Annotated in this window: 49 protein-coding genes and 1 riboswitch (2 of these 50 running past the window's edge); of the genes, 25 read left to right on the top strand and 24 right to left on the bottom strand. The window is 75.5% G+C overall.

Annotated features, from left to right (window positions below; all coding sequences use genetic code 11):
• On the bottom strand, positions 1–29 hold the start of the coding sequence (locus ACF053_RS16565) for a class II aldolase/adducin family protein (RefSeq protein WP_391954559.1). The gene continues 643 nt to the left of window position 1, outside the view; the window shows 29 of its 672 coding nt (coding positions 1–29); its start codon is at positions 27–29; its stop codon lies off the left edge, out of view.
• A 217-nt stretch (positions 30–246) separates the two neighbouring features.
• Here ACF053_RS16565 and ACF053_RS16570 point away from each other — a divergent pair, with 217 nt between their 5' ends.
• From ACF053_RS16570 to cobC, 9 genes are all read left to right on the top strand, one after another.
• Positions 247–1,524 (top strand): inorganic phosphate transporter, encoded by a 1,278-nt coding sequence (locus ACF053_RS16570; RefSeq protein ID WP_391954560.1) that lies wholly within the window; start codon positions 247–249, stop codon positions 1,522–1,524.
• 18 nt (positions 1,525–1,542) lie between these two features.
• The gene (locus ACF053_RS16575; RefSeq protein WP_391954561.1) at positions 1,543–1,764 is read left to right on the top strand and encodes a hypothetical protein; all 222 of its coding nucleotides are present in this window, start codon (positions 1,543–1,545) and stop codon (positions 1,762–1,764) included.
• A gap of 164 nt (positions 1,765–1,928) precedes the next feature.
• A riboswitch (cobalamin riboswitch) is annotated at positions 1,929–2,007 on the top strand.
• 144 nt (positions 2,008–2,151) lie between these two features.
• The gene (locus tag ACF053_RS16580) at positions 2,152–3,111 is read left to right on the top strand and encodes a cobalamin biosynthesis protein (protein ID WP_391954562.1); all 960 of its coding nucleotides are present in this window, start codon (positions 2,152–2,154) and stop codon (positions 3,109–3,111) included.
• Positions 3,108–4,616, top strand: a complete 1,509-nt coding sequence (locus tag ACF053_RS16585; RefSeq protein WP_391954563.1) for a cobyric acid synthase — start codon at positions 3,108–3,110, stop codon at positions 4,614–4,616. The genes ACF053_RS16580 and ACF053_RS16585 overlap by 4 nt, the downstream gene beginning before the upstream one ends.
• A 56-nt stretch (positions 4,617–4,672) precedes the next feature.
• A complete protein-coding gene (locus ACF053_RS16590) occupies positions 4,673–6,748 on the top strand; it encodes a putative cobaltochelatase (RefSeq protein WP_391954564.1) in 2,076 nt (691 codons plus the stop codon).
• Positions 6,748–7,356, top strand: coding sequence for a cob(I)yrinic acid a,c-diamide adenosyltransferase (gene cobO / locus ACF053_RS16595; RefSeq protein WP_058944222.1), 609 nt, complete (start codon positions 6,748–6,750; stop codon positions 7,354–7,356). Before ACF053_RS16590 ends, cobO begins: the two co-directional genes overlap by 1 nt.
• Positions 7,350–8,735 carry a cobyrinate a,c-diamide synthase gene (locus ACF053_RS16600; RefSeq protein WP_391954565.1) on the top strand — a complete coding sequence of 462 codons (1,386 nt, stop codon included), beginning with the start codon at positions 7,350–7,352 and terminating at the stop codon, positions 8,733–8,735. The genes cobO and ACF053_RS16600 overlap by 7 nt, the downstream gene beginning before the upstream one ends.
• A 32-nt stretch (positions 8,736–8,767) precedes the next feature.
• Positions 8,768–9,235: a cobalamin biosynthesis protein gene (locus ACF053_RS16605; RefSeq protein WP_391954566.1), complete on the top strand. Its 468-nt coding sequence runs from the start codon at positions 8,768–8,770 to the stop codon at positions 9,233–9,235.
• A 68-nt stretch (positions 9,236–9,303) separates the two neighbouring features.
• Positions 9,304–10,404, top strand: coding sequence for an Rv2231c family pyridoxal phosphate-dependent protein CobC (gene cobC, locus ACF053_RS16610; protein ID WP_391954567.1), 1,101 nt, complete (start codon positions 9,304–9,306; stop codon positions 10,402–10,404).
• A gap of 352 nt (positions 10,405–10,756) precedes the next feature.
• Here the strand turns inward: cobC and ACF053_RS16615 are convergent, their stop codons facing one another.
• Positions 10,757–11,698 (bottom strand): SCO1860 family LAETG-anchored protein, encoded by a 942-nt coding sequence (locus ACF053_RS16615; RefSeq protein WP_391954568.1) that lies wholly within the window; start codon positions 11,696–11,698, stop codon positions 10,757–10,759.
• A 265-nt stretch (positions 11,699–11,963) separates the two neighbouring features.
• On the opposite strand from ACF053_RS16615, the gene ACF053_RS16620 reads away from it, so the two are divergent.
• Positions 11,964–14,012: a penicillin acylase family protein gene (locus ACF053_RS16620; RefSeq protein ID WP_391954569.1), complete on the top strand. Its 2,049-nt coding sequence runs from the start codon at positions 11,964–11,966 to the stop codon at positions 14,010–14,012.
• Entirely contained in the window at positions 14,009–14,590 is a 582-nt protein-coding gene (locus tag ACF053_RS16625; protein WP_391954570.1) for a GNAT family N-acetyltransferase, read from the top strand. Before ACF053_RS16620 ends, ACF053_RS16625 begins: the two co-directional genes overlap by 4 nt.
• Positions 14,591–14,603: 13 nt before the next feature.
• Here the strand turns inward: ACF053_RS16625 and ACF053_RS16630 are convergent, their stop codons facing one another.
• Entirely contained in the window at positions 14,604–15,689 is a 1,086-nt protein-coding gene (locus tag ACF053_RS16630; RefSeq protein WP_391954571.1) for an amidohydrolase family protein, read from the bottom strand.
• A gap of 68 nt (positions 15,690–15,757) precedes the next feature.
• Here ACF053_RS16630 and ACF053_RS16635 point away from each other — a divergent pair, with 68 nt between their 5' ends.
• Positions 15,758–16,885 carry a pyridoxal-phosphate-dependent aminotransferase family protein gene (locus tag ACF053_RS16635; protein ID WP_391954572.1) on the top strand — a complete coding sequence of 376 codons (1,128 nt, stop codon included), beginning with the start codon at positions 15,758–15,760 and terminating at the stop codon, positions 16,883–16,885.
• Between the two features lie 25 nt (positions 16,886–16,910).
• Here the strand turns inward: ACF053_RS16635 and ACF053_RS16640 are convergent, their stop codons facing one another.
• On the bottom strand, positions 16,911–18,377 hold the full coding sequence (locus ACF053_RS16640; RefSeq protein WP_391954573.1) for a LysR family transcriptional regulator: 1,467 nt from the start codon (positions 18,375–18,377) through the stop codon (positions 16,911–16,913).
• Positions 18,378–18,926: 549 nt separating this feature from the next.
• Here ACF053_RS16640 and ectA point away from each other — a divergent pair.
• The 4 genes from ectA to thpD all read left to right on the top strand — a co-directional run bounded on the left by ectA (position 18,927) and on the right by thpD (position 22,297).
• Positions 18,927–19,454 (top strand): diaminobutyrate acetyltransferase, encoded by a 528-nt coding sequence (gene ectA, locus ACF053_RS16645; protein ID WP_391954574.1) that lies wholly within the window; start codon positions 18,927–18,929, stop codon positions 19,452–19,454.
• Between the two features lie 139 nt (positions 19,455–19,593).
• Entirely contained in the window at positions 19,594–20,841 is a 1,248-nt protein-coding gene (gene ectB / locus ACF053_RS16650; protein ID WP_391954828.1) for a diaminobutyrate--2-oxoglutarate transaminase, read from the top strand.
• Positions 20,842–20,974: 133 nt separating this feature from the next.
• Positions 20,975–21,373 (top strand): ectoine synthase, encoded by a 399-nt coding sequence (locus ACF053_RS16655; RefSeq protein WP_058944213.1) that lies wholly within the window; start codon positions 20,975–20,977, stop codon positions 21,371–21,373.
• A 3-nt stretch (positions 21,374–21,376) separates the two neighbouring features.
• Entirely contained in the window at positions 21,377–22,297 is a 921-nt protein-coding gene (gene thpD / locus ACF053_RS16660; RefSeq protein WP_391954575.1) for an ectoine hydroxylase, read from the top strand.
• 327 nt (positions 22,298–22,624) lie between these two features.
• Here thpD and ACF053_RS16665 read toward each other — a convergent pair whose 3' ends face one another.
• Positions 22,625–23,695 carry an alkene reductase gene (locus ACF053_RS16665; protein ID WP_391954576.1) on the bottom strand — a complete coding sequence of 357 codons (1,071 nt, stop codon included), beginning with the start codon at positions 23,693–23,695 and terminating at the stop codon, positions 22,625–22,627.
• A gap of 130 nt (positions 23,696–23,825) precedes the next feature.
• Between ACF053_RS16665 and ACF053_RS16670 the strand changes: the two genes are divergently transcribed.
• Positions 23,826–24,485, top strand: a complete 660-nt coding sequence (locus ACF053_RS16670; protein WP_391954577.1) for a MarR family winged helix-turn-helix transcriptional regulator — start codon at positions 23,826–23,828, stop codon at positions 24,483–24,485.
• Positions 24,486–24,527: 42 nt separating this feature from the next.
• On the opposite strand, the gene ACF053_RS16675 is transcribed toward ACF053_RS16670, so the two are convergent.
• Positions 24,528–25,607, bottom strand: coding sequence for an aminotransferase class V-fold PLP-dependent enzyme (locus ACF053_RS16675; RefSeq protein ID WP_391954578.1), 1,080 nt, complete (start codon positions 25,605–25,607; stop codon positions 24,528–24,530).
• A gap of 69 nt (positions 25,608–25,676) precedes the next feature.
• Positions 25,677–26,384: a DsbA family oxidoreductase gene (locus tag ACF053_RS16680; protein WP_391954579.1), complete on the bottom strand. Its 708-nt coding sequence runs from the start codon at positions 26,382–26,384 to the stop codon at positions 25,677–25,679.
• A gap of 285 nt (positions 26,385–26,669) precedes the next feature.
• Between ACF053_RS16680 and ACF053_RS16685 the strand changes: the two genes are divergently transcribed.
• Complete coding sequence (locus ACF053_RS16685; RefSeq protein WP_391954580.1) at positions 26,670–28,427, top strand: PP2C family protein-serine/threonine phosphatase; 1,758 nt, start codon at positions 26,670–26,672, stop codon at positions 28,425–28,427.
• A gap of 142 nt (positions 28,428–28,569) precedes the next feature.
• Here the strand turns inward: ACF053_RS16685 and ACF053_RS16690 are convergent, their stop codons facing one another.
• Together ACF053_RS16690 and ACF053_RS16695 are read right to left on the bottom strand one after the other, a co-directional pair.
• Entirely contained in the window at positions 28,570–28,962 is a 393-nt protein-coding gene (locus ACF053_RS16690) for a VOC family protein (protein ID WP_391954581.1), read from the bottom strand.
• Positions 28,963–29,234: 272 nt separating this feature from the next.
• Complete coding sequence (locus ACF053_RS16695) at positions 29,235–30,794, bottom strand: aldehyde dehydrogenase (NADP(+)) (RefSeq protein WP_391954582.1); 1,560 nt, start codon at positions 30,792–30,794, stop codon at positions 29,235–29,237.
• Positions 30,795–30,877: 83 nt separating this feature from the next.
• On the opposite strand from ACF053_RS16695, the gene ACF053_RS16700 reads away from it, so the two are divergent.
• From ACF053_RS16700 to ACF053_RS16730, 7 genes are all read left to right on the top strand, one after another.
• Positions 30,878–31,648 (top strand): IclR family transcriptional regulator, encoded by a 771-nt coding sequence (locus tag ACF053_RS16700; protein ID WP_391954583.1) that lies wholly within the window; start codon positions 30,878–30,880, stop codon positions 31,646–31,648.
• Positions 31,648–32,190, top strand: a complete 543-nt coding sequence (locus ACF053_RS16705; protein ID WP_391954584.1) for a GNAT family N-acetyltransferase — start codon at positions 31,648–31,650, stop codon at positions 32,188–32,190. Before ACF053_RS16700 ends, ACF053_RS16705 begins: the two co-directional genes overlap by 1 nt.
• A gap of 342 nt (positions 32,191–32,532) precedes the next feature.
• The gene (locus tag ACF053_RS16710) at positions 32,533–33,537 is read left to right on the top strand and encodes a hypothetical protein (protein WP_391954585.1); all 1,005 of its coding nucleotides are present in this window, start codon (positions 32,533–32,535) and stop codon (positions 33,535–33,537) included.
• Positions 33,534–34,859, top strand: coding sequence for a sensor histidine kinase (locus ACF053_RS16715; protein ID WP_391954586.1), 1,326 nt, complete (start codon positions 33,534–33,536; stop codon positions 34,857–34,859). Before ACF053_RS16710 ends, ACF053_RS16715 begins: the two co-directional genes overlap by 4 nt.
• A 29-nt stretch (positions 34,860–34,888) precedes the next feature.
• On the top strand, positions 34,889–35,509 hold the full coding sequence (locus tag ACF053_RS16720; protein ID WP_391954829.1) for a response regulator: 621 nt from the start codon (positions 34,889–34,891) through the stop codon (positions 35,507–35,509).
• Between the two features lie 101 nt (positions 35,510–35,610).
• Positions 35,611–37,059 (top strand): peptidoglycan D,D-transpeptidase FtsI family protein, encoded by a 1,449-nt coding sequence (locus tag ACF053_RS16725; RefSeq protein ID WP_391954587.1) that lies wholly within the window; start codon positions 35,611–35,613, stop codon positions 37,057–37,059.
• Between the two features lie 119 nt (positions 37,060–37,178).
• On the top strand, positions 37,179–37,568 hold the full coding sequence (locus ACF053_RS16730) for a hypothetical protein (protein ID WP_391954830.1): 390 nt from the start codon (positions 37,179–37,181) through the stop codon (positions 37,566–37,568).
• An 87-nt stretch (positions 37,569–37,655) separates the two neighbouring features.
• On the opposite strand, the gene ACF053_RS16735 is transcribed toward ACF053_RS16730, so the two are convergent.
• From ACF053_RS16735 to ACF053_RS16805, 15 genes are all read right to left on the bottom strand, one after another.
• Positions 37,656–39,803 (bottom strand): M48 family metalloprotease, encoded by a 2,148-nt coding sequence (locus ACF053_RS16735; RefSeq protein ID WP_391954588.1) that lies wholly within the window; start codon positions 39,801–39,803, stop codon positions 37,656–37,658.
• The gene (locus ACF053_RS16740) at positions 39,800–40,354 is read right to left on the bottom strand and encodes a hypothetical protein (RefSeq protein ID WP_391954589.1); all 555 of its coding nucleotides are present in this window, start codon (positions 40,352–40,354) and stop codon (positions 39,800–39,802) included. The genes ACF053_RS16735 and ACF053_RS16740 overlap by 4 nt, the downstream gene beginning before the upstream one ends.
• Before the next feature lie 177 nt (positions 40,355–40,531).
• The gene (locus ACF053_RS16745) at positions 40,532–41,851 is read right to left on the bottom strand and encodes a pectate lyase family protein (RefSeq protein ID WP_391954590.1); all 1,320 of its coding nucleotides are present in this window, start codon (positions 41,849–41,851) and stop codon (positions 40,532–40,534) included.
• Between the two features lie 141 nt (positions 41,852–41,992).
• Positions 41,993–42,823, bottom strand: a complete 831-nt coding sequence (locus tag ACF053_RS16750; RefSeq protein ID WP_391954591.1) for a rhamnogalacturonan acetylesterase — start codon at positions 42,821–42,823, stop codon at positions 41,993–41,995.
• An 89-nt stretch (positions 42,824–42,912) separates the two neighbouring features.
• Entirely contained in the window at positions 42,913–44,253 is a 1,341-nt protein-coding gene (locus ACF053_RS16755) for an ABC transporter substrate-binding protein (RefSeq protein WP_391954592.1), read from the bottom strand.
• Positions 44,254–44,493: 240 nt separating this feature from the next.
• Positions 44,494–46,560 carry a pectinesterase family protein gene (locus ACF053_RS16760; RefSeq protein WP_391954593.1) on the bottom strand — a complete coding sequence of 689 codons (2,067 nt, stop codon included), beginning with the start codon at positions 46,558–46,560 and terminating at the stop codon, positions 44,494–44,496.
• A gap of 146 nt (positions 46,561–46,706) precedes the next feature.
• Complete coding sequence (locus ACF053_RS16765; RefSeq protein WP_391954594.1) at positions 46,707–48,233, bottom strand: glycoside hydrolase family 43 protein; 1,527 nt, start codon at positions 48,231–48,233, stop codon at positions 46,707–46,709.
• Positions 48,230–49,075: a DUF6807 domain-containing protein gene (locus ACF053_RS16770; protein WP_391954595.1), complete on the bottom strand. Its 846-nt coding sequence runs from the start codon at positions 49,073–49,075 to the stop codon at positions 48,230–48,232. Before ACF053_RS16770 ends, ACF053_RS16765 begins: the two co-directional genes overlap by 4 nt.
• The gene (locus ACF053_RS16775; protein WP_391954596.1) at positions 49,072–50,214 is read right to left on the bottom strand and encodes a Gfo/Idh/MocA family protein; all 1,143 of its coding nucleotides are present in this window, start codon (positions 50,212–50,214) and stop codon (positions 49,072–49,074) included. Before ACF053_RS16775 ends, ACF053_RS16770 begins: the two co-directional genes overlap by 4 nt.
• Before the next feature lie 5 nt (positions 50,215–50,219).
• On the bottom strand, positions 50,220–51,134 hold the full coding sequence (locus tag ACF053_RS16780; RefSeq protein WP_391954597.1) for a carbohydrate ABC transporter permease: 915 nt from the start codon (positions 51,132–51,134) through the stop codon (positions 50,220–50,222).
• Entirely contained in the window at positions 51,131–52,069 is a 939-nt protein-coding gene (locus tag ACF053_RS16785; protein WP_391954598.1) for a carbohydrate ABC transporter permease, read from the bottom strand. The genes ACF053_RS16780 and ACF053_RS16785 overlap by 4 nt, the downstream gene beginning before the upstream one ends.
• A gap of 105 nt (positions 52,070–52,174) precedes the next feature.
• Positions 52,175–53,932 (bottom strand): L-arabinonate dehydratase, encoded by a 1,758-nt coding sequence (araD, locus tag ACF053_RS16790; RefSeq protein ID WP_391954599.1) that lies wholly within the window; start codon positions 53,930–53,932, stop codon positions 52,175–52,177.
• Entirely contained in the window at positions 53,929–54,831 is a 903-nt protein-coding gene (locus ACF053_RS16795; RefSeq protein ID WP_391954600.1) for a dihydrodipicolinate synthase family protein, read from the bottom strand. The genes araD and ACF053_RS16795 overlap by 4 nt, the downstream gene beginning before the upstream one ends.
• Before the next feature lie 148 nt (positions 54,832–54,979).
• Positions 54,980–55,642: a GntR family transcriptional regulator gene (locus ACF053_RS16800; RefSeq protein WP_391954601.1), complete on the bottom strand. Its 663-nt coding sequence runs from the start codon at positions 55,640–55,642 to the stop codon at positions 54,980–54,982.
• 422 nt (positions 55,643–56,064) lie between these two features.
• Positions 56,065–56,668 carry the 3' portion of a hypothetical protein gene (locus tag ACF053_RS16805; protein ID WP_391954602.1) on the bottom strand. It continues 587 nt past the right edge of the window, so 604 of the gene's 1,191 nt are visible here — the last part of the coding sequence; its start codon lies beyond the right edge, outside the window; the stop codon is at positions 56,065–56,067.

Consider the following 56,668-nt stretch of genomic DNA (forward strand, 5'->3'; position numbering starts at 1 on the left):
TCGGCGGCGGTCCCGTCGTCCTCGGTCATGGGGCGATCCTGTCAGCGGGGGCGCCGGCCCGGAAGTGACGTGTGTCTCCGTGCCCGGGGGTTTCCGGGCCGCGGGGCCCGCAATCGCCGGGCCGACACGTAACCGGAACGCGGGTTCACAGGTTGGGTCACCGGGCCGCCTGGATCAGTTCACCTTCCGTTCACCCAGGTTGCCTACGTTCAGCGCGGTACTGACGTCGAACGATTGCCTGGGTAAATGGAACACATCACGCTGCTGCTCGCCATTGTGGTCGTGACAGCTCTCGTGTTCGATTTCACAAACGGTTTCCACGACACCGCCAACGCGATGGCCACGACCATCTCGACCGGCGCGATGAAGCCCAAGGCGGCGGTGGCCATGTCCGCCGTCCTCAACCTTGTGGGCGCGTTCCTCTCCGTGGAGGTCGCCAAGACGATCTCCAAGGGGCTCGTCGACGAGACGGGGATCCAACCCGAGGTCATCCTCGCCGCACTGGTCGGCGCGATCCTCTGGAACCTCCTGACCTGGCTGGTCGGTCTGCCCTCCAGCTCCTCGCACGCCCTCATGGGCGGTCTGATCGGCGCGACCGTCGCCTCCGTCGGCCTCGACGGCGTCAACGGCGGCGTGGTCCTCACGAAGGTCCTGATCCCGGCCGTGGCCGCCCCGGTGGTCGCCGGCGTCGCCGCGATGGTCGCCACCCGCTTCACCTACAAGGTGGGCGCGAACATCGACCCCAAGACGGGCCGCAAGGGCTACAAGGCCGGCCAGATAGCCTCCGCGGGCCTCGTCTCCCTCGCCCACGGCACGAACGACGCCCAGAAGACCATGGGCATCATCACCCTCGCCCTGGTCGCCGGCGGCGCCCTCGCCCCCGGCTCCAACCCGCCCGTGTGGGTCATCGTCTCCGCCGGCGTGGCCATCGCGCTCGGCACCTACCTGGGCGGCTGGCGCATCATCCGCACCATGGGCAAGGGCCTCACGGACCTCCAGCCGCAGCAGGGCTTCGCCGCCCAGACCGGTGCGGCCACCGTGATCCTCGCCTCCTCGCACCTGGGCTTCTCGCTCTCCACGACGCACGTCTGCTCGGGCGCCGTCATGGGCGCCGGCCTCGGTCGCAAGGGCGGCGTGGTCCGCTGGTCGACCGCGACGCGGATGTTCGTCGCCTGGGGCCTGACCCTGCCGGCCGCCGGCCTGGTGGCCGCGCTCGCCGAGTTCGTCGCCCGCCAGGGCGACTGGGGCGTGGCCGTCGTCGCCGCCTTCCTCGTCGGCTCCTCGGCCGCCATCTGGTTCGTCTCCCGCCGTCAGGTCGTCGACCACACGAACGTCAACGAGGTCGAGGACGCCCCCGACGCCGCCGACGACGAGCCCGCCGGGGTCGTCACCACCGCCATCGCGGCCGTCACCCCGCCGCCCGCCGGCACCGTCGCCACCGACCCGGACGGCGACGACTCCCTCAAGACCACCATCCCGGCCCCGGTCGCCGCCTCCGGCGCGTCCCCCACGGCCTCGGTGTAAGGAAAGAACGGCATCGGTATGGACATCGACTGGGCGGCCCTCGGCTCCGTCTTCGGAGTGGGCCTCGTCACCACCGTCTCACTCGTCGGCCTCTTCACCCTCGGTCTCGTCGGCCTCTCCCGCCAGGAGCAGGCCGCCACCCAGGGCGGTTCCGCCGCCCTGGCGCGCACCGGCGCGTACGCCTGCTTCGCGCTCTGCGCGGCCGCCGTCGCGTACGGCATCTACCTGATCGTGGCCTGACCCGCGTCACGCCAGAACCCCGGCCGGGCCGGTCGCACCTCGTGGTGCGACCGGCCCGGCCGCCGTACGTGGGGCTCCGCACACCGCTCCGCCGCAGGTCAAGGGTGAGTTGACGGGCCTTCGCGGGCCGTGGTGGACTGCCCAGGCCATATCCGGCGGCAGGAGAGGAAGCCCGGTGCGAATCCGGCGCGGTCCCGCCACTGTGACCGTCCCGCGCACGCGCGGGACGGGAGTCAGGAACTCTCACCGCCGGTCACGTCGAGCCAGGGCGCGGACCCTGAGTGAGGACATTGCGCATGCCCGGCTGCGTTCCCCGTCATACGTCGAGAACCCCGAGCCCCGGCTCGCGGACACGTGGCCGATCCGGCGCACCGGGCTGCTGACCCGATGCGCACCGATCGTGTGTACGCCTGCGGTGCCGCCGCCGGGATCCTGGCGGACCTCCTCCTCGGCGATCCCCGCCGCGGTCATCCCGTCGCCGCCTTCGGGCGGACCGCCGGCGCCGTCGAACGCGTCCTGTGGCGCGACCACCGCGGCTGGGGCGCGCTCCACACCGCCGTGTGCGCCGGGGGCGCCGCGGCGGGAGCCGCGCTCGCCGCGCGTGCCGTGCGCGGGCAGGGACCCGCGGCCGTCGCGCTGACCGCCGCGACCGTCTGGTCCGTCGTCGGCGGCACCTCCCTGGGCCGCGAGGCGCGGGCGGTCGCCGGGGCCCTGGTCGCCGGTGACCTGGAGGTGGCCCGCGAGCGGCTGCCGCACCTGTGCGGCCGTGACCCGCAGGCGCTGGACGGTCCCGGCATCGCCCGGGCCGTCGTGGAGTCCGTCGCGGAGAACACCTCCGACGCGGTGGTCGGCGCCCTGGTGTGGGGCGCCCTGGGCGGTGTGCCGGGCCTCGTGGCGTTCCGCGCCGTGAACACCCTGGACGCGATGGTCGGTCACCGGTCGCCGCGCTACCGCCGGTTCGGCTGGGCGTCGGCGCGCCTCGACGACGTCGCCGGCTACCCCGGTGCCCGGCTCACGGCGGCGCTCGCCGTCGTCGCGGGCGGCGACCGGCACGGCGCGGCGCGCGCCTGGCGCGCCGACGCGCACCGCCACCCGTCGCCCAACGCGGGCCCGGTCGAGGCCGCGTTCGCGGGGGCGCTGGGCGTACGGCTCGGGGGCAGCCTCTCGTACGGGGGGCGCGTCGAGCACCGGCCGGTACTGAACGGCGAGGGGCGGGCCGTCGAGGTCGCGGACGTCGAGCGGGCCGTACGGCTGTCGCGCCGGGTCGGTCTGCTGGCCCTCGCGGTCTGCGCGGGCGGACGGATGGCGTACGGAGCGGTGCGGCGGCGGAAGGGTGGTCGGTCGTGAGGGGTGGGGGGCTGCTCGTCGCGGGGACGACGTCCGACGCGGGCAAGAGCGTGGTGACGGCCGGCATCTGCCGCTGGCTGGTCCGGCAGGGCCTGCGGGTCGCGCCGTTCAAGGGGCAGAACATGTCCCTCAACTCCTTCGTGACGCGCGGGGGCGCGGAGATCGGCCGGGCGCAGGCCATGCAGGCGCAGGCCGCCCGTGTCGAGCCGAGCGCGCTGATGAACCCGGTGCTGCTCAAGCCCGGCAGCGACCGGTCGAGCCAGGTGGTGCTGATGGGCAGGCCCGTCGGCGAACTCAGCGCGCGGGGCTACCACGGCGGGCGGCAGCAGGCGCTGCTCGGCACCGTGCTGGAGTGCCTGGAGGAGCTGCGGGCCACCCACGACGCGGTGATCTGCGAGGGCGCCGGCAGCCCGGCCGAGATCAACCTCCGGCGCAACGACATCGTCAACATGGGCATCGCCCGCGCCGCCCGCCTCCCCGTCGTCGTGGTCGGCGACATCGACCGCGGCGGGGTGTTCGCCCAGTTCTTCGGGACGACGGCGCTGCTCTCCCGCGAGGACCAGGAGCTGGTCGCCGGGTACCTCGTGAACAAGTTCCGCGGTGACGTGACGCTGCTGGAGCCGGGGCTCGACATGCTGCACGGCCTGACGGGCCGGCGCACCTTCGGCGTCCTGCCGTACGCGCACGGGCTCGGCATCGACGAGGAGGACGGCCTGCGCGTCTCGCTGCGCGGCGCGGTGCGCGAGTCGGTCGTGGCGCCGCCGGTCGGCGAGGACGTGCTGCGGGTCGCGGTGTGCGCCGTACCGCTGATGTCGAACTTCACGGACGTGGACGCGCTCGCGGCCGAACCGGGCGTCGTCGTCCGGTTCGTGGACCGGCCGGAGGAGCTGGTGGACGCGGACCTGGTCGTCGTGCCCGGCACCCGCGGCACGGTGCGGGCGCTGGCGTGGCTGCGCGAGCGGGGCCTGGCCGACGCGCTGGTGCGGCGCGCCGCCGAGGGCCGGCCGGTGCTGGGCGTGTGCGGCGGCTTCCAGGTACTGGGCGAGCGCATCGAGGACGACGTCGAGTCCCGGGCGGGTGAGGTCGAGGGGTTGGGCCTGCTGCCCGTGCGGGTGCGGTTCGCGGTGGAGAAGACCCTCGCGCGGCCGTCCGGCGAGGCCCTCGGCGAACCCGTCGAGGGGTACGAGATCCACCACGGCGTCGCCGACGTCCGCGGTGGGGAGGCGTTCCTGGACGGCTGCCGGGTGGGGGCCGTGTGGGGCACCCACTGGCACGGGTCGCTGGAGGGCGACGGCTTCCGCCGGGCGTTCCTGCGGGAGGTCGCCCGGGCCGCCGGGCGGCGTTTCGTCCCCGCGCCCGACACGTCCTTCGGGACGCTCCGCGAGGAGCAGCTCGACCGCCTCGGCGATCTGATCGAGGAGCACGCGGACACGGACGCGCTGCTGAAACTGATCGAGTCGGGCCCTCCGGGCGGTCTGCCGTTCGTCGCGCCGGGTGCGCCGTGACCGGCCCCGCGGACGCGCCCGCCCCCCGCACTTCCCTCGAAAGGGGTTCTCCGCACATGGCTTCGGTTCCCTATCCGTTCACCGCCGTCGTCGGAATGGACGACATGCGGCTGAGCCTGCTGCTCAACGCCGTCTCACCGGCCATCGGCGGTGTCCTCGTGCGCGGTGAGAAGGGCACCGCCAAGTCCACGGTCGTGCGCGGCCTCACGGCGCTGCTGCCCGACATGGACGTGGTCGCCGGTTGCCGCTTCGCCTGCGACCCGCAGGCGCCCGACCCGCAGTGCCCGGACGGGCCGCACGAGGCGGGCACGGGCGTGACGCGCACGACCCGCATGGTCGAACTGCCCGTCGGCGCGTCGGAGGACCGGCTCGTCGGCTCCCTCGACATCGAACGCGCACTCGCCGACGGCGTGAAGGCCTTCGAGCCGGGCCTGCTCGCCCAGGCCCACCGGGGCATCCTCTACGTCGACGAGGTCAACCTCCTCAGCGACCACCTGATCGACCACCTGCTGGACGCGGCGGCCATGGGCGCCTCCCACGTGGAGCGCGAGGGCGTGTCCGTGCGGCACGCCGCGCGGTTCCTGCTGGTCGGCACGATGAACCCGGAGGAGGGCGAGCTGCGGCCGCAGCTGCTCGACCGGTTCGGGCTGACCGTGGAGGTCGCGGCCTCGCGGGACCCGGAGCAGCGGGTGGAGGTCGTGCGGCGGCGCCTGGCGTACGACGACGACCCGGCCGGCTTCGCGGCGCGCTGGGCGGGCGAGGAGGCGGCGCTGCGGGAGCGGATCGTCGCCGCGCGGGCGCTGCTGCCGCGGGTGCGGCTCGGTGACGGCGCGCTGCGTCAGATCGCCGCCACGTGCGCCGCGTTCGAGGTGGACGGCATGCGCGCGGACATCGTCATGGCGCGCGCGGCGACGGCGCTCGCCGCATGGGACGGGCGCGAGGACGTGACGGTCGACGACGTGCGGCAGGCCGCGCTGCTGGCGCTGCCGCACCGGCGCCGCCGCAACCCCTTCGACGCGCCGGGGCTGGACGAGGAGAAGCTGGACGAGACGCTGGAGGAGTTCGGCGGCGGGGAAGACGAGCCGGACCCGGACCCGCAGGGACCCGACGACGGCGGTCCCGGCGACGGCGGCGGTCCCGGCGGGGGCGGCCGACCGGACGGCGGCGTGCCGCCTCAGCCGCAGGGGCCGCGGGAGGACGCCGGCGCGGAGCCCTCCGGCGAGCGGCCCGAGCCGGACGGGGCAACCGGGCCCCAGCCCTCGCCGCAGCCCTCCGCCGGTGCCGGCCCGGCCTCCGAGCAGGCGCCGGTGAAGGCCGCCGAGCCGTACCGTACGCGGGCGCTGACCGTGCCCGGGCTCGGGGACGGCGCCGCGGGCCGGCGCTCCCGGGCGCGTACCGAGCACGGCCGCACCACCGGGTCGCGCCGGCCGCGGGGCGCCCTGACGAAGCTGCACCTGGCGGCGACGGTCCGGGCCGCGGCCCCGCACCAGCGGGCGCGCGGCCGCTCCGGGCCCGGGCTCGTCGTCCACCGCGACGACCTGCGCCAGGCGGTGCGGGAGGGGCGCGAGGGCAACCTGGTGCTGTTCGTGGTGGACGCGTCGGGTTCGATGGCGGCGCGGCAGCGCATGGGCGCGGTCAAGGGCGCCGTGCTGTCGCTGCTGCTCGACGCCTACCAGCGGCGCGACAAGGTGGGCCTGGTGACGTTCCGGGGCCGGGACGCGGAGCTGGCGCTGCCGCCCACGTCGTCCGTGGACGCGGCTGCGGCGCGCCTGGAGACGCTGCCGACGGGGGGCCGCACGCCGCTGGCGGCGGGCCTGCTGAAGGCGCACGAGGTACTGCGTGTGGAGCGGCTGCGCGACCCCGCGCGACGCCCGCTGCTCGTCGTGGTGACGGACGGGCGGGCGACCGGCGGGCCGGAGCCGCTGCGGCTGGCCGGCCGGGCCGCCGCGCTGCACGCGGCCGAGGGTACGGCGGCGGTCGTCGTGGACTGCGAGACGGGGCCCGTGCGGCTCGGTCTCGCCGCGGAGCTGGCCCACGGCCTCGGCGGCGACGCCGTGACCCTGGACGAGCTGCGCGCGGACGCGATCGCCGGACTGGTCAGGGATGTTCGTACTACGAGGAGGGCCGCTTGATGCCGCAGGGACAGCCGGACGTCGTACCGAACGACGGACTCACCACCCGCCAGCGCCGCAACCGACCGCTGGTGATGGTCCACACGGGCGTGGGCAAGGGCAAGTCGACCGCCGCCTTCGGGATGGCGCTGCGCGCCTGGAACCAGGGCTGGCCGGTCGGGGTGTTCCAGTTCGTCAAGTCCGCGAAGTGGAAGGTCGGCGAGGAGAACGCGCTCAAGGCGCTCGGCGCGACGGGCGAGGGCGGCACCGTCGACTGGCACAAGATGGGCGAGGGCTGGTCGTGGATCCAGCGCGACCCCAAGGAGGGCGAGCAGTCGCACGAGGACAAGGGCCGCGAGGGCTGGGAGCACATCAAGCGCTGCCTGGCCGAGGAGAGGTACCGGTTCTACGTCCTCGACGAGTTCGCCTACCTCCTGCACTGGGGCTGGGTGGACACGGAGGAGGTCATCCGGGTGCTGCGCGACCGCCCGGGGCAGCAGCACGTGGTGATCACCGGCCGCAACGCGCCGGCGGAGCTGTGCGAGTTCGCCGACCTGGTGACCGACATGTCCAAGGTCAAGCACCCGATGGACGCCGGTCAGAAGGGCCAGCGGGGCATCGAGTGGTAGCACGTCTCGTCATCGCCGCGCCCTCCTCGGGCGCGGGCAAGACCACGGTCGCGACCGGCCTGATGGCCGCGTTCGCCGACCGTGGTCTCGCGGTGTCGCCGCACAAGGTCGGCCCGGACTACATCGACCCGGGCTACCACGCCCTGGCGACGGGCCGCCCCGGCCGCAACCTCGACGCGTTCATGTGCGGCACGGAGCTGGTCGCGCCGCTCTTCGCGCACGGCGCGCGCGGCTGCGACCTGGCGGTCGTCGAGGGGGTGATGGGGCTGTACGACGGCGCCGCCGACCAGGGTGAGCTGGCGTCGACGGCGCAGGTGGCGAAGGTCCTGAAGGCGCCGGTGGTGCTGGTCGTGGACGCCTCGTCGCAGTCCCGTTCGGTGGCCGCGCTGGTCCACGGCTTCGCGTCGTGGGACCCGGAGGTGCGGATCGGCGGGGTGATCCTCAACAAGGTCGCCACCGACCGGCACGAGCACCTGCTGCGGGAGGCGCTCGGCGAGTCGGGCGTTCCCGTGCTCGGCGTGCTGCGGCGGGCGCCCGCCGTGTCCACGCCGTCGCGGCACCTGGGCCTGGTGCCGGTCGCCGAGCGGCACGCGGAGGCGCTGGACGCCGTGCGGGCGCAGGCGGAGCAGATCCGCTCGGGGTGTGACCTGGACGCGCTGCTGGCGTTGGCCCGCAGCGCGCCGGAGCTGCACGCGCGGGCGTGGTCCGCCGAGGGCGCCCTCGCGGCGGACGCCCCGGCCGGGGAGCGCCGAAGCGCCGCCGGGTGGACGGGCGGGGAGCGGCCGGTGGTGGCCGTCGCCGGCGGCGCCGCGTTCACCTTCTCGTACGCCGAGCACGCCGAGTTGCTGACGGCGGCGGGGGCCGAGGTGGTGGCGTTCGACCCGCTGCGGGACGAGAAGCTCCCGGAGGGAACGCGCGGCCTGGTCGTCGGCGGCGGTTTCCCCGAGGTGTACGCGCCGGAGCTGGCCGCGAACGAGGCGCTGCGGGACGCGGTCGCCGCGCTGGCCCGGTCGGGCGCGCCGGTCGCCGCGGAGTGCGCCGGGCTGCTGTACCTGGCGCGGTCGCTCGACGGGCGGCCGATGTGCGGGGTGCTGGACGCGGACGCGCGGATGACGCAGCGGCTGACGCTGGGCTACCGGGACGCGGTCGCGGTGAGCGACAGCCCCGTGGCGGCGGTCGGGACGCGGCTGCGGGGCCACGAGTTCCACCGCACGGTCATCGAGCCGGGTGCGGGCGCGACGCCCGCGTGGGGGCTGCGGCAGCCGGAGCGGCGCGTCGAGGGCTTCGTCCGGGGCGGTGTGCACGCGAGTTACGTGCACACGCACTGGGCGGCCGTGCCGGGGACGGCGCGGCGGTTCGTGGAGCACTGCCGGCGGTGACGCTGGTGGTGGGTGTGGGAGCCCGGCGGGGGGTGACCGCGGACGAGGTGTGCGCGCTGGTGCTGGCGGTGCTGCGCGGGGCGGGGCGGCGGCCGGAGGAGGTCGCGGCGCTGGCGACGGTCGAGGCGAAAGCGGACGAGCCGGGGCTGGTCGCGGCCGCGGCGCGGCTCGGGCTGCCCCTGCGGGCCCACCCGGCGGCGGAGTTGGCGTCGGTCCCGGTCCCCCACCCGTCGGCCGCGGCGCTCGCGGCGACCGGGACGCCGTCGGTGGCGGAGGCCGCGGCGCTGGCCGAGGCGGCCGCCCGCGGGGGCACGGGCGAACTCCTCGTGCCGCGGCGGAAGTCGGCACGTGTGACGTGCGCGGTGGCGGTGGCGCACGGGGACGGGCGGTTGCCCGCCGGAGGGCGCGGGTACACCCGTGAGGACGCGGCGTTCGGGTTACCGGCGCGGCGTCGACCGCTGATCCGGCGCCGGATTCCCCGTCCGGCGGTGGAGAGATAACCGGTGGGCCGCCGACCCCGTCGACCCGCCGACCACCCCCCACTGTCCCCCACCCCCAGCTGGCGGCCATGTATACCCACACAGACAGCGACAGACCGTTCCCCGGCCCCCGCCACACGGACGCGTACGACCTGCGGCACCACGGCGACGTCGAGGTCCGGGACGAGAAACTGACCGATCTCGCGGTCAACGTCCGGACGGACACCCCGCCCGCGTGGCTGCGCGAGCGGCTCGCCGCGTCGCTCTCCGGGCTGGCCGCCTACCCCGACGGGCGGGCGGCGCGCGCGGCGGTCGCCGAGCGCCACGGGCTGCCGGCCCGGCGCGTGCTGCTGACGGCGGGCGCGGCCGAGGCGTTCGTGCTGCTGGCGCGGGCGCTGCCGGTGCGCCGACCGGTCGTGATCCACCCGCAGTTCACGGAGCCGGAGGCCGCGCTGCGGGACGCGGGGCACCAGGTGCGGCGGGTGCTGCTGCGCGAGGAGGAGGGGTTCCGGCTCGATCCGGCGCGCGTCCCGGAGGACGCCGACCTGGTGGTCGTCGGCAACCCGACCAACCCGACGTCGGTGCTGCACCCGGCCGGGACGATCGCGGCGCTGGCGCGGCCGGGCCGGACCCTGGTGGTGGACGAGGCGTTCATGGACGCCGTGCCGGGCGAGCGGGAGGCGCTGGCCGGGCGTACGGACGTGCCGGGACTGGTGGTGCTGCGGAGCCTCACGAAGACGTGGGGCCTCGCGGGGCTGCGGATCGGTTACGTGCTGGCGGGGCCGGACACCGTGGCGGCGCTGGAGCGCGTCCAGCCGCTGTGGCCGGTGTCGACGCCGGCGCTGGTGGCGGCCGAGGCGTGCATGGAGCGCGAGGCGCTGGCCGAGGCGGAGGAGGCGGCGCGCCGGATCGCCGTGGAGCGGGCCCACCTGCTGGCCGGTCTGGCGGAGTTCGACGAGGTACGCGTGGTCGAGGCGGCCGAGGGGCCGTTCGTGCTGATGCGCGTCGAGGGCGCGGACGTCGTCCGGGAGCGCCTGCGCGACCTGGGCTTCGCCGCGCGGCGGGGCGACACCTTCCCGGGGCTCGGGCCGCAGTGGCTGCGGCTCGCGGTGCGGGACCGCGTGACGACGAACCGGTTCCTCCAGGCGCTGGACCAGGCTCTGGTGATGGCGGGCTGCGCCCGCAACTGACCACCGCGCGTGAGGGGGTGCCCTGCCGGTCAGGTCGGCAGGACACCCCCACGCAACGAAACCTCCAGGCCGGCACCCCGGAACCAGCCCCAGGGAACCGTCCGGGCGCCGACGGCCAGAGGAGGGGCCGTGGTGGGTCGCCCCCGCAGGGGTCGGTGGCGACAGCGGGTTCACTGCCGTGGCACCCGAGGCCGCCGACCCCGAGGAGGTGACCCGCCGCGACCCCGCCCCACCCCACCGGCCTCAGGCGCGCACGGACCACCGGGGGAAGACGTCAACTGCCGAGCAGCACCCCCGACCAGCCGGACCGAACCGACCGAACCGACCGGGCCGGCCGGGCCGCAGCGTCGGATCAGGACTGCTCACGCCGGGCACGCCGGGTGAGGGCCAGGGTCGCCGCGCCCGCGGTGAGCAGCGCGGCCGCCCCGGCGACGACGTACGGCGTGCGCGAGTCGCCGCCGGTCTCGGCGAGGGCCTCCTTCTCCGGCGTCCCGCCGCCCGACTGGGGCTCCAGGCCCTCCGTGGGCCGCTCCGCCGGGGACGTGGCGGGCGTCGACGGCTCGGGGGCCGTGGAGGGCGAGGCCGCGTCGGGCCGGGTGCAGGACGCCTCGGCGAGGGTGACCGTGCCGCGGACGTCGGCGACGCCGAGGTCGAGCGGGTCGACGGAGACCTGCAGCTCCAGCGCCGTGGCGGCGGCCGTGGTGGAGGTGGTGGTGCGCCGCGACAGGTCCAGGGTGACGTCGCCGGCCCCGGGCACCTGCACGCTGGTCCGGCCGCCCGCCGTCAGCGTGACCCGCTTGCCGAGGACGGTGACCGGGCCGAGGACGTTCGCCGTGGCGGCCGGCCGGGCGCCGGCCGCGCAGACCGCCTGGGCGGTGACCTGCTCCACCTCGACGAGGGAGAGCAGCGGCAGGCCGGGCAGGTGCACCTTCGCCCGGACGAGCCGCACGGAACCCTCGGCGCGGCGGGCGTCGGCGGCGGCCTTCGCGGAGGCGACGTCGGCGCGCAACATCCGCACGGGCCTGCCGCCGTCGACGCCGTCCACCTGCACGGAGAGCGTCGTCCTCTCCGCCGTCGCGGGTGCCCGCACGTCGTTGAGCGCGGTGTTCACGGGGACGCGTACGCCGCCGTCCAGGAGCGAGACGTCCAGGTCGGCGCGGAGGACCGCGGCGGAGGCGCGGCCCTCGCCGTCGGTGGTGGCCCGCGCGGCGGGTGCGGCGAGGGCCAGGGGCGCGGCGGTGGCGAGCGCGGTGACGGCGGCGGCCGCGGAGCGGCGGAAGGTGGTGCTGGACACGGTGGTGGAACCCCCACGGAGGACAGGAGTCACCGAACACCCGCACACAGGGACATGTGTGCGGCGGTGACTTGGGACACGGGAATCCTGGCGCACGGAGGGTGAACCGGCGGCCACCCGACGTGAGTTCATCCCAAAGGGGAGTTTCCGGTCAGACATTCGAATCACCCGCCTCCCGCGTCCACCCCGTCCACCCGCCCGGATTGCCAATCGCCCACCCGTGGCTTAAGTTAGGCCAGCCTTACCTAAAGAGATCAGGACAAGAGTGAGCATCGAGGTCTACCGGGACCCCTGGGGCATCCCGCATCTGCGCGCCGACGACCCGCGCGAACTCGCCCACGCCCAGGGCCGCACCACCGCCCACGACCGGGCGTGGCAGCTGGAGGTCGAACGTCACCGCGCCCAGGGCACGACGGCCGCCTTCCTCGGGCCCGACGCCGTCGACTGGGACGTCTTCGTCCGGCGCGCCCGGCTGGCCGACACCGCCCGCCGCTGCCTCGACCGGCTCGACGACGAGACCCGGGCGTGGGTCACCGCGTACACGGACGGCGTCAACGCCGGGCTCGCCGAAGGCGCCCGCCGCAGCCGCGAGTTCACCGCCACGGGCCTCGAACCGGGCGTGTGGGAGCCGTGGGTGCCGCTCGGCGTCTGGCTGTCGACGCACATCCTCTTCGCCGGCTTCCCCACCAAGCTCTGGCGCGAACGGGTCGCCCGGGTCCTCGGCGACGAGCAGGTCGAGCTGTTCGCGACCGACGGGCCCGGCACCGCCGGCAGCAACGGCTGGCTCGTCGACGGCGACCGCACCGCCACCGGCGCCGCGCTCCTCGCCGGCGACCCGCACCGGTTCATCGAGGCGCCCGGCGTGTACCAGCAGATACGGCTCGCCTGCCCCGAGTACGACGTCGTCGGCCTCGCCGTGCCCGGCGTGCCCGGCCTCGCCCACTTCGGCCACACCGGGACGGCCGCCTGGGCCATCACCAACGCCATGGCCGACTACCAGGACCTGTACCGCGAGCGCCTGCGCCACCGCGACGGCGGGACCGAGGCGCTCGGTCCCGACGGATGGCGGCCCGCCCGCGTCCACACCGAGACCATCGAGGTCCGGGGCGCCGCACCGGTCACCGTGGAGGTCGTCGAGACCGACCGCGGCCCCGTCGTGGTCCCCGACGACGGCGAGGGCGGCGCCCTCAGCCTGCGCCACCCGCCCCGCGTCACCGGCGAGCTCGGCTTCGCCGCGCTGCCCGCGCTGCTCGCCGCGCGGACGGTCGCCGACGTCGACCGCGCCGTCGACCGGTGGGTCGAGCCGGTGAACGTCGTGCAGGCCGCCGACACCGAGGGCGGCACCCTCCACCGGGTCGCCGGCCACGTCCCCGTACGCCACCGGGACAACATGCTGCGCGTCGTCCCCGCCTGGGAGCCGGCGCACGAGTGGCGCGGCCGTCACGAGCCGCTGCCGCGCGCCCCCGTCGACGGCGTGGCGGTGATGGCCAACGCCCGCGGCCTCGCGGGGCCGCTGGGCGTCGAGTTCGCGCCCCCGCACCGCGCCGGGCGCATCGCGCGGCTCCTGGCGGGGTCGCGGGAGTGGACGGCGGCCGGCATGGCGGCCGTGCACACCGACACCCACCTCGCCTCAGCCCGCCCGCTGCTCGACCTGGCCGCCGGGCTGGACGGGCTCACCGCGCCCGCCGCCGCCCTGCGCGACCGGCTGCTGCGCTGGGACCGGCACATGGACGCCGACAGCGTCGACGCGGCGCTGTACGCCGCCGTGCGCGGCGAGGTCGTCCGCCGCGTCGCCGCCCACGCCGCCTTCGCGCCGCTGGCCGAGATCCCGGCGTACCCGGCGCTCTTCCGGCCGTGGCTGGCCCTCCTGCCGCGCGTCGCCTACGCGTTGGAGACGCTGCTGACGTCCGGGCCCGTGCCGCCCGCCGACCGGGAGGCGGCCGTGCGCGCCGCCCTGGAGGCGACGGCCGCCGCGCCGCCGGACGGACCCTGGGGCGCCACGCACCGCCTCGCGCCGTGGGCGGCGCTGCCGGACGGCGACGACGCCCGGTGGCCCGGCCTGGACGGCGACCACGACTGCGTGCTGTCCACGTCGAGCGTCCCCGGCGTGACCGACCGCAGCGCGCGCGGCCCGGCCGCCCGCTACGTGTGGGACCTCGCGCGGCGCGAGGACAGCCTGTGGGTCGTGCCGTTCGGCGCGTCGGGCGTGCCCGGCGACCCGCACGAGGCGGACCAGCTGCCGCTGTGGCGGCGCGGCGCCCTGACCCCCGTGATCACCGACTGGAACCGGCTCAGCAAGGAGCACCCCGCATGACGACGAGCGCCGACCCCCGCCCCGCCGCGTACGAGCAGGCCGTCGACGGCTTCGGCACGGTACGGATCGTGCCCCTGGACCCCGACCGGGACGCCCCGCTGGTCCACGCGTGGGTGAGCGAGGACCGGGCCCGGTTCTGGGGCATGCGGGAGATCGACGTGACGGAGGTGCGGGACGTCTACGCGCACCTCGACTCGCTCACGACGCACCACGCGTTCCTGGTGTACCGGGACGCGGCGCCGGTCGCGCTGTTCCAGACGTACGAGCCGGAGGCCGACCGGGTCAGCGAGTGCTACGAGGTCCGGCCGGGCGACATCGGCGTCCACCTGCTGCTGGCGCCCACCGACACACCCGAACGCGGCTTCTCCCGGCACCTGCTGGGCGTGCTGACGGACTTCGCGCTGAGCGGCGGCCGCACGCGGATCGTCGCCGAGCCGGACGCGGCGAACGACAAGGCCGTCGCGTTGCTGGTCCGCGGCGGCTTCGAGCTCGGCCCCGAGGTGGTCCTCCCGGAGATCGTGCTCCCGGAGGTCCACCTCGTGGAGAAGCGGGCCCGGTTGGCGTTCCTCACCCGCTGACCGCCGCCCGGCGTCAGCCCACGACGCGGCCGTCGAGGACGATCCGGCGGGGCGCCGCCAGCGTCCGGACGTCGGTGCGCGGGTCCGCGTCGTAGACGACGAGGTCCGCCGGGGCGCCCTCCTCCAGGCCGGGGCGTCCCAGCCAGGCGCGGGCGCCCCAGGTCGTCGCCGACAGCGCGTCGAGCGGCGGGATGCCGGCGGTGACCAGCTCGGCGACCTCGGCCGCCACCAGCCCGTGCGCCAGCGAGCCGCCCGCGTCGGTGCCGACGAACACGGGGATGCCGGCGTCGTACGCGGCGCGGACCGTGTCGTACCGGCGCGCGTGCAGCCTGCGCATGTGGTCCGCCCAGCGCGGGAACTTGCCCTCTCCCCCGGCGGCCAGCCGCGGGAACGTCGCGATGTTGACGAGCGTCGGCACGATCGCGACGCCGCGCTCGGCGAAGAGCGGGATCGTCTCCTCGGTCAGGCCCGTGGCGTGCTCCACGCAGTCGATGCCCGCCTCCACCAGGTCGCGCAGCGACTCCTCGGCGAAGCAGTGCGCCGTCACGCGGGCGCCCAGCCGGTGGGCCTCGGCGATCGCCGCCTCGACCTCGGCACGCGGCCAGCAGGCGGTGAGGTCGCCGGCGTCGCGGTCGATCCAGTCGCCGACGAGCTTCACCCAGCCGTCGCCGCGGCGCGCCTCGCGGGCGACGTAGGCGACGAGGTCGGCGGGCTCGATCTCGTGCGCGTAGTTGCGGATGTAGCGCTTGGTGCGGGCGATGTGGCGGCCCGCGCGGATGATCTTCGGCAGGTCGCCGCGGTCGTCGATCCACCGGGTGTCGGCGGCCGAACCGGCGTCGCGGATGAGGAGCGTGCCCGCGTCCCGGTCGGTGAGGGCCTGCCGCTCGCTGGTCGCCGCGTCGACGGGCCCGTGGGCGTCGAGACCGACGTGACAGTGCGCGTCGACCAGCCCCGGCAGCGCCCAGCCGGTGATCGTGCGGACGTCCCGCGCGCCGGCCGGCCGGTCGTAGGTCACCCGCCCGTCGACCACCCACAGTTCGTCGCGTACGTCCTCGGGGCCGGCCAGCACCCGCCCCGTCACATGCAGCACCAGGCTCATGCCCAGCACTCTACGAGGGCGCAAGTACCCTCGGCGAAGCAGTCCGTACGTGAAGGAAAGAGAGCCCCGTGACGCACCCCCTCCTCGATCTGGCCCCGCTGACCGCCGACCGTTTCGCGGCCATCGAGCGGCGCGTGGCCGCGCTGCTCGGCACCGGGCACGACGTGGTCGTCACGCAGGGCGAGGCGCTGCTGCCGCTGGAGGGGTGCATCCGCAGCGGCGCGCGACCCGGTTCGACCGCGCTCAACGTGATCACCGGCCCGTACGGGCAGACCTTCGGCGACTGGCTGCGCGACTGCGGCGCGACGGTGGTGGACCTGGAGGTGCCCTTCCACACGGCGGCCACCGCCGAGCAGGTCGCCGGGGCGCTGGAGCGGCACCCGGAGATCGACTTCGTGTCGCTGGTGCACGCGGAAGCCGCGACCGGCAACACCAACCCGGTCGCGGAGATCGGCGAGGTGGTCCGGGCGCACGGCGCGCTGTTCTCCCTGGACGCGGTGGCCTCGATCGGCGCGGAGCCGGTGCTGCCGGACGCGTGGGGCGTCGACCTGTGCGTCATCGGCGCGCAGAAGGCGATGGGCGGCCCGGCGGGTGTCTCCGCCGTGTCGGTCAGCCCGCGCGCGTGGGAGCGGTTCGCGGCGAACCCGGCCGCGCCGCGCCGCTCGTACCTCTCCCTCCTGGACTGGAAGGAGCGCTGGATCGACGGCGGCCGCAGGGCGCTGCTCCACGCGCCCGCGCAGCTGGAGATGCTGGCGCTGGAGGCGTGCCTGGACCGCATCGACGCGGAGGGGCTGGACGCGCTCACCGCGCGGCACGCGTCGGCCGCGGCGGCCACCCGCGCGGGCGTGCTCGCGCTGGGGGGCGGCCTGGAGCCGTACGTGCACGAGGCGCGGGAGGCCGCCCCCGTCGCGACGACGCTGCGCACCCCGGCCGGGGTGGACGCCTCCCTGCTGGTCGCCGCCGCGCTGGAGGCGGCGCCCGCCTCCGGCGCCGGCGGTGGCGTCCCCGCGCTGCCCCTGGCGGCGGGCGGCGGGGCGCTGGCCGCGGAGATGGTCCGGGTGAACCACTACGGGCCCGCCGCCACCCCGGGCACCGTGCGGGCGTGCCTGACGGCCCTGGGCGCCGCCCTGGCCGCGACGGGCCGGGAGGTCGACGCGGACGCGGCGCTGCGGGCGGCGGCGGAGGCGTGGCGGTAGGGACGGCCCGCCCGGCAGGGGGTTGTCAGGGCAGGTCGGGGCAGGCCGCCTCCGGGCAGGAGGTCCGGCCCGGCGCGTCGGCCGCGACCGGGGCGTGCACCGGGAGCGCGCCCCGAGCCGGGAGCGGGGCGTGCACCGGGGCCGGGGCCTGCGCCACGATCGGGCCCTGCCCCGGGACCTGCATGACGGTCTGGAGCCGCGCCGAGGCCGCGATCGGCGCCGGAGCCGGGACCGGGGCTTGAGCCGCGGCCGGCATGTCGGCCGGGGCGTGTGCCGGAGCCGGGAGCGGGGCCTGCGCCCCGGCCGGGCCCTGCGCCGCGGCCGGCATGTCGGCCGGGGCAGGTCCCTGGGGCGGCGCAGCGTGTGTCGCGTCCGGGGTTCCGCTCCGCGCGGTGGCGTCGCGCCGGTCGCCGGAGGCCCGGGGCGCGGGTGCGGGGGCCGTGACCGGGGTGCCGCACGGCGGCCGTGACGCGCCGGCGGCCCCGGCGGTCGGGGCCGCGGTGGCCGGGGACGCGGGCCGGGCCGGGGCGGCCCGTGCCGTCACCGGCCGGGGTGTACGCGGTGCCGGCCGGGGCGGTGCCGCCCGGGGGTCCGGCACGGGCACCGGCCACGGCGCGGGCGGCGGGTCGGTGGTGCCGGTGAGCGCCTCCAGCAGGGCCCGTACCGCCGGGACGAGACCGCCCGCCCGTACGGCGAGCGAGACCGGGACCCGGGGCGCGCGCAGGGCGCGGAAGGCCAGCCGGCGGTCGCGCGGCAGGGGCCCCACCGGGTGGAAGACCGTCCAGGACGGTTCGGCGGCGCCCGCCAGGTCGTCGAGGGTGGCTCGCAGGGTGGTGAAGGGGGGCCCGGGCGTCCACTGCGGGAGGGCGCCCGTGACCAGGTCGTGGAAGGCCGGGTTCACCGCGCGGGGCGCCAGTCGCAGCGGGAGGCGGGCCAGCTGCTCCGGGTGGAGCTCGTCCCGTGCGGCGAGCGGGTGTCCCGCCGGCAGGGCGACGAGCAGCGGTTCGGTCCACACCGGGTACAGCACCATCCCGTCGACGCGGCGCACGGCCCGCACCAGCGCGGCGTCGAACGTCCCGGAGCGGACCGCGGCGAGGCGCGCGTCCTGCGGGGCGCGCTCCTGCCGCACCCGGAGCCGGGGGCGCCGTTCGGCGAGGACGCCGAGGGCCCGGTACACGCGGTCGGAGAAGGCGCGGCTGGTGCCGAGGCGCACCAGACCGTCCGTCCCGCCCGCGATGCCGGCCGCCGTCTCCCGCACACGTCCCGCCGCGGCGAGCGCGGCCCGCGCCTCGGGCAGCAGGCGTTCGCCGGCGGCGGTGAGCCGTACGTGCCCGGGGGCCGCCGGTTCGAAGAGCCGCAGCCCCAGGTCGCCCTCCAGCGCGCCGATCCGCCCGGCCACCGCCTCCGCGGTGCTGCGCAGCCGTTCGGCGGCGCGAGCGAGGCCGTGCTCTTCGGCGACGGCCACGAAGTACTCCAGCTGACGCAGTTCCACCGCCGCGCCCACCCGCCCCTCACTGATCGCTGCCCTGCCGTCCGGTCCGGTCAACGACCGGGCGGGGACGGTCTCTTCCCCATGTGTACGGGTGGACGGCGCGGATGTGCGAACACGACGCGCGGGCAGGGTGCGGAACCGGACGCGCGGCCCGGCGCCGGGCGGGACGCGTCCGGCGGCACCGACGCCCCCCGAGCGCGCCCCTATTGCTCCGAACAAAGAATTCGGCACTTATTTCCGACGCACTTCGGCGCCTTTCACCGAGATATTCGCGTGGGTAGCTCCCCACTTTCTGCTGCCCACATCCGAAGACGTCAAACACCAAGATTCGCGCACGGTCCTGTGAACGAATCATGGAGGGCCCACGGTCGTTCCGAGGTGTGATCGATTCAACATCCGCGTCGTTATGACCCAATTTATCCAGGTAAATCCGCCACAACCACAGGCCCCATCGGATCGTCCCGCGTACGCGCGATAACACAGACGTGCCAGCCACCCAACACCTTCCGACCATGCAATCCAAAGAATTGCTGGGTAAGTTCCATCCGCATGACCGCCGCACCAACAGACCTCGTACCTGCCCGATCCGAATTCATCGACAGCCCACGAGTGGAGGACGGCGCCGCCCTGTGGCGCATCGCCCGCGACTCCGAGGTGCTGGACCTGAACTCCTCGTACAGCTACCTGCTGTGGTGCCGGGACTTCGCGGCCACGTCCGTCGTCGCGCGCGACACGGACGGCGAACCGGTCGCCTTCGTGACCGGGTACGTCCGCCCCGACCGGCCCGGGACGCTCGTCGTCTGGCAGGTCGCCGTCGACCACGGCCACCGCGGCCGGGGCCTGGCGGGCACGCTGCTGGACGCCCTCGTGGCGCGGCTGGCCGACCGCGGGATCCACACCGTGGAGACCACCGTCACGCCCGACAACACGGCGTCCGACCGGCTCTTCACCTCGTTCGCCGAGCGCCGGGGCGCCTCGCTGGAGCGGGAGGTCCTCTTCGACGGGGAGCTGTTCCCGGAGGGCGGCCACGAGCCCGAGGTGCTCTACCGCATCCGGCCGGTCGCCGCGGCGGTCTGACCGCCGCCGCGCCCCCGCTCCCCCGCCCCACGCCCCGCGACCCCCGCAGGAGGGACCAGCTGTGACCATCACCCCGTCCGCCCGACCGACCGACACCCCGCGCCCCGCCCCGACCGCCTACGACGGCGGCGCGTCCCCGATGGCCGCCTTCGAGAACCTGGAGTCGGAGGTGCGCAGCTACTGCCGCGGCTGGCCGACCGTGTTCGACCGCGCGCGGGGCGCCCGCCTCACCGACGAGGACGGCCGCTCGTACCTGGACTTCTTCGCCGGCGCGGGCTCCCTCAACTACGGCCACAACAACCCCGTGCTGAAACGAGCGCTGATCGACTACCTGGAGCGGGACGGCGTCACGCACGGGCTGGACATGGCGACCACCGCCAAGCGCGCCTTCCTGGAGACGTTCCACGACCTCGTCCTGCGCCCCCGGGACCTGCCGTACAAGGTGATGTTCCCCGGCCCGACCGGCACCAACGCCGTGGAGTCGGCGCTGAAGCTGGCCCGGAAGGTGAAGGGCCGCGAGTCCATCGTGTCGTTCACCAACGCCTTCCACGGCATGTCGCTCGGCTCGCTCGCCGTCACGGGCAACGCCTTCAAGCGGGCCGGCGCCGGCATCCCGCTGGTCCACGGCACGCCGATGCCGTTCGACAACTACCTCGACGGCCGGGTCCCGGACTTCCTGTGGTTCGAGCGGCTGCTGCAGGACAGCGGCTCGGGGCTCAACCAGCCGGCCGCCGTGATCGTCGAGACCGTGCAGGGCGAGGGCGGCATCAACGTCGCGCGGCCCGAGTGGCTGCGCGCGCTGCGGGAGCTGTGCGACCGCCGCGACATGCTGCTGATCGTCGACGACATCCAGATGGGCTGCGGCCGCACCGGCGGGTTCTTCTCCTTCGAGGAGGCCGGCATCACCCCGGACATCGTCACCCTGTCGAAGTCCATCAGCGGGTACGGACTGCCGATGTCGCTCTGCCTGTTCCGGCCGGAGCTGGACGTGTGGGGTCCCGGCGAGCACAACGGCACCTTCCGCGGCAACAACCCGGCCTTCGTCACCGCGACGGCGGCCCTCCGCGCGTACTGGGCCGACGGCGGCACGGAGCAGCAGACCCTCGCCCGGGGCGAGCAGGTGGAGCAGGCGCTGCTGACCATCTGCGACGAGAACTCCGCGGACGGCGCCCACTACCGGGGCCGCGGCCTGGTCTGGGGCCTGGAGTTCGCCGACAAGGAGCGCGCGACGCGGATCTGCCGGCGCGCCTTCGAGCTCGGCCTGCTGCTGGAGACGTCCGGCCCCGAGAGCGAGGTCGTGAAGCTGCTCCCGCCGCTGACCGTCACGCCCGAGGAACTGGACGAGGGGCTGACCACGCTGGCGCGCGCCGTCCGCGAGACCGCCTGACCTTCGCCAAGTCCGCGACCGCGGGACCACACGGGAACCCCGGCGCCCCGAGCGCGCCGGGCCCCGGGAGCCGCGGGGGCCCCGGCCCCCGCGGTCCCGCCCCGTACGCCGTACGAAAGGAAGTAGCACCACCGTGATCGTCCGATCGTTGAAGGACATCGAGAACACCGAGCGCCACGTGCGGGCGGCCTCCGGCACCTGGGAGTCCAAGCGCATCGTGCTCGCGAAGGAGAAGGTCGGCTTCTCGCTCCACGAGACCGTGCTGTACGCCGGGACCGAGACGTCCATGTGGTACGCGAACCACATCGAGGCCGTGCTGTGCGTCGAGGGCGAGGCGGAGCTGACCGACGACGAGACGGGCGAGACGCACTGGATCGAGCCCGGCACGATGTACCTGCTCGACGGCCACGAGCGGCACACCCTGCGCCCGAAGACCGACTTCCGGTGCGTGTGCGTGTTCAACCCGCCGGTCACCGGGCGGGAGGACCACGACGAGAACGGCGTCTACCCGCTGCTCACGGAGGAGGGCTGAACCATGACCACGACCACCCCGAACCCCACCACCGCCACCACCGTCCCGTCCGCCGCCGCCGCGGGCGTACCGGACCTGTACCCGACCCGGGGCGCGACCGAGGTGGTCACCCCCCGGCAGGACCCGGTGGTCTGGGGCCCGCTGACGCCGGAGCTGGAGTCGTTCGAGCGTGACGGCTTCCTCGCGGTCGACCGGCTGCTCACGCCGGACGAGGTCGCCACGTACCGCGCCGAGCTCGACCGGCTCGTCGCCGACCCTGCGGTCCGCGCCGACGAGCGCTCGATCATCGAGCCGAAGTCCCAGGACGTGCGGTCGGTCTTCGAGGTGCACCGGATCAGCGACGTGTTCGCGCGGCTGGTCAGCGACGAGCGCGTGGTGGGCCGGGCCCGGGAGATCCTCGGCTCGGACGTGTACGTCCACCAGTCGCGGGTCAACGTGAAGCCGGGCTTCGGCGCCTCGGGCTTCTACTGGCACTCGGACTTCGAGACCTGGCACGCGGAGGACGGGCTGCCGCGGATGCGGACGGTCTCCGTGTCGATCGCGCTGACCGAGAACCGCGACACCAACGGCGCCCTGATGATCATGCCGGGCTCGCACCGGACGTTCCTGGGCTGCGCGGGCGAGACGCCGAAGGACAACTACAAGAAGTCGCTGCAGATGCAGGACGCCGGCACCCCGTCGGACGAGGCGCTGACGCGGTTCGCGGACGCGCACGGCATCCGGCTGTTCACCGGCGCGGCCGGTTCGGCGACGTGGTTCGACTGCAACGCGATGCACGGCTCGGGCGACAACATCACGCCTTATCCGCGCAGCAACGTCTTCATCGTCTTCAACAGCGTGGAGAACACGGCGGTGGAGCCCTTCGCGGCGCCCGTCCGCCGGCCGGAGTTCATCGGGGCGAGGGACTTCACACCGGTCCGCTGACCCGCGTCGGCGGCCGGCCGCCGACGCCGGCCGCCGAGACGACGAACGGGTCGTCAGGGCCCGCCTCCCGCAGTGCCGGGGAGGCGGGCCCTGACGCGTGCGGGGGCGGGACCGGCCGGGTGCCGCGCCGGGACCGGCCGGGGACCGGGCGCGACCGGCCCCGCGGTGTGCCGGGCGGGACCGGCCGCGTACGGCGCCGGCCGTCCACGGTTCCCCGGTCAGCGGGTCCCGGCCGCGCGGGACGCCGGACGCCGGGTCCTCCCGTGTGGCGCGCCGGGTCCGGCCGCGCGGGACGCGGACAAGGCCGTGCGGGCCCGGCGCGGCGGGTCAGAGCGTCGGATAGTCGGTGTAACCGCGGTGGTCGCCGCCGTACAGGGTGGCCCGGTCGGGCTCGTTGTACGGCCCGCCGGCGGCCAGCCGGGCGGGGAGGTCCGGGTTGGCCAGGAAGAGCGCGCCGAAGGACAGGAGGTCCGCGGTGCCGTCCTCGACCAGCGTGAGGGCCCCGTGGTCGGTCGGGCCGTCGGTCGCCGGGTTGAGGACGAGGGTGCCGGAGTACTGCTTGCGCAGCTGCGTGGTGACGTCCCGCACCTCGGGCGACGCCTCCAGGACGTGCAGGTAGGCCAGGCCCAGCGGGTCGAGCTCGGCGACGAGCGCCGTGTACGCGGGCAGCGGGTCCGGCTCGTCGATGTCGTTGAAGGGGTTCCCGGGCGAGATCCGCAACGCGGTCCGCTCGGCCCCGACGGCGGCGACGACGGCCTTGACCGCCTCGACGGCGAACCGGACGCGGTCGTCCACCGACCCGCCCCACTCGTCGGTGCGCCGGTTGGTGCCCGGGGCCAGGAACTGGTGGATCAGGTAGCCGTTGGCGCCGTGCAGCTCCACGCCGTCGAAACCGGCCTCGACGGCGTTGCGGGCGGCGGCGGCGAAGCCCTCGATCACCTGCCGCACCTGCGCGCCGGTCAGCTCCCGGGGTTCGGGGTAGTCCTGGAGCCCCTCGGACGTGTAGAGCTGCCCGGCGGCGGCGACGGCGGAGGGGGCCACGGGGTGGAGGTCGCCGGGCAGGTCGGCGAGGACGGAGGGGTGACCGATGCGGCCCGCGTGCATGAGCTGCGCGAAGATCCGCCCGCCCGCGGCGTGGACGGCGTCGGTGACCCGGCGCCAGGCGGCGATCTGCTCGGCGGAGTGCAGGCCGGGGGTGTCCGGGTACCCCTGCCCCTCCGGGGTGGGCTGGATCCCCTCACTGATGATCAGCCCGGCGGAGGCGCGCTGCGCGTAGTACTCGGCCATCAGCTCCGTGGGCACGCGGCCGGAGGCGCGGTTGCGGGTCATCGGGGCCATCACGACGCGGTTGCGCAGGGGCGTGCCGGCGAGGTCGACGGGGTCGAAGGCAGTGGTCACGAGGGGCTCCAGAAGACTTGGGTTGGTCGGCCAAGTAGAAGAACCGCCACGTGCCCGACGGCATTCCTTGGTCGGCCACATTTTTTCGGCCGCCACCTAGACTGGAACGAGTCCACCCGAGGAGCCCCCCATGCCCGCCCGACCTCCGGCGTCCGTCCCCCACCGGTCGGCACCGGCCGCCGCCCGCCCGGACGGCACGCCGTCGGCGGCGCGGGGCGGGCCGGTCAGCATGACGCTGTCGCGGGTGGCGCGGCTGCACCGCGTGGCGGCGGGCCGCTTCCTGCGGGCGGCGGGGCTCTACCCGGGGCAGGAGTTCGTGATGATGCACCTGTGGGACCACGGGCCGGTGCGCCAGTCGGAGCTCATCCGGGTGCTGGACCTGGACCCGTCGACGGTCACCAAGATGCTCCAGCGCCTGGAACAGGGCGGGCACGTGCGCCGCGCCCCCGACCCGGCGGACCGGCGGGCGGTGCTCGTGGAGGCGACGGACGCCGGCTGCGCGCTGCACGCGCAGGTCGCGGCGGCGTGGACGGAGCTGGAGGACCACAGCCTCGCCGCCCTGACCCCGGACGAACGGGGGGAACTGGCGCGGCTGCTCGGCAAGGTGGAGGCCGGCCTCTGCAGGCTGGCGCCGTTCTGCCCCGACTCGCAAGGGCCCGGCTCCCCCGGGGCCGGCCCGGCCCCGGAGCCGACCGCGCCGCCGGCCGACGCGGGGGCGACGGGCTCGTCGGCACCGGGCTCGTCGGAAGCGGAAACCGGTACCCCGGGACCGGCGGCGGACGCGGGGTAGGCGGGCCCGGGACCGGCGGGCCCTCCCCGCAGGTGGCGGTCGTCAGCCGGCCGCCACGGCGTCGGGCCCTCCCACGGCGTCCAGCGCCTCCAGGGCCCGGTCCACGTCCGCGGCCGTGTTGTAGAGGTGGAACGACACCCGCAGGTTCCCGGCGCGGGCCGAGGTGACGACGCCCGCGCGGGCCAGCGCGGGCCGGAGGTGGCCGAGGCCCGGGACGGCGACGACCACCGACGCGGCGGGCACGGGGGCGTACCCGAGCGCCTCGGCACCCTCCCGGAACCGGGCGGCGAGCGCGGTGGCGTGGCGGCCGATCTCCTCCACCCCGACCTCCAGCAGCACTTCCAGCGCCTGTTCGGCGCCGTGGTAGGCGAGGTAGGACGGCGGCTCGTCGAAGCGCCGCGCGTCGGGGGCGAGACGCTGGACCGGCCCGTAGCAGCTGCCGTACCGGTCCTCTCCCGCGAACCAGCCCGCGTGGATCGGGACCAGCGACTCCTGCGCCTCCTCGGTGACGGTGAGGAAGGACGCGCCGCGCGGGCACACGAGGTACTTGTAGGCGCCGGCGACGGTGTAGTCGTACGCCCCGGCGTCCAGCGGCAGCCAGCCCGCCGACTGCGAGGCGTCGAGGAGCGTACGGGCGCCGTGGGCGGCGGCGGCCGCGCGGATGGCGGGCATGTCGGCGACGCGGCCGTCGGCGGACTGCACCGAGGAGAAGGCGACGAGGTGCGTGCCCTCCCGCACGGCGCCGGCCAGTTCCTCCAGCGGCGCCGAGCGGGTCCGCAGGTCGGCGCGGACGACGAAGGGGGTCATGACGGAACTGAAGTCGCCCTCCGCGTAGAGCACTTCGGCCCCGGGCGGCAGCGACGCCGCGACGAGCCCGACGTGCGCCGAGACGGAGGCGCCGAGCGCCACCCGCCCCGGGTCGACCCCGGCGAGCCGGGCGAACGCGGCCCGGGCGGCGGCCACGGCATCGAAGCTGCCGACCTCGCCGGGCCCACCCGCGGCGTTCTCCTCAGCCAGGCGCTTCACCGCCTCCACCGCGCGGCGGGGCAGCAGCCCGCACGTGGAGGTGTTCAGGTACGTCTGCGCGGGCGCGAACTCGTCGCCTCCCAGGGGGGTTTCCATGACGCCACCCTGGAACACCCCCTCCCCCAAGTCAATGGCCGATTCCAGCCGCCTTGCCCAAAGGGTTGCTTATACCGCGCAGGTGGCGTCCGCGCCGCAGGACGGCGCGTCCCCGGAGGCGGTGTCGACCGACTGCGGGACCCGGCCCTCCCACGCCTGCTCCAGGGCCCGGGTGAACACCTCGGCGGGCTGGCCACCGGAGACGCCGTACCGCCGGTCGAGCACGAAGAACGGCACACCCGTCGCCCCCAGCTCGGCCGCCTCCCGCTCGTCCGCGCGCACGTCGTCGGCGTAGGCCGCGGCGTCGGCGAGCACGACCCGCGCCTCGTCCTCGTCGAGCCCCGCCTCGACGGCGAGCCGCACGAGCACCTCGGTCTCGTAGACGGACCGGTCCTCGGCGAAGTTGGCCCGGTAGGCCAGGTCGAGCAGTGCCTCCTGGCGGCCGCGCGCCTTGGCGAGGTGGAGCAGCCGGTGGACGTCGAAGGTGCCGCCGTGCTCCCGCCCCTCGACGCGGTACTCCAGCCCCTGGCCGCGGGCGACGGAGGCGACGTGCTCCTCCATCGCCCGCGCCTCCTCGCGGGTCCTGCCGTACTTGGCGGCGAGCATGTCGACGACCGGCGCCACGTCACCCCTGGCGCGCCCCGGATCGAGTTCGAAGGACCGGTACACCACCTCGACGTCGTCCCGGTGCGCGAACGCCGCGAGGCCCTCCTCGAACCGGGCCTTGCCGATGTAGCACCAGGGGCAGGCGATGTCGCTCCAGATCTCGACGCGCATGTGTGGTCGTCCCTCCAGGGTCGTCGGCGCGGGCACGCAGGCAGTGCGGAGGCCGCCTCCGCACCCCCGCCCCAACGCCCCCGACCAGCGCCGCATTCCCCCGGCGCGACCGGGGTGCGAGCGGGGCGCGGCCCGGGGGCGGCCGGAGCGCGGCCGGGGGGCGGGGCGGTGTCACGGGGCGGCCGGGTGGGGACGTCGGGGGGTGGGGTGGGCGCGTCTGCCGGGGCGGTCCGGGGAAACGCGGTAGTGGTGGGCTGTCCCCGTCCCCCAGGGAAGGCCCCGGCCATGACTCTGCCCCGCACCTTCGACGTGGTGACCCTCAAGGCGTTCATCGAACGCGAGACGGCGGCCCTGCGGGCCGACGTGCGGCAGGCGACCGAAGAGGCCGGGGGCGTCGTCGGGGCGGACGAGGCGCGCGCGGACGCCCGGGCTGCCGAGGCCGCCGGGGCGGCGGGCCCCGGCGGCGCGGCGGCGCAGTGCCCGTGCGGACAGGGCAACGGCGCGTCGCACACCTGCTCCGGCGCGGACCCCTCGCACGACCCGGCGCGGTGCCTGTGCGCGACGCTCCCCGCGATCCCCGCGTCCGCCGCGCTGCTGGAGCCGGTGCGGGACGAGGGGGGCGCGATCACCGACTTCCTCATCCGCGCCGGCAACCACGTGCGCTCCGCCGACTGGCTGGTGCCGCCCGACCAGCAGGTGGGGCGCCCGTACTTCGAGGCCCGGCCGGGCGCCGTCACCAGTGGGCTGCTGCCGGCGCTGACCTCGGTGCTGGAGACCGGCCGGGCGCTGAACGGCCTGGTCGTGGACTACACCGAGGAGCGGTTCGGCCGTCTGAAGCGGGTGCAGCTCGTGCACCACGCGGCGGCCTGCGGCGACCGGCTGCTGATGACCTGGCGGCCGGTCCGCAGCCAGGCGGAGCTGCTGACCATCGACGCCCAGCACCTGGCGTCGATGGGGTGGGGCCGCTGGGACCTGCTGTCGGGGGCGGTGTCGTGGTCCGAGGGCATGCAGCGCGTCTTCCGTGCGGACCCGCTCCTGCCGTGGTCGCTGCTGGAGATGTGCGACGCGGTCCTGGACGAGGACGTGGGCGCGTTCGGGGAGTTCCTCGCGTCGGTGCTGTCCGGTGAGGAGCCCGCGTGGACCCGCATCCGCTTCAACGTGGTCGGCGAGGTGCGCACCGTGGACCTGCTGGGCCGGCCGGTGGCCGGGACGGACGGGCGCCCGTGGGCGGTGCACATGGTGGCCCGCGACCTGACCCCGCAGATGCGCAGCCGGCGCCGCCTGGTGGCCAAGGAGAGCGAGGCGCGGGAGCTGCGGCAGCAGGCGGAGGCGGAGCGGCACGTGGCGTCGGTACTGCGGGACGCGGTGCTGCCGACGTACTCCGAGGGGCTGGCCGAGGTGGGCGTGAGCGCGGCGGCCGCCTACCTGCCGGCGGAGCCCGACGCGGCCGTCGGCGGCGACTGGTACAAGTGCCGGCGGCAGCCGGACGGACGGGCGCTGATCGCGGTGGGCGACGCGCAGGGGCACGGCCTGGACGCGGTGGCGCGGATGGCGCAGCAGCGGTACGCCGTGGCGGGCCTCGCCCAGGTGGGTGCGAGCGCCGGTGACATCACCACCTGGCTGAACGAGCTGGTGTGCGTCGACCCCGCTGCCGCGACGGCGACCGTGGTGGTCGGGCACATCGGCCCCGACCGCGTCCTGCACTGGGCGAGCGCGGGCCACCCCGCTCCCCTGCTGCTGCGGGGCGGGAAGACGTACGCGCTGCCCACGGACCACCGCGGCCCGCTGCTCGGTGTGGTGCCGGAGCACGCCTACGAGACCGCCGAGCTGGCACTGCAGAACGGGGACCTGCTCCTCCTCTACACCGACGGGGTGGTGGAGCGGCGGGGCCGGGACCTCGTCGAGGGGGTGGACGCCCTGGCCGAGCGCCTCGCGTCGATCGGTGGCCTGTCGCCGCAGCGCGTGGTCGACCGGCTGGCGGAGGAGTACGGCCGCGCCGCGCACGAGGACGACGCCTGCCTGCTGGCGCTGCGGATCGACTGAGCACCGGGCCGGACCGGGTCACGCCGAGTCGGCTCGGGCCCCGTCGGATGGGGTCGGGTCGGAGTGGGCCGGGTCGGGCCGGGCTCCGGGTTCCGGGCTCCGGGCTTCCCGGCGGGGCGCCGGGGTTTCGGCCGGGCGTGCGTCACACGGCGGCGGGCTGGATGAGGTCCCACCGGTTGCCGTACAGGTCGCTGAAGACGGCGACCGTTCCGTACGGCTCGCGCCGGGGCGGCTCCAGGAAGGTGACGCCGGCGGCGGTCATCCTCGCGTGGTCGCGGTCGAAGTCGTCCGTGGTCAGGAACCACCCGACCCGGCCGCCGGTCTGGTCGCCGACCCGGGCCCGCTGGTCCTCGGTGGTGGCCCGGGCGAGCAGCAGCGCCGTCTCGCGCGAGCCGGGCGGGGCGACGACGACCCAGCGGCCGCCGTCGCCGCGCGGGGTGTCCTCCCGCAGCTCGAAGCCGAGGGCGTCCCTGTAGTGGGCGATCGCTTCGTCGTAGTCGCGGACGACCACGGTCACCAGTCCGAGATGGGGCATGGGGCGATCATGCCCCCTCATGCCGCCACGCGCCCCGCCGGGGTCGGGGACGAGGGGCGGGACGGGTTCGCCGGCCGTTCCTGGGCGACGCGCAGGAGTGCCTCCTCCTGAGCGGCGGGCAGGGCGCGCCGGGCAGGGCAGGGGCCGGGGTGCTGCGGGACGTCACCCGCCCGCCCCGGCACGCCCGGCCGGCGCCCGTGGACCCGCCCGCGCCGTGCCCGCCGCGGCGCCGCGCGCCCCCGACCGGGCGCGCGGCGCGGTCCGCCCCCGGGTCAGCGCTCCAGGCGGCCGTCGACCCGGCGCGGCAGGCCGAGGGGGTTGTCGTCGCGCAGCTCCGGGGGGAGGAGCGCGGGCGGGGTGGACTGGTAGGCGACCGGGCGGAGCCAGCGTTCGACGGCGGTGCCGCCGACGGACGTGGAGGTCGAGGTGGTGGCCGGGTAGGGCCCGCCGTGCTGCTGGGCGTGGGCGACGGCGACCCCCGTGGGCCAGCCGTTGACGACGACCCGGCCGGCGAGCGGGGTGAGCTCGGTGAGCAGCGCGGTGCCGTCCCCGCCGTCCTCCGCCTCACCGGTCGACACGTGGAGCGTGGCGGTGAGGTTGCCGGGGAGGCGGGAGAGGACGCGGGTGGCCTCGTCGCGCGTCGCGTACCGGGCGACCACCGTGACGGGGCCGAAGCACTCCTCCAGGAGGAGGTCGTGGGGGCCTTCGTCGGCGAGGCGCGCGGCGGGCACGGTGAGGAAGCCGGCCGCCACCGTGCGGTCGCCGCCGGCGCCGGGGCTCACCGGGGCCTGCACGTCCGGCAGCGCGGCGCGCTCGGTGACGCCGTCGACGAAGTTGTCGCGCATGCGCCCGTCGAGCAGGACGCCCTCCCCGACCGACGCCACGGCCTCCCCCAGGGCCTTGACGAGCCGGTCGCCCGCCTCCCCCTCCGGGGTGAGGACCAGGCCGGGCTTGACGCAGAACTGGCCGACGCCGAGCGTCATGGAGCCCGCCAGGCCCGTGCCGATCTCCTCGGCCCGCTCGGCCGCGGCCGCCTCGGTGACCACGACCGGGTTGAGGGAGCCCAGCTCGCCGTGGAAGGGGATCGGGACCGGTCGCGCGGCCGCCGCGTCGAACAGGGCGCGCCCGCCGCGCACGGAACCGGTGAAGCCCGCCGCCGTGACGAGCGGGTGGCGGACCAGCTCGACGCCGGCGTCGAAGCCGTGCACGAGGCCGACGACCGCCTCCGGCAGGTCGTGCTCCGCGGCGGCCTCGCGCAGCACGGCCGCGACCAGCTCGGAGGTGGCCGGGTGGTCCGGGTGGGCCTTGACGACGACGGGGCAACCCGCGGCGAGGGCGCTGGCGGTGTCGCCGCCGGGCACGGAGAAGGCGAAGGGGAAGTTGGAGGCCGCGTAGACGGCGACGACGCCCAGCGGCACCTTGTAGCGGCGCAGGTCGGGAACGGGGGGCGTCGCCGTGTCGTCCGGGTGGTCGATGATCACGTCGAGGAAGGCGCCCTCGTCCACGATGTCGGCGAAGGCGCGCAGCTGGTAGCAACTGCGGGCCAGTTCACCGGTGAGGCGGGGCGCGCCGAGGGCGGTCTCGGCGTCGGCCGCGGCGACGAGCCGGTCCTTCGCGGCGTCGAGCCGGTCGGCGGCCGTCCGCAGGAACGCGGCGCGCACGATCCGGTCGGCCAGGGCCGCCCGGGCGTCGTGGGCGGCCCGTACGGCGCGGTCGACGTCCGCGGCCGTGGCCTCCGACGCGACCACCTCCCGCTGCTTCCCGGTTCGGGGGTCGACACTCCAGACTTGGGTTCCAGACACCGCGGACGTCCTCTCCGGCTGTGCGCTCATCGCGTGTTCGGTATTCTGAACGGCGTTCCTGATGATGAATATGCTGGGACTCTATTAACGGGCGTCTGAAGGGGTCAAGGGCGATGTCTGCTACCGAAGCCGGCGGGGCGCAGGTCAAATCCGCCGTCCGCACCGTGGAGTTGCTGGAGTACTTCGCGGGGAGCCCCGGCATGCACTCGCTGGCCGCGGTCCAGGAAGCGGTCGGCTACCCGAAGTCGAGCCTGTACATGCTCCTGCGCACGCTGGTCGAGCTGGGCTGGGTGGAGACGGACGCGACGGGCACCCGGTACGGCATCGGCGTGCGCGCCCTGCTCGTCGGCACGTCCTACATCGACGGCGACGAGGTCGTCACGGCCGCCCGCCCGACCCTGGACCGGCTCTCCGACGACACCACCGAGACCATCCACCTCGCCCGCCTCGACGGCACCAACGTCGTCTACCTGGCGACCCGCCAGTCCCAGCACTACCTGCGTCCCTTCACCCGCGTCGGCCGGCGCCTGCCCGCCCACTCCACCTCCCTCGGCAAGGCGCTGCTCGCCACGTACACCGACGAGCAGGTGCGCAAGCTGCTGCCGGAGACGCTGCCCGCCCTCACCGAGCACACGATCACCGACCGGGAACGGCTCATCGAGGAACTGCACGCCGTCCGCGAGCAGGGGTACGCCGTCGACCGCGAGGAGAACACCCTCGGGCTGCGCTGCTTCGGCATCGCCATCCCGTACCGGACCCCCGCCCGCGACGCGATCAGCTGCTCGGTGCCGGTCGCGCGGCTCACCGCCGCCCACGAGCAGATGATCAAGGACGCGCTCTTCGACGCCCGCGACCGGCTCACGCTCGCCACCCGGAGGCTCTGATGACCGGCGAACCGACGACCGGGGAGCGCGTGGCCGGGGAGCCGGTGGGAGGGGAGCCGGTGACCGGGTCCGTCGCCGTGTCGCTGCGGCCGGTCCTCCCCGGGGACCTCGACGTGTTCTTCGCCATGATGCGGGACCCGGAGGCGCGCCGGGTGGCGGCCTTCACCACCGCGGACCCCGACGACCGGGCCGCGTTCGACGCGCACTGGGCCCGCGTCCTCGCGGGCGGGAACGTCCACCGCACGGTGCTGGCGGACGGCGCGCCCGTGGGCCACGTCGCCGTGTACGGGGAGCCCGGTGACCGGCAGGTGACGTACTGGATCGACCGCGCGCACTGGGGTCGCGGCGTGGCCACCGCGGCCCTGCGCGCGCTGCTGGACCTCGTCCCGGAGCGACCGCTCCACGCGCGCGCCGCCGCCGACAACGCGGCGTCCCTCCGGGTCCTGCGCAGGTGCGGGTTCACGGTCACCGGACACGACCGGGACTGGGCGCACGGGCGGGGAGAGGAGACCGACGAGGTGGTGCTCGTCCTGCCCGCGTGAGCCCGTGTCGGCCGGTCGTGCGGCGGGCCGGCACGGCCGGGGCGCGTGAGCCCGTGTCGGCCGGGCGCGGCGGGCCCGTACGGTACGGCCGGGACGCGCACGGGGTACGTGACGCCTTGCGGCCCCGGGAGACGTACGGGACCACCGGAGGCCGCGGGGGCGTGCGGGGCCACCGGAGGCCGCGGGGGCGTGCGGCTGCGGGCGGACGAAGCGTGCGGCCACCGGCCGCGGGCGCGTGCCCGCGGGTGTACGACCCGCGGCCGGCGTGCCTCCGCCGCGCGGCGGAGGCGGATCGTCGGCGGGCAGGAGGTACCGGCGGCGGCCGGACGGGAGCGTGGAGGCATGACGACGACCCCGTTCACCGCCGGACCGGCGCCCACCCGCGCGGAACCCCGGTCCGGCACCCGCCCCGGCCCGGTCACCCGCGCCGTCCGCGCCGTCGCGATCGGCGCCTGTCTGCCCTACCTGGCCCTCAAGGTCGCCTGGCTGTCCGGGAGCCGCGTCGGCATCCCCGACGGCAGCCTGCTGCTGGAGCGGCCCGGGCTGGCCGCCGCGGCCAACGCCGCCACCGTGCTGATGGACACCGCCGTCATCGTGCTGGCCCTGCTGCTCACGCAGCGCTGGGGCACGCGGGTACCCGCGTGGCTCCTGGTGCCGCCGCTGTGGGCGGCCACGGGGCTGCTCCTGCCCATCGTGGTCGGCTATCCCGTGCAGACGCTGGCGGCGGCCGCCGGTGGGCCCGCGCTCGGGGAGGGCGCCTCGGGGGAGTTCCTGGACGGGTGGGTCTTCACCGTCGTGTACAGCGGCTTCATCGTGCAGGCCCTCGCGCTGGCGGCGCTGGCCTTCCGGTACGCGCGGGGCCGGTGGGGCCACGTGTGGCGCGGCACGGTGTGGGACCTCTCCCCCGCCGTGACCGGCCGCGCGCCGCGTGCCGCCGTCGTCGTCGCCTCCCTGCTCCTGCTGCCCGCCGCCGCGCTCCACCTGGCCTGGGCCTGCGGCGTCGGCACCGACCTGGCCGCGGACCTGCACGCCGCGCCCCCGCCGGGCTTCCACGCCCTGGAGGCGCTGCGCGGCCTCTACGCGCTCGCCGCTGCGACGGGCGTCGTGGCGCTGGTGTTCCGGCGCGGCCCCCGCCTGCCGGTACGGCTGCCGCTGGCGGTCGGCTGGGCGGGTTCGGCGGCCGTCGGCTGCTGGGGCGGCTGGCTGTTCCTCGCCTCCCTCGTGCCGGGAGCCGCTCCGGCGGACGAGCCCCCGCTGCTCCAGGTCCTCGCCTACGCTGACGAGATGATCACGGGGACGGTACTGGCGGGCTGCCTGGCGGTGTTCCTGCGCAGGCGGGCGGGGTGAGCGACGGCGAGGTCCCGCGGCGGGCGGGAGCCGGGGCCCGGGTGCGGCGGGCGGGAGCCGCGCTGTGGGGGCGGCGGGCGCGGCGGCGCTGGGTCCACCTGGTGCTGGGCGGGGCGCTGTTGATGCCGTACTGGCTGCTCGCCTCCGTCGTGCTGTCGCCGTTCACGGAGACGGGCGGCCCCTTCGGCGGCTCGGTCGCGGCACAGTTCGCGGCGTACGCGCTGGCGCTGCCGCCGGCCGCCGTCACGGCGTTCTTCCCGCTCGCCCGTCCACTGTCCGTGGCGGCGGCCCGCGCGCTGTGCGGGGTGCCGGCGGAGCGGTACGCCGACGGGCCGGCCGCCTCCCGCACGGCGCGGGCGCGCACCGCCTGCTGGTTCACGCTGCACGTCGCGCTCGGCGGGCTGGTCGCCGGGGCGTCGCTGGCGCTTCCGCCGTTCGCGCTGGTCACGATGGCACTGCCGTTCTCGGCGGAGCTGCGCGCCTCGGCGGCGGCTGCGCTCTGGGGCCTCGACGACCCGTGGTGGGTGGTCCTCGGGGTGCCGGCGGGACTGCTGATGCTGATGGGTCTGGCCGTGGCCTCCGCGGGCGCCGGGGCGCTGCTGGCGCGGCAGGCCCCGGTCCTGCTCGGCCCGACGCCCGCCGACCGGCTGGCGGCGGCCGAGCGCCGCGCCGCCGAACTGGCCGTGCGCAACCGGCTCGCCCGCGAGCTCCACGACTCGGTGGGCCACGCGCTGAGCGCGGTCACCCTCCAAGCGGGGGCCGCCCGACGGGTCGTCGACGCGCCGGAACCCGACCTCGTGTTCGTCCGGGAGGCGCTGACGGCCATCGAGGAGACCACCCGGCGCACCGTCGCCGAACTCGACGCGGTGCTCGGGCTGCTGCGCCGGGACGACCCCGACGCGGACGCGGCCGCCGACGGGGCCGCCGCGGGACCCGGGCTGGAGGCGCTGGACGCGCTGCTCGCCCACAGCGGGCTGCCCGTGGTCCGCGACCCGGCCGCCGGACCGGCGGGGCCGCTCCCGGAGCGGGTCTCCCGGGAGGCGTACCGGATCGTGCAGGAAGGGCTCAGCAACGCGCTGCGCCACGGAGGGGCCGCACCGGTCGCGCTGCGGCTGCGCGCGGCCGACGGGGAACTGGAGGTCACCATGGAGAACCCTTTGACCGGCCGAGCGCCGGTCGTCCGGCCGGGCGGCGGCCGCGGACTGCGCGGCGTCGCCGAACGGGCCGCGCTGCTCGGGGGCAGCGCGGTCTGCGGCCCGGCGCGGGACGGGACGGTGTGGCGGCTGAGCGTGCGGCTGCCCCTGGCGGGGGGCCGGCGGTGACCCGGATCGTGCTCGCCGACGACGAGCGGATGGTCCGCACGGCGCTGCGCGTCATCCTCTCCGCCGAGGAGGGGCTGGAGGTCGTCGGCGAGGCCGCCACCGGCGCCGAGGCGGTGTCCGTGGTGCGCGAAGTGGAGCCGGACGTCGTGCTGATGGACGTGCGCATGCCGGAGGTCGACGGGATCCGCGCCACCGAGCACCTGCTCGCGACGATGCCGCGGCCGCCGCGGATCCTGGTGGTGACGACGTTCGAGAACGACGCCTACGTGTACGACGCGCTGCGCGCCGGAGCCGCCGGGTTCCTGCTGAAGCGGGCCGCGGCCGAGGAACTGGTCGCGGCGGTTCGGGTGGTGGCGCGCGGGGACTCGCTGCTGTACCCGGCGGCGGTGCGCGGGCTCGCCGAGCGGTACGGGCGGCCCGGGGTCCCGGCGGCGAGCGCCCCCTGGGTGGCGCGGCTGACCGACCGGGAGGCCGACGTCCTGCGGCTGGTCGCGCGGGGCCTGACCAACGCGGAGGTCGCCGGGCGCCTCGGCGTCGGGCCGGCCACGGTGAAGACGCACGTGGCGTCGGTGCTGGCGAAGACCGGCGCGCGGGACCGGACGCAGGCGGTGATCGCGGCGTACGAGGCGGGCTTCGTCACGCCCGGGTGACGGCGGCCCCGCGCTCCGGAACCCCCTGCCCGGCATGAGGATTCCCTGAGAGAACGGACGGCGGGGAACATCCCGCCCGGCGCCGTTCGTCGGACGAGGGGATGAACAAGACGATCAGAAGAGCGGCCGTCTTCTCCCTGCTGCTGGTGTTCGCCCTGCTGCTGCGGGCGACCTGGGTGCAGGCGTACGAAGCGAAGGCCCTGGCGGACAACGACAAGAACCGGCGGCACGTCATCGCGCGGTACGCGCAGCCGCTCGGCGACATCGTCGTGGGCGGGACGGCGGTCACCGGCTCGGCCCGCACGGAGCGCGGCGACCTCGCGTACCGGCGGACGTACACCGACGGCGAGCTGTACGCGGCGGTCACCGGGTTCGGTTCGCAGGTGTACGGGGCGACGCAGCTGGAGGGCGTCTTCTCCGGGGTGCTCGACGGGAGCGACCCACGGCTGGGGAACCCCCTCGACGCGCTCACCGGCGGCCGGCGGGAACCGGGCGACGTGCTGACGACGATCGACCCGGCCGTGCAGAAGGCCGGCTTCGCGGCGCTCGACGGCAAGAAGGGCGCCGCCGTGGCGATCGACCCGGGGACGGGCCGGATCCTCGGCATGGTCAGCACGCCGTCCTACGACCCGTCGACGATCGCCGGGTCGGACGGCGGGGACGCGTGGAAGCGGCTCGAGACCGACCCCGACAAGCCGCTGACGAACCGGGCGATCCGCCACCCCGTCGCCCCCGGCTCGACGTTCAAGCTGGTCGTCGCGGCGGCGGCCCTGGAGAAGGGGCTGTACGGGTCGGTCGACGAGCCGACGGACAGCCCGAACCCGTACCGGCTGCCGCAGTCGACGCGCGACCTGGTGAACGAGAACCCCTCCGCGCCCTGCGAGGACGCCTCGATCCGCACCGCCCTGCGCTACTCGTGCAACAACGTCTTCGGCAAGATGGCCGTCGACCTGGGGCAGGACGAGGTCAGGGCCGTGGCGGAGAAGTTCGGCTTCAACGACGCGGCGCAGGACGTGCCGGTGCGGGCGTACCCCAGCGTGTACCCGTCGGGGATGGACGCGGCGCAGACGGCGCTGTCCGGCATCGGCCAGTTCGACGTGACGGCCACGCCGCTGCAGATGGCCATGGTGTCGGCGGCCATCGCCAACGACGGGGTGCTGGCCGCGCCGCACATGGTGTCGCAGGTCGTCGACGCGGACGGCGAGCGGCTGCGGGCGTACCCGGACGGGGACGGGCGGCGGATCGTGTCGCCGTCCACCGCCCGGCAGTTGCGCTCCGCGATGGTGACGGTGGTCGAGGAGGGCACGGGCGGCAACGCCCGGCTGGACGGCGCCGAGGTCGGCGGGAAGACCGGCACGGCGCAGCGCGGTGTGGACAACAGCGGGAAGCCGTACGCCTGGTTCACCTCGTACGCGAAGGACGACGACAGCGGCGAGGAGGTGGCCGTCGCGGTCTTCGTGGAGGACTCCGCCGCCGCCCGCGCGGAAGTGAGCGGCAACGGCCTGGCGGCGCCCGTCGCCCGCGCCATGATGGAGGCCGCGCTGAAGTGACGTGAGGGGCGGGTGGTAAGCAAGGGGCTTGCAGCTTCGACACCGCCCCGCTCCCCCGCCTGGAGGACCCCGTGCGCCGCCGTCTGTCGTCCCGCCCCCGCTCGTTGTCCGGCTGGACCATGGCCGTCTTCGGGCTGCTGGCCACCTCGCTGGGCGCGGTGGGGCTCGCCGCACCGGACGTGCTGCTGACCGTCATGGGCTTCGAGCCCGTACCGGACGGTGCGCGGGCGGCGGGCGACCACACCCTGGTGTTCCTGACGGCGTCGTCGATGGCGGCGGTGAACATGGGCGTGTACTACGTGCTGGCGGCGCTCGCGGACTGGCGGGCGTTCTTCGGCTGGACGGTGCCCTTCCGGCTGCTGACCTGCGCGGTGTTCACGGTCGCCGTCGTCACGGGCCGCGCCCCGGCCGGGTTCCTCGGCGTCGGCCTGTGGGAGGCCGCGGGTGCGGCCGCGACCTGGGCGGCGCTGCGGCGCGAGCACCGCCCGGAGCGGGCGCCGGTCGGTTGAGTCACGGGCACCGGAAGGGCGGGTGACAGGCACCGAAAGGTGGGTGACAGGCACCCGGCCGGGGGTTCCCGGCACCGGCCCGGTGGGTCACCCGGGCGGGCGCGGCGCCGCGGCGCGGCCGGGGCGGGACAGGAGCGCGGTGGCCAGGGTGCCGAGGAGCGCGCCCTCCACTCCCGTCCCCACGAGCACGCTCCACAGGCGCAGCAGGCCCGGCTCGCCGGTGAACAGCACCAGGGGCACGGCCAGCAGCAGTCCGCACGCCAGGACGCTGCCCGCGGCCCACGCCGGGCGGCGGGACCGGGCCAGCCCGCCGGTCACCGTGCCCACCGCCACCAGGAGGGTCAGCGGGGCGAGGACCGCGGGGTGGGCCAGGAACTCCACCTGGCGCTGGTGCGCCCACCAGGTCTGCAGGGGCGGGAAGCAGGCGGTCGCCAGGGCCGCGACGCCGAGGACGGCCGCGCGGCTGCGCCGGGGCGGCGGGACGGGCGGCACCGCGGGGACCATGTACCGGGCGAGACGGCGGTCGCGCAGGATGCCCGCGAGGGGGACGCCGAGCAGGACCACGGCGGCGCCGACGAGCCAGCCGGGGTGCATGAGCTTCGTCGCCACGACGTACTGCGTCCACACCGCCGCGTGGAGGGGCTCGGGGAGGGCGGCCAGCCGCTCGTCCAGGAAACGGCCCATCGCGATCTGCCACGGCAGTGCGAAGACGGCGGAGGCGTTGCCGGCGACGGCGACGGCCACCACCAGCCCCAGCGCCGCGGCCCGGGCGCGGGGACGGCGCGCGTGGTCCAGCGGGCGGGCCCAGCAGTCCGCCAGGAACTGGCACCAGACGGTGAGGAGCAGGCACAGGAGGGCGACCGCGCACCACCCCGACACCTGCGCGGCGACGCTCAGTCCGGGCAGCATGAGGTGGTCGACGACGGTGCTGGGCGCGACGGCGTACCCGGCGACGACGCCCACGGCGATCCCGGCCCGGAAGGGGGTCCGGGAGGGTGCCGAGGCCGGTTCGCCCAGCCGGTGGAGGGCGGCGCGCACCACCGTCAGGAAGAGGACCAGGGCGATCAGGAGCGTGATGAGCTCCGTGGGCCACCACCCCCGGATCCCGCCGCCCGCGCGGATCTGGGCGGTGGCGGAGGCGACCGGGTCCCACGCCGCGGGGAGGCAGAACCCGACGACGAAGGCGAACCCGAACCCCTGGTGCATCAGCTGAGCCCGGTCCGCCAGGCAGGCGGCACGCTCGGCGAAGGAGGGGTGGGTCCGGGTGAGCCGGCCCCACCGGCCCCTCCACGGTCTGCGGCGCCGGGCCGCCACCGGTCCCGACCCGGCCAGGGCGAAGGCGCGCAGCAGCGGCGCCGGATCGCCCAGCCACTCCACCACCCGCGCGTCCGCCTGGAACTCCCTGGTGCGCAGGACGACGGAGCGGGCGGCGAGCACGACCCCGGCGAGGACCAGGGCGTCGAGGAGGGTCGCGGCGAAGAAGCGGGTCCCGTCGGCCACGAAGACCAGGGCGAGCAGGTCGCCGAGCATCCGGGGCGCGAGGACGAGCACCGTGAAGCAGCGCAGCAGGGCGAGCGTGACCATGGTGATGTCGACGTCGCGGTTGCGCAGGTGGGCCAGTTCGTGGAGGACGACGGCGCGGAAGGCCGCCCGGTCCTCCTCGGTCCCCTCGTGGAGCCGGATCAGTCCGCGGCTGAGGACGACGTGGCGGCGGCCGACGCGGCCGAAGGTGACGCCGTTGACGCCGGAGTCGAGGAGGTCGACGAGGACGGTGACGCCGCGGGCCCGTTCGACACCGGAGACCAGCCGGTCGACCTCGGCGTGCAGGGCGGGGAAGCGCTCGGCGTTCAGGGGCCGCACGCCGCGCCTGCGGGCTCGGCGCCCGGAACGGAACCAGTAGTACGCGGCGGTGGCGACGGCGAGGATCGCGTACGAGACGAGGATGCCCGCCGAGGTGCGGTCGTCGCCGGAGTCGCACCCGCCCTGCGGCTCGCCCTTCAGGAAGGCGCCGGTCCCGCCCGAGTCCCGTATCACCCCGCGCAGGCAGTCGTTGAGGTCGCCGGCCCGGTCGCGGTCGCCGGCCAGGAAGTCCGCGTAGCCGGGGTGCAGGATCGTCATCGACGCGAGGACCGCGCAGATGAGCAGGACGAAGGCGAGGAGCGTGCCCGAGGGCGGCGGACGGCGCGGCGGCGGTACGGCCTCGACCGCGGGTCCCCCGACCGCGGTGGAGGTCATGCCCCGCGCCCGCCGGTCCGCAGGTGGTCGCGGACGGCGGCGGCCAGCAGGTCAGACCGGTCGGGCGGCAGGCCCAGGAGGATGGCCGTGCGGCGGGCGGCCGCGCCGAGTTCCGCGATCCGCTCCTCGGACAGCGGCGCCTCCCCGAGGAGGACCGGTCCGCCGGCCGGTCCGACCGGTCCCCCGGCCGGATCCGGCGTCCCGTCGGCCGTCCCGTCCGGCGCCGTCCCGTCCGGCGGGGCGGCACGGCGGGCGCGGCGCCGGGCGACGAGCTGCCGGAACCGGCCCGTCAGGCCGCTCCCGACGCTCTCGCCCATCATCTTGACGACCTCGAACGCCACTCCGCACGCGATGCTGGTGACGACCAGTTCGGCCGCTCCCCCGAAGGCCAGCGGATCGTCCTGCGGACCCCGCCGCGCCCGCCGGCCACCGCGGCCGACCAGGACCTCGGCGGTCTCCTCGAAGTACGGCAGTTCCTCCGGCGCGATGCGCGCCACGACGGCGCGGGCCAGCGCGGTCTCGGCGGCCACGGACGGTGCCACGTCGGACACGCCCCCTCCCCGTGTGCTGCCCGCCGGCGGGGCGATCCGCCGGCGGGCGGTCCAAAGGATCAGCACGGTAACGCAGAGCCGTGGCGCCCGCAGCCGGACCACCGCGTTCCGCGGGGCCGGGGGGCGGTTTCACGCCGCGTCCCGAGGGGGTCCGGCCCCGCCCGCCGGCCGGTGGGGTCAGCGCGCGCGGCCCGCGCCGGCGCGGTGGGTGAGCAGCCACGGCAGGACGCGGGGGTCGTCGACGCGGGTGCGCAGGGTCGGCGTCCAGCCGGCGCCGGACGCCAGCGCCTCGTCGGGGAACTGCGCGTTGTGGACCGCGAGCAGGTCCACGGGACGGCCGTTGACGACGTTGCCCGCGACCGTGACCGGTGCCTCCTTCCACTTCTTGAGGACGCTCCCGGCCGGCACGCCCCGCGGCAGGCGGACCGAGTTCCCCTCGGCGACCAGCTGCGACTCGGCGCCGACGCCCCAGCTGTAGCCGTAGCCCCGCTCCGGCACCACGTGGTGGTTGTTGTACGCGTCGACCTTGCCGAACCGCACCCGCGGGGCGCGTTCGACGACCTCGTCGAAGAGGTTGTGGTGGAGGGTGACCCGCAACCGGCCGCGGTCGGTGGCGCCCGCGCCGTCGCTGTTGCCGATCATCAGCGTCTTGTCGTGGTCGGCGAAGACGTTCCAGGACGCCGTGACCAGGTCGGCGCCGCGGACGATGTCGAGCAGCCCGTCGTGGCGCTGGTAGAGCTCGCCGTAGTGGCGGGGCAGCGAGCTGTCCGGGTGACGGCCGTCGGTGAACGTGTTGTGGTCGATCCACACGTGCGTGGAGCCGTACACGACCATCGCGTCGTACTCCGAGTTCCAGGCCCCCGTCGGCCCGTCGGTCGGGTCCCACTGGGGGAAGCAGTCGAGGGGGCTCTCCAGGGTGAGGTTGCGGACGATGACGTCGTCGGCGTCCTTGATCTGCAGGCTGCCGCCGACGATCCCGGCGTTCCGGCCGACGCCGATGATGGTGGTGCGGGAGGGGACGAACGCCTTGATCGCCCGGTCCTGGTTCTTGGCGGAGGCCGCGCGCAGCTCCTCCTGGGGGCCGCTGACCTCCTTGTCACGGCCCCAGACGGCGGGGTCGTAGTCGGCTAGGTACCGGTCGAAGTCGTAGCCGGGTGCCTCGAAGGCCCCGCAGCCGTCCGCCGTGGCGTCGAGCGTGCCGACGACCCGGACGATCCTCGGGGCGTCGCCACCGGCGGCGAGCGCGGCCCGGAACTCCTCCCAGGTGGTGACGGTGTACACGTGTGCGGCGTCGGCTGCGGCGCCGCCGGTGGTGCCGCCGTCGGCGGAGGCCCAGCCGTCACCGGCGGGCAGGGTGCGGCGGGCGGGGTCGTGGCCGCCGCCCGTACCGAGGGCGGTCGCCGGGGCGGGGGCGGTGAGGGCGAGTGCCAGCGTGGTGCAGCCGGCCAGCGCCGCGGCCCTGCCGAGGGCCCGGACGCGGCGTGCGGGGATGCGCATTGCGGCTCCTGGGGAACGGGGAACGGGGGGATGAAAGGGGTGGGGAGGGCGGGTGGCACGGGGGCCGAGGGAGTCCAGGGACGGAAGTCCCGGGAGGCCCCGAGCGGGTGCGGGGAGGCGGAGAAGGCCCGGCGGGACGGGTCAGGCGGGGGGCCAGGTGATGCGGCCGGGCGGGACGTCCGCGTCGAGGCGGCGCGTGTCCCCGGGGCGGAGCACACGGGTGCGGCACAGACCGGCGGCCACCATGCGGGCGACCTCGATCGCCCCGCGCGGCCGGAAATGGGTGTTGTCCTGCTTGCCGTCGGGGTGGTTCGGCGACTCCCCCGGGGCCAGCCACAGGAAGTGCTCCTTGGACGCCTCGGGGCCCAGCCGCCCCCACAGGGCGAGTGACGCCGCCTGGACGTCGACCAGGTCCACGCCGTGGTCGGCCGCGAGGGCGCGCATGGCCGCCGGGTACTCGCCGTGGGTGGGGACCGCCCCGCCCCCGGTGGCGAACCTGCGCCGCTCCACCGAGGTGAGGAGGACGGGCCGCGCGCCGCGGGCCCGGGCGCCGGTGACGTACCGGAGGAGGTGTTCCCGGTAGCTGGTCCAGGGTTCGGTGTGGCGGGTGGGGTCCTCGGTCTTCTGGTCGTTGTGGCCGAACTGGATCAGGAGCAGGTCGCCGGGGCGCAGGGCGGCGAGGATCGGGGCGAGCCGGCCCTCGTCGAGGAAGCTGCGTGAACTGCGGCCGTTGACCGCGTGGTTGGCGACCCGCAGGTGCGGGCCGAGGAAGAAGGGCAGGGCCATGCCCCAGCCGGTCTCGGGGGCGGCGTCGGCGTACTTCCGGGCGGCCGTCGAGTCCCCCGCGATGTACAGGGTCCGGGGGCCGGCGGGTGGACGGGCGGCGGCCGCCGCCGGGTGGGCGGTGAGCGCCGTGGCGGCGGGGAGGACGGCGGCGAGGGCCGTCACGGTCTGTCTGCGGCTGAGGGACACGTCGTCGTGGCTCGCTCTCGTACGGAGGGTGGGGAGGGGGGCCGGCGGCGGGGCGCGACCCGGACCGCCGCCGGCCGGTTCTCGGGGCGTCAGCCCTTCTTGAGCTGCTCGTTCCACTCGGCCTGGGCCGCGTCGAGCTGCTCGGCGAGGGTGTCGAGGAACTTCTCGGCGGTCATCGCGCCGAGCAGGACCCGCTGGAAGTTGGGCTCGTTCTCCGACTTGCTGATCTTGTTCCAGTCGGGCAGGTAGTACGGCAGCTGCACGATCTTGGTGGAGCCGTCGGTGAGGGCGGTCGCGCCGAGCTTGGTGGCCTGGGCCTCGTTCAGCCACGCGTCGCCGGCGGCCTCGGTGTTGGCGGGGATGGCGCCGGCCGACCGGTTCCACTTGCTGTTGGAGGCGTGGGAGGCGGCGAACTCGATGAACTTCCAGGCGGCGGCCTTGTTCTTGCCGGCGCGGAAGAGGCCGAGGCCGTCGACCGGGTTGGAGACCTGGACGCGGACGCCGTCCGGCCCGACCGGGTTGGGTATGCCCGCGAACTTGTCCGTGCCGAGGGCCTCGACGTGGTCCGTGTAGGAGCCGAGGTTGTGGTTCATCATGGCGATGGAGCCCGAGTCGAACTGGGCGTTCATCTTCTTGAAGTCGTTGTTGACGTCCGCCTCGGGCGTGGCCTTCTTGTAGAGGGCGACGTACTTCTTCAGGGCGGCGACGTTCTTCGGGTCGTTGACGGTCGTCCGGTCGCCCTTCCAGAACTCGGTGATGCCGGACTGGCCGTACATGGCGTCCAGGGCCTGGGCGATGGAGCCGGAGCCGCCGCGGATGGTGTAGCCGAACTTGTTCTTCCGGGCGTCGGTGAGCCGGGCGGCAGCGGTGTAGAACGCGTCCCAGGTGGTGGGCGCGGCCAGTCCGGCCGCCTTGAACAGGTCGGTGCGGTAGTAGAGGACGCCGTTGCTGGCGGAGGTCGGCACCGAGTACATCTCGTCACCGCGGCCGCCGGCGGACTTGACCGACTCGACCATGGTGGGGACGAGCTTGCCCTTGAGGGAGGACCCCTCGATGCGCTCGCCGACCGGTTCGAGGGCGTTCTGGGCGACCATGTTGGCCAGGTAGGCGGCGCCGACGCCGCCGACGTCCGGCAGGCCGCCGCCCGCGATGGCGGTGTCGTACTTGGACTGGACGTCCTCGCTGGGGATGGGCACGTACCGCACGTCGATGTCGGGGTGCTTCGCCTCGAAGTCCTTGATGATCTCCTGCCAGACGGCGGTCCGCACGCCGCCGTTGTTGTCCCAGAAGGTGATGGTGCCCTTGCCCGAGCCCTCGCTCCCGCTGCCGCCGGTGCCGTCGTCACCGCAGCCGGTGGCGGTGAGCGCGAGCACGGCGGTCAGGGCGACGGCCGTGGCCGCGCGTCCTCTGGAGCTCCGGGAGTTGGTCATGGTCGGCTCTTCTCTCTGAGTGCTGGGTGCTGGGTCTGGGGGCTGGGTCTGCTTGCTCGGTCCGGGTCCCGCGGTACGGGGTCGCCGGGCCCGGGTGGGTGCCGGGGGCCTGGTGTGTCCCGGTCCGGGGTGGCCGGGGCACGGGGTGTCCCGGCCCGGGTGGCCGGGGCACGGGGTGTCCCGGCCCGGGTGGCCGGGGCACGGGTGTCGCGGTCCGGGGTCGCCCGGGCGGGCCCGGCGCTACGGGAGGTGCCGGCGGTACGGCGCCCAGCCGTCGTGGCCGGCGAGGTAGTCGGCGACCTCGTGGTCCGCGGCCCGCTCGGCGGACATCTGCGGGCGGTCGGCGGTGACGGCGGCGCCCGGACCGTGGTTGCGGTACTCGCTGAAGCGGGCGTCCCGCCACGAGTAGCCGCCCATGTCGGTCCACGGCGAGGACTTGACGGCCGCGGGCAGCTCCGTCTCCCGGATCAGCACCTGGCCGACGGCGTCCGGGTTGCCGCCCGGGTGCCAGGGCCGGCCGAGGTGGTAGGTGCCGGCCGGGGCGTCGCTGACGATGCGGGAGCGGGTGATGAGGAAGCCGTACGGGTTGTCCTTCCAGGTGCTGGCGGCGGTGACGTACCCGTTGTTCGTGGCGGAGCCGCGGTCCAGCGCCCGGATCAGCGACCGTTCGATGACGGTGGTCGCCCGGCCGTAGACGAAGTCGACGTCGCCCTCGATGTACGCGTCGCGGACGTAGACCCTGCTGATGGCGTCGAGGCGGGGGCTGTCGGTCATCAGGGTGTCCTGGTTGCCCTTGAAAGCGGTGTTCTCGAAGACGATCCGGTCGCCGGTGGTCTTCATCGCGAGGGCCTGTTCGCCCTTCAGCTCCACCGCCGCCTCGTCGAAGTCGTTGACGAAGGTGAGGTTGCGGGCGGTGACGTCGGAGGCGGCGATCAGGACGGTGGCGCTGGCGGACGAGCCCCCGTACTCGTTCGGCGTGTCGTACACGATCACGGTGTCGGCCCGGTTCCGGCCCGTGCCCTGGAGCGTGATCCTCGGCTTGTCGGCGGGGACGCGGACCTTCTCCCGGTACGTCCCGGGCGCGATCCGGATCGTGACCGCCCCGTCGTTGCCGGCCGGGACGGCGTCCACGGCGGCCTGGACGGTGGGATGGGCGGCGGGCACGTCGAGCACGGTGTCGGTGCCGAGGTCCTTCTGCGGCCCGGAGAAGCGCGTCACCAGTGCGGGCACGGCGGCGGCCGGGTCGAGCCGGTAGGAGTAGAAGGCGCGCGGGTCGAAGGCGGTTCCCCACTCGTCGCGCCGGCCGGTGCTGCCCTTCAGGATGGAGCCGCGCTCCACCAGTTCGGCGGTGGCGTCGGCCTGGTGGGGGTGCTGGACCCCGTCGTAGTAGCTGTTCTCGATGACCATCCGGGTCCGGCCGCGCGCCCAGTTCCCGTAGGACCAGACGGGGTCGCCGTCCGCGACCTGGGCGGAGAGGTAGTTGTTGTAGAGGTGGGCGTAGGCGCAGTTGTCGGCCGAGGGGTTGCGCTGCTTGGTGCCGCTGAACCAGTTGTGGTCGATGGTGATCTGGGTGGTGACGTTGTCGGTCCAGCCGATGCCGAAGGCCTTGTTGTGGTCGTCGAAGCGGTTGTGGGAGACGGTGACGTACTGGCTGTCCTTGCGGACGTCGAGCAGCCCGTCGCCCATGCGCGTGAAGCGGTTGTGGTCGATCCAGACGTGGTGCACGGAGTCCATCTGGATGCCGTCGAAGTCGTTGGTCTTGCCGTCCCAGTCGCCCTCGACGTAGGAGTCGCGGAGGGTGAGGTTGCGGATGATGACGTTGTGCGTGCCGGGCTTGAGCTGGAGCTCGCCGTGGACGATCTCGCCGCTGGTGCCGACGCCGATGACGGTCTTGTCTGAGGCGACGGTGATCGAGGACCCGAAGGGCTCGACGGCGATGGAGCCCGCGACCCGGATGACGTAGGGCTCGGCGGCGGACGCGTACGCCGCCAGCTCCGCCTGGGTGCGGACGGTGACGACCTTGCCGCCCCGGCCGCCGGTGGTCCCACCGGCGAGGGAGGCGAAGCCGTGGGGCTGCTCCGCCCAGCGTGGGCCGGACGGGTGGGCGGTGCGCGGCGGTCCGGCGTCGGGAACGGCCCCGACGGCCCCGGCGGCCCGGGCGGTACCGGCGGTACCTGCGCCTCCGGCGGCTTCGGCGCCTCCGGTGGCCCCGGCGGGACTCACCGCGGCGAGGCCCAGGGCGGCCACCAGGGCGGTGACCGCGGCCAGGGCCCGTCCCGGCAAGCGCTTGCTCCACGGGTACGGCATGGCGACTCCTCCAAGCGTGCGACGTGCGGGCTGGTTGGACGTACGGGGTCGGCGGACGCGCGGCGAGGGCGGACGCGCCGGGGGACGGACGCACCGGTGACGCTGTCGTGCCCGGTGGGCACACACCGGCCGGCGGGCCCGGGCGGTCAGCGCACGCGGAACGCCGTGAAGGTGGCGGTCCCGGCGCTCCCCCCTCCCGGGGGCGCCGCCGCGAACAGGCCGAGCAGCGCGCCGACCCAACGCCACGGCGTGGCGGCGAAGACCGGCCCGGACGGCTCCCAGCCGTCGCCGGTGTCGGCCAGGAACCGGCAGCGCGCCCCGGCCGACACCTCGACCCGCAGCCCCACCCGGCCGCCCGGGGCCGGACGGGGGTGCGCGGCGTCACGTTCGGCCTCGGCCACGGGCTCGGCGAAGCGGTGCACGAGGCGCACGGTCCCGTCGGCACCCCGCTCCAGGCCGATCCAGGAGAAGGCGTCGCCCAGGACGGCGAGCCCGGCGCGCGCGCCCGGTTCGGGGTCGTCGAGGGCGAGCCCCACCTCGGCGGTGAACGTCTCGGCGGGCAGCCGCTGGGTCAGGACGTGCGGCAGGAGGCGCAGGTCGTGGGCGTCGCCGGTGCGGACGCAGGTCATGCGCAGCCCGTCGCCGCCGTGCTCGACGGTCCACCCGGCGCGGGGGTTGGCGGTCCACTGCCACTGCCGTCCGAAGCGGCCGCCGGGGAAGGAGTCGTCGGTGGCCGGCGCCTCGACGGGCTGCGGGGGCGCGGCCGGCTTGCGGTGGGTGCGGACCGGTTCGCCGGCGTCGCCGATGACGGGCCAGCCGTCCGCGTCCCACGTCATCGGCTGGAGGTGGACCACCCTGCCGTACGGGCCGCGTGCCTGGAAGTGCAGGAACCAGTCCTCGCCGGCCGGGGTGCGGACCCAGCCGCCCTGGTGGGGGCCGTTGACGTCGGTGCGGCCCTGGGCGAGGACGGTCCGCTCCTCGTACGGTCCGGTGAAGTCCCTGGACCGGAAGGCGCCCTGCCAGCCCGTCTCGACGCCGCCGGCCGGCGCGAGGATCCAGAACCAGCCGTCGTGCCGGTACAGCTTGGGCCCTTCGAGGGTGAACCAGCCGGGTATCCGGTCGGCGTCGACGACTGTCTCCCCGGCGTCGAGGAGGGTGCGGCCGTCGCGGCTCATCCGGTGGCCGGTGAGGCGGTTCTTCACCCCGGACCGGGACTTGGCCCAGGCGTGCACGAGGTACGCCTCGCCCGTCTCGTCGTCCCACAGCGGACACGGGTCGATCAGTCCCCTGCCCGCCTTGAGCAGGTACGGCTCCGTCCACGGTCCGCGGACGTCCTCGGCGCTGATCTGGTGGATGCCGTGGTCGGGGTCGCCCCAGAAGATCCAGTACCGGCCGTCGGCATGGCGCAGGCTGGGCGCCCACACCCCTCTGTCGTGGCGGGGCGCCGCGAAGTCGGCCGCGGGCTCCAGGCGGTCCAGCGCGTGGCCGACGAGGGACCAGTTGACGAGGTCGCGGGAGTGGAGCAGGGGCAGGCCCGGGGCGCGGCCGAAGCTGGACGCCGTGAGGTAGAAGTCGTCGCCGACGGCGATGACGTCGGGGTCGGACCAGTCGGCGTCGAGGACGGGGTTGCGGTAGGTGCCGTCGCCGAGGTCGGCGGGGCGGACGGGCGTCATGACAGGGCCTTCCGTACGAGGGCGGCGGCCGCGGGGCGGTCGAGGCGCCCGTCCGCGACGACGGTGACCACGCGGCGGACGACGGTGCCGCCGGCCGGGACGGGCAGGCGGGTGGCCCAGGCGAGGGACGAACCGACGCCGGGGTACTCCGCGGTGCGGACGAACCACGGGTCGCGGCGGGTGTCGTCGGTGCCGCCGGCGAAGACGAGCGTGAAGTCGGCGCCGCGCAGCGCCAGCCAGTCGGCGGTGCGGCCGTGGACGGCTTCCTCGCCCTCGGCGCCGGCGGTGAACACCTCGGGGGGCGGGGTGCCGGCGGGCCCCTTCGGGGCGCGCCAGAAGAAGCCGCCGTACCCGGCGCCGGGGCGGCCGTTGGTGGCCGGGGAACCGATGGTCAGGGCCGCGCCGCCGGGATTGGTGAGGGCGGAGGTGAGGTCCAGGGCCCAGGCGTCGGCGGTGAGGGGGACGGCGGCCGCGGTGCGGCGCTCGCGCAGGAGGTCCGTACCGCCGGAGGTCCACACGAGGTCCTCCACGAAGCCGTCCGGGGCGCGCAGCTTCCAGGCGTGGTGGCGCTGCTCGCCGTGGTTGTCGAGTGCGGTGGGGCCGCGGCCGGCGACGTAGGTGCGGCCGCCCCAGAAGTTCCGGCCCTCGACGTCGGGCACGGCCATGGAGACGCCGAGGTGGTGGAGGTGGTCGGCGGGCCGCTCCTCCGTGACCGGGGTGCCGGCCAGCGTGGTGACGGGGTGCAGGTAGGGGCGGGGCGAGAGGCCGGCCGGCAGGTCGTCCGGGTGGACGTAGCGGCCTACGGTGCGTCCCGCGCAGCTCAGGGGCAGCGGATGCGTCACGGGGCGTTCGCCTCCAGCTCGGAGAAGAGGGACAGGGTCTCGGCGCTCGCGCGGACGAGGCCGTCGACGCCCTTCACGATCCGCCGCCGGGACCCGTCGGCCGTCTCCTCGGCGTACCAGTCGGCGGCGGGCAGGGGGCGGGGGTCGGGGGCGGTGCGGACGGCCTCGACGACGCGCATGAAGGCGCCGGCCCGGTCGGGCGGGACGAGGAGTTCGTCGCCGTCCGCGAGGTGGTGGACGAGGTTCTCCAGCAGATCGGTGCGGCCGTGAACCGTCTCGACGGGGCCGTGTCCGGCGCGCTGCACCAGGACGCGGTCCTGCTTGTACCAGAAGGTGATGCGCCCGCGCCGCCCGTGGACGAGGACGTACGGCTCGCCGGGCTCCTCGGCGCAGAGGGTGACGGCGGCGGTGACGCGGGTGCCGCGCGCGGTGGTGACGCGCAGGCAGGAGGTGTCGTCGGCCTGGATGTCGTTGGCGCGGGCCAGTTCCAGCTCGATGTCCGCGACGTCCTCGGCGAACGGGCTGCCGTCGAGGGCCAGGGCGGTGGCGACGGCGTGGGCGAGGGGGTTGGTGAGCACCCCGTCGACCACGTCGGTGCCGTCGAGGCGCCGCTTCCCGGCCCACGGGGCGCGCCGGAAGTACGCCTCGTCGCGGGCCCAGGCGCCGGCGGCGCCGATGCCGGTGACCTCTCCGACGGCGCCCTCGGCGACGAGTCGGGCGATGGCGCCCAGGGCGTGCGAGCCGAGCGACTGGAAGCCGATCTGGCAGGCGGTGCCGGCGAGGCGGGCCCCGTCGCGGATGCGGTGGAACTCCGCGAAGGACGGGGCGGGCGGCTTCTCCAGGAGGAGGTGGACGCCGCGCCGCGCCGCGGCGAGCGCGAGGTCGGCGTGGGTGGCGATGGGCGTGCAGACGACGGCGATGCGGGCGCCGGTGGCGTCGAGGAGGGCGCCGAGGTCGTCGGACTGGGCGACGCCGGGGAAGCCGTCGAGTTCGGCCGGGTCGAGCGGGCGCAGTTCGCAGACCCCGGCGAGCCGTACGAGCCCGGCGTCGGTGAGGCGTCGGATGTTCTCCAGGTGCCAGCGGCCGTGGCCGCGGGCGCCGGCGAGGACGACGGGGAAGGGCAGTGGTCCGTGGCGCATCCGCGTCAGCCCTTCACCGCGCCGGCGCTGAAGCCGGTGATGAGCCACTTCTGGATGAACGCGAAGACGATCACGACGGGGACGGCGGCGATGACGCCACCCGCGGCGAGGGCTCCCAGGTCCACGCTGTCGGCGCCGATGAGGGTGTTGAGGCCGACGGGGATCGTCTGCTTGTCCTGCTCGCTGAGGAACATCAGGGCGAACAGGAAGTGGTTCCAGCTGTGGACGAAGGCGAAGGAGCCGACGGCGACCAGGCCGGGACGCAGCAGTGGCAGGACGACCGCGCGGAAGGCGCGCATCCGGGAGCAGCCGTCGACCCAGGCGGCCTCCTCCAGGGAGACGGGCACGTTCTTGATGAATCCGCTGATCAGGATCATCGACAGGGGCAGTTGGAAGACGGTCTCGGCGATGACGACGCTGCCGAGCGAGTTGATCATCTGGAGGTTGCGGAAGATCTCGAAGAGCGGGACGAGCATGAGCGCGCCGGGGATGAACTGGGAGCACAGCAGCGCCAGCATGAAGGCGTTCTTGATGCGGAAGTCGAACCGGGCGAGCGCGTACCCGCCGGCGAGGGCGACGGCGGTGGTGGCGACCAGGGTGGCGACGCCGACGATCATGCTGTTCTGGAAGAAGATCCCGAAGCTGCGCTCGTTCCAGACCTTCTCGAAGTGCGCGGTGGTCATCGGCCAGGGGACGAGGGAGGTCGAGCCGGCGGGGCGCACCGCGAACAGCAGCATCCAGTAGAAGGGGACGAGCGTGAACAGCAGGTACAGCGCGAGCGGGAGGTAGATCTGCCAGCGCGGCACGTCGTCGAAGGCGCGCTCGCGCCGCGGCCGGCGGCGGGGGGTGGCCGGGGGCGCCGGCGGGTCCTGGGCGGGCACGCGTGCGGGGGTGCCCTGCTCCGCGAGTGCGGCGGTCATGCGCGGTCGCCTCCGAACTTGCTCAGGCGCAGATAGAGGATGGAGCAGAAGAGGAGGATCACGAACGCGACCGTGGTGAGCGCCGAGGCGTACCCGAAGTCGTGGCCCTCGATGCCGGTGTTCGCGATCATGAGGGGGAGGGTGGTGGTGACGCCGGCGGGGCCGCCGCCGGTGAGCGTGTACAGCAGGTCGACGTTGTTGAACTCCCAGACCGCGCGCAGCAGCGTGGAGAGGATGATGGCGTCCTTGAGGTGCGGCAGCGTGATGTGGAGGAACTGCCGCATCCGGTTCGCGCCGTCGACCGACGCCGCCTCGTAGAGGTCCTTCGGGATGGACTGGAGGTCGGCGAGGATGAGGATGGCGAAGAAGGGGACGCCGCGCCAGAGTTCGGCGACGACGGCGGCCCAGAAGACGGTCCCGGTGTCGGAGAGCACGGACGTGCCGTAGGTGCCGATGCCGACGTCGGCCAGGTAGCGGCTCATGCCCGTGGAGGGGTTGTAGAGCAGCATCCAGATCGTCGTGGTGAGGACGCCGGAGACCGCCCAGGGCGAGAAGACCAGGGAGCGGGCGACGGCCCGGCCGACGAAGGTCTGGTTGACGAGCAGGGCGAGGACGAGGCCGAGGGCGAGCTGGAGGCCGACCTGCACGACCACCCACTTGGCGCTGAAGGCCAGCGTGGACCAGAAGAGGGGGTCCTCGGTGAAGGCGCGGGTGTAGTTCTCGAAGCCCGCGTAGCCGTTCTTCCAGGGCTTGGTGACGTTGTAGTGCCGGAGGCTGTAGTAGAAGACGCTGAGCACCGGGTAGGCGATGAAGCCGAGCATCAGCAGGCCGGCGGGGGCGATCAGCAGGTACGGCAGGCGGCGTGGTGCGGCTCCGGTCCCCGTGCGGCGTCGGCCGGCCCGGGGTTGCTGCGCCACGGCTGCGGCGTGGGCCATGACATTCTCCGTTCGTCATTGCGTGGGGTGAAGCGCTTTCCGGATCGCGTTCGAGATCTCGGACATACGGGCTCGGGATCCGGTCCGGGCGTCGACGGGGGCGGTTCAGCCCGCGTACGGCTCCGGCACGTTCCCGGGCCGCGCCAGGAACGCGAAGTCGCAGCCGGTGTCGGCCTGGGTGACCTGCTCCTGGTACAGCGCGCCGTAGCCCCGCTCGTAGCGGTCGGGCGGCGGCGTCCAGGCGGCCCGGCGCCCGGCCAGCTCCTCGTCGTCGACGTGGAGGTGGAGGGAGCGGGCGGCCACGTCGAGCGTGATCAGGTCGCCGGTGCGGACGAGGGCGAGCGGCCCGCCGACGTACGACTCGGGCGCCACGTGCAGCACGCACGCCCCGTAACTGGTGCCGCTCATCCGGGCGTCGGAGATCCGCACCATGTCCCGCACCCCCTGCTTCAGCAGGTGGTCGGGGATGGGCAGCATGCCGTACTCGGGCATGCCGGGGCCGCCCTTGGGGCCGGCGCCGCGCAGGACGAGGACGTGGTCGGCGGTGATGCCGAGCGCCGGATCGTCGATGGTGCGCTGCATGGTCCGGTAGTCGTCGAAGACGACGGCGGGGCCCGTGTGCCGCAGCAGGTGGGGCTCGGCGGCGATGTGCTTGATGACGGCCCCGTCGGGGCAGAGGTTGCCGCGCAGGACCGCCACCCCGCCCTCCTCGGCGAGGGGCTCTTCCCGGGGCCGGATCACCGCGGGGTCGTGGACCCGGGCGCCCGCGAGCTGTTCGCGCAGGGTCGTGTGGGCGACGGTGGGCCGGTCGAGGTGGAGCAGGTCGGTGATCCGGGAGAGGAAGCCGGGCAGGCCGCCGGCGAAGTGGAAGTCCTCCATCAGGTACCGGCCGCCGGGGCGCAGGTCCGCCAGGACCGGCACGGTGCGGGCGATGCGGTCGAAGTCGTCGAGGGTGAGCCGCACCCCGGACCGGCCCGCCATGGCGATCAGGTGGATCACCGCGTTGGTGGAGCCGCCCAGGCCGAGGACGGTCGTCACGGCGTCCTCGTACGCCTCCCGGGTGAGGATCCGCGACAGCCGCAGGTCCTGCCGGACCAGTTCGACGATCCGCAGGCCGGCTGCGGCGGCCATCCGGTCGTGCCCCGAGTCGACGGCCGGGATGGACGAGGCCCCGGGCACGGTGACGCCGAGCACCTCGGCGGCGGCCGTGAGCGTCGAGGCGGTGCCCATCGTCATGCAGTGGCCGGGCGATCGGGCGAGCCCGCTCTCCAGTTCGGCCATCTCGCAGTCGCCGATGAGGCCGGCGCGCCGGTCGTCCCAGTACTTCCACATGTCCGTGCCCGAGCCGAGGACCTCGCCCCGCCAGTGGCCCGGCAGCATCGGGCCGGCCGGGACGAAGACGGTCGGCAGGTCGACGGAGGCGGCGCCCATGAGGAGCGCCGGGGTGGTCTTGTCGCAGCCCCCCATCAGCACCGCGCCGTCGACCGGGTAGGAGCGCAGCAGCTCCTCCGTCTCCATGGCGAGCATGTTGCGGTAGAGCATCGGGGTGGGCTTCTGGAACGTCTCGGAGAGCGTGGAGACGGGGAACTCCAGCGGGAAGCCCCCGGCCTGCCACACCCCCCGCTTCACGGCCTGCGCCCGGTCACGGAGGTGGACGTGGCAGGGATTGATGTCCGACCAGGTGTTGAGGATCGCGACGACCGGCTTGCCCAGGTGCTCCTCGGGGAGGTAGCCGAGCTGCCGGGTGCGGGCGCGGTGGCTGAAGGCGCGCAGACCGGAGGGGGCGCCGCTGCCGTACCACTGCTCGCTGCGCAGGGCGGGGGCCCGCTCCTCACCGGCGGGCGGGGTGCTGTCGGTGCTCATGCGTCCCATTCCTTGACCATGTCGGCGATCTCGGCGCGGCGCGGCTCGGGCAGCAGCCGGCTCGGCGGGCGCACGTCACGGCGGCACAGGCCGAGCGCGGCGAGGGCCTCCTTGACGACGGTGACGTTGTTCGCGGCCTGGTCGGCGGCCCGCAGGTCCTCGAAGCGGCGGATGCGGTCCCACACGCGCAGGGCGGCCGGGTAGTCGCCCGCCCGCAGCGCCCGCAGCATCGCGAGGGAGACCTCCGGCGAGACGTTGACCAGCCCGGAGGTGAAGCCGGTGGCCCCCATCGCCCAGTACGACGGGGCGTAGAGCTCGGCGAGCCCGGCGATCCACACGAACCGGTCGAGCCCGGCGTCGCGGGCGACGGCGGCGAACCGGGCCGCGTCGGGGACGGCGTACTTGACGCCGATGACGTTCGGGCACAGCTCGCCGAGGCGGGCGATCGCCGCGCCGTCCAGCAGCGGGTTGCGCACGTACGGGACGACGCCCAGCTCGGGGACCGCGTCGGCGATATCGCGGTGGTAGTCGACCCAGCCGTCGCGGGAGACGTACGGGTGGACCGGCTGGTGGACCATGACCATGCCGGCCCCGGCGGAACGGGCGTGCCGGGCGGCGGCCGTGGCGGTCGGCACGTCGTGGCCGACGCCGACGAGGACGGCGGCGCGGTCGCCGGTCTCCTCGGCGGTGAGCTCGGTGACGAGGCGGCGCTCGTCCGGCGTGAGCGTGTAGAACTCGCCGGTGTTGCCGTTCGGGGTGACGGCCCGCACGCCGCTGTCGAGCAGCCGGCGCAGCAGGGCGCGATACGTGTCCCGGTCGACGCCGCCGTCGGCGGCGAAGGGGGTCACGGGGATCGCGACGACGTCCGCGAGCGCCGCCCTCAGCGATGAGTGGTCCATGCGTACCGGCCTTTCCGAGCTGTCTGTCGGGGTGTCACGGGGTGGGTGGGGGTGTGTCACGGGCGGGGGTGCCCCGGGTGGGGGGCGGCACCGGGTGGGGGTGCGTGGGCCGGTGGGGCGTGCACGCGCGCGGTGGGCGGGCCGGCGGTCACGGCAGGTGCGGGCCCTCGCCGTCGGGGCCGCCGGGGAAGGCGCGCCGCACGAACCGGGCGATGTGCTCGCGCAGGGCCAGGGCGGCCCCGTCGGCGTCGCCGGCCAGGGCGAGGTGGAGGATGCCGCGGTGCTCCTCGGCCTCCCGCTGCCACGACGGGTCGGCGCTCCAGGCGACGGTCGAGACGAGCGCCGCCTGGTCGCGGACCTCGTCGAGCATCCGGGCCAGCAGGGGGTTGCCGCAGGGCAGGTACAGGGCCCGGTGGAACTCGCGGTTGGCCAGCGAGCGTTCGGCCTGGTCGGCGGCGACGTCCGCCTGGGCGAGCGCTTCGCCGGCGGCGTCCAGGGACGCGCGGCGGGTGATGGTGCGGCGCAGCGCCTCGGGTTCGAGGAGCAGGCGCACGTCGTAGACCTCGCGGGCCATGGCGGCGTCGACGGTGCGCACGGTGGCGCCCTTGTACTGGCTCATGACCACCAGCCCGGTGCCGGCGAGGGTCTTGAGCGCCTCCCGCACGGGCGTCTTCGACACGCCGAACTGCGCGGCCAGTTCCGCCTCGACCAGGGCGCGGCCGGGTGGCAGTCCGCCGGTGAGGATGGCGTGCTTGATCGCCTCCAGCACGTACTGCGTACGGGAGGGGATGGGGCTGGGGGCGAAGGCCATGCGGGGTCTCATATCTCGCGTATCGCGTCTCATATATGACGTACGAAGTACGACGGCGACGAACGTAGGGCGGCCCGGAGCGTTCGTCAACGCTTCTGACAGAACTCGTCGTTGGGGATGTCCGGCACCCGCCGGCCGGGCGGGCGCGGTCGTACGCGCGCACCCGGGCGCGCGGGGACGGCGCCCGGGGTCCGCGGGGGCGCCCCGCCGGGGCGCGCGCAGGGCCGGGGCGGGAGCGGGAGGCGCGGCACGGCACGGCAGTGGGGAGGCCGGGGCGCGGAGCCCCGGCGCGGGAGGGGACGCGGGCGCCGCGGGGCGGGGCTCGACGGCGGGGCGGCACCCGACAGGGGGAGGGCACCCGGCGGCAGGCGCCGCAGGGGGCCGCGGGGGCGGCGGCCGGACCGGTGGCCGCCGCCCCCGGGTCAGGCGGGGGCGGCCGTGAGGGCGCGCAGGGCGGACCCGACGGCGGCCAGGTCCGCGTCGGAGGCCAGACCGGCGTGGTACAGGCGCAGTTGGTTCGCGCCCAGCTCCCGCGCGCGGGCGGCGTCGGCGGCGAGCGTGGCCGGGGAGCCCCCCATGCCGGAGACCACCGCGAAGTTGGCGGCGAGGACGGTCTCCCCGTGTGCGTGGGCGGCGAACGGAGGCAGTACCGCCTGCGCGCCGCCGCCCGTACAGGGCAGGACGACGCCGTCCGCGACGGACAGGACGCGTCCGGGGTCCACGCCCGGGTTGGGGCCGGTGCGGTACGGGGCGGGGTCGGCGTGCAGGAGGACGCGGAAGCCCGGGGGCGCGGCCGCCCGTACGGCCGCGACGGCCGACTCCTGGAGGGCGTGGGCAGCGCGGGTGCGCCAGGCGAGGGTGGCGTCGGCGAGGTCGGCGCCCAGCAGCTCGCGGACGGCCGGCCAGCCCGCGGCGGTCGACCCGCCCGCGGCCCACACCGGCGCGAGCGCCCGGCGCACGGCGGCGGCGGTCGCGTCCGGGTCGAGGCCGTGGTCCGCGTACCCGTCGCGGCAGGCGGCGCAGAAG

This window comes from Streptomyces kanasensis (assembly GCF_043077165.1).
In the GTDB taxonomy this organism is placed as follows: domain Bacteria; phylum Actinomycetota; class Actinomycetes; order Streptomycetales; family Streptomycetaceae; genus Streptomyces; species Streptomyces changanensis.

What these genes read in the sequence shown, in the direction of transcription:
- ACF053_RS16570 (WP_391954560.1), top strand. Translation starts at nt 247, where the DNA reads ATGGAACACATCACGCTGCTGCTCGCCATTGTGGTCGTGACAGCTCTC.
- ACF053_RS16575 (WP_391954561.1), top strand. Translation starts at nt 1,543, where the DNA reads ATGGACATCGACTGGGCGGCCCTCGGCTCCGTCTTCGGAGTGGGCCTC.
- ACF053_RS16580 (WP_391954562.1), top strand. Translation starts at nt 2,152, where the DNA reads ATGCGCACCGATCGTGTGTACGCCTGCGGTGCCGCCGCCGGGATCCTG.
- ACF053_RS16590 (WP_391954564.1), top strand. Translation starts at nt 4,673, where the DNA reads ATGGCTTCGGTTCCCTATCCGTTCACCGCCGTCGTCGGAATGGACGAC.
- cobO (WP_058944222.1), top strand. Translation starts at nt 6,748, where the DNA reads ATGCCGCAGGGACAGCCGGACGTCGTACCGAACGACGGACTCACCACC.
- cobC (WP_391954567.1), top strand. Translation starts at nt 9,304, where the DNA reads ATGTATACCCACACAGACAGCGACAGACCGTTCCCCGGCCCCCGCCAC.
- ACF053_RS16625 (WP_391954570.1), top strand. Translation starts at nt 14,009, where the DNA reads ATGACGACGAGCGCCGACCCCCGCCCCGCCGCGTACGAGCAGGCCGTC.
- ACF053_RS16630 (WP_391954571.1), bottom strand. Translation starts at nt 15,689, where the DNA reads ATGAGCCTGGTGCTGCATGTGACGGGGCGGGTGCTGGCCGGCCCCGAG.
- ectA (WP_391954574.1), top strand. Translation starts at nt 18,927, where the DNA reads ATGACCGCCGCACCAACAGACCTCGTACCTGCCCGATCCGAATTCATC.
- ectB (WP_391954828.1), top strand. Translation starts at nt 19,594, where the DNA reads ATGGCCGCCTTCGAGAACCTGGAGTCGGAGGTGCGCAGCTACTGCCGC.
- thpD (WP_391954575.1), top strand. Translation starts at nt 21,377, where the DNA reads ATGACCACGACCACCCCGAACCCCACCACCGCCACCACCGTCCCGTCC.
- ACF053_RS16670 (WP_391954577.1), top strand. Translation starts at nt 23,826, where the DNA reads ATGCCCGCCCGACCTCCGGCGTCCGTCCCCCACCGGTCGGCACCGGCC.
- ACF053_RS16675 (WP_391954578.1), bottom strand. Translation starts at nt 25,607, where the DNA reads ATGGAAACCCCCCTGGGAGGCGACGAGTTCGCGCCCGCGCAGACGTAC.
- ACF053_RS16680 (WP_391954579.1), bottom strand. Translation starts at nt 26,384, where the DNA reads ATGCGCGTCGAGATCTGGAGCGACATCGCCTGCCCCTGGTGCTACATC.
- ACF053_RS16685 (WP_391954580.1), top strand. Translation starts at nt 26,670, where the DNA reads ATGACTCTGCCCCGCACCTTCGACGTGGTGACCCTCAAGGCGTTCATC.
- ACF053_RS16690 (WP_391954581.1), bottom strand. Translation starts at nt 28,962, where the DNA reads ATGCCCCATCTCGGACTGGTGACCGTGGTCGTCCGCGACTACGACGAA.
- ACF053_RS16695 (WP_391954582.1), bottom strand. Translation starts at nt 30,794, where the DNA reads ATGAGCGCACAGCCGGAGAGGACGTCCGCGGTGTCTGGAACCCAAGTC.
- ACF053_RS16700 (WP_391954583.1), top strand. Translation starts at nt 30,878, where the DNA reads ATGTCTGCTACCGAAGCCGGCGGGGCGCAGGTCAAATCCGCCGTCCGC.
- ACF053_RS16705 (WP_391954584.1), top strand. Translation starts at nt 31,648, where the DNA reads ATGACCGGCGAACCGACGACCGGGGAGCGCGTGGCCGGGGAGCCGGTG.
- ACF053_RS16710 (WP_391954585.1), top strand. Translation starts at nt 32,533, where the DNA reads ATGACGACGACCCCGTTCACCGCCGGACCGGCGCCCACCCGCGCGGAA.
- ACF053_RS16720 (WP_391954829.1), top strand. Translation starts at nt 34,889, where the DNA reads ATGGTCCGCACGGCGCTGCGCGTCATCCTCTCCGCCGAGGAGGGGCTG.
- ACF053_RS16725 (WP_391954587.1), top strand. Translation starts at nt 35,611, where the DNA reads ATGAACAAGACGATCAGAAGAGCGGCCGTCTTCTCCCTGCTGCTGGTG.
- ACF053_RS16730 (WP_391954830.1), top strand. Translation starts at nt 37,179, where the DNA reads ATGGCCGTCTTCGGGCTGCTGGCCACCTCGCTGGGCGCGGTGGGGCTC.
- ACF053_RS16735 (WP_391954588.1), bottom strand. Translation starts at nt 39,803, where the DNA reads ATGACCTCCACCGCGGTCGGGGGACCCGCGGTCGAGGCCGTACCGCCG.
- ACF053_RS16745 (WP_391954590.1), bottom strand. Translation starts at nt 41,851, where the DNA reads ATGCGCATCCCCGCACGCCGCGTCCGGGCCCTCGGCAGGGCCGCGGCG.
- ACF053_RS16755 (WP_391954592.1), bottom strand. Translation starts at nt 44,253, where the DNA reads ATGACCAACTCCCGGAGCTCCAGAGGACGCGCGGCCACGGCCGTCGCC.
- ACF053_RS16760 (WP_391954593.1), bottom strand. Translation starts at nt 46,560, where the DNA reads ATGCCGTACCCGTGGAGCAAGCGCTTGCCGGGACGGGCCCTGGCCGCG.
- ACF053_RS16765 (WP_391954594.1), bottom strand. Translation starts at nt 48,233, where the DNA reads ATGACGCCCGTCCGCCCCGCCGACCTCGGCGACGGCACCTACCGCAAC.
- ACF053_RS16775 (WP_391954596.1), bottom strand. Translation starts at nt 50,214, where the DNA reads ATGCGCCACGGACCACTGCCCTTCCCCGTCGTCCTCGCCGGCGCCCGC.
- ACF053_RS16780 (WP_391954597.1), bottom strand. Translation starts at nt 51,134, where the DNA reads ATGACCGCCGCACTCGCGGAGCAGGGCACCCCCGCACGCGTGCCCGCC.
- ACF053_RS16785 (WP_391954598.1), bottom strand. Translation starts at nt 52,069, where the DNA reads ATGGCCCACGCCGCAGCCGTGGCGCAGCAACCCCGGGCCGGCCGACGC.
- araD (WP_391954599.1), bottom strand. Translation starts at nt 53,932, where the DNA reads ATGAGCACCGACAGCACCCCGCCCGCCGGTGAGGAGCGGGCCCCCGCC.
- ACF053_RS16795 (WP_391954600.1), bottom strand. Translation starts at nt 54,831, where the DNA reads ATGGACCACTCATCGCTGAGGGCGGCGCTCGCGGACGTCGTCGCGATC.
- ACF053_RS16800 (WP_391954601.1), bottom strand. Translation starts at nt 55,642, where the DNA reads ATGGCCTTCGCCCCCAGCCCCATCCCCTCCCGTACGCAGTACGTGCTG.